Origin of the sequence: Dactylosporangium siamense (assembly GCF_016862795.1) — a bacterium.
Lineage (GTDB): Bacteria > Actinomycetota > Actinomycetes > Mycobacteriales > Micromonosporaceae > Dactylosporangium > Dactylosporangium siamense.
Genome location: NZ_BONQ01000094.1, coordinates 1 through 55,486 on the forward strand (window position 1 = coordinate 1; position 55,486 = coordinate 55,486).

The window sequence follows — 55,486 nt, forward strand, 5'->3', positions numbered from 1 at the left end:
CGGTCGGGGCCGCCGCCACGGTCGGGGCCGCCGCCACGGTCGGGGCCGCCGCCACGGTCGGGGCCGCCGCCACGGTCGGGGCCGCGGCCGGAGCCGGCGGCGTCACGGGCCATGCCGAGTCCGCGGCCACCGACCCGTCCGTCGGGAGGTCGATGGCGACCGGCCGCACCGCCGTGACAGCGGCCGTCGTAGCGGCGCCCGCCCGCGACGCGGTCTGCGGCCAGGCGAGGAGGCTGCCCTCGGCGACCACCAGCTCGGGCCGCTCCACCACCGTCGGGGTCACGCCGAGCTGGCGGTGCAGCAGCGTGCCGGCCAGGGGCATCCGCGCGGCCCCGCCCACCAGGAACACCCCGGTCAGGTCGCCGAGACCCACGCCGGCCTCGCGCAGCGCCGTCTGGGTGGCGCGCATGGTGCGCTGCAGGATGGGCAGTGCCAGTTGCTCCAGCTGCACCCGCGTCAGCAACGCGTCGTCGTCGAAGATCGGCACGTGCAGCAGCGTCGACGCGGTCCGGGACAGGATCTCCTTGCCGACCCGGACGTCCTCGCGGAACGCGTGCGCGGCGCGGCGGTCCGCCGGCGTGGCCGGTCGGGTGAGCCGCTGCCACGCGTCCGGGTCACGCTGCGCGTAGGTGGCGCCGAGGTGCGCCACGATCGCCGCGTCGATGTCCAGGCCACCGGCATCGGGCAGGCCGTGCTCGGCGAGGACGTCGAAGCCGTCGCCGGTGCTGCGCACGACGGAGGCGTCGAACGTGCCGGCACCGAGGTCATACACGAGGATCTTGCCGCCGTCCGGGACGGCCCCGGTGAGGCCGGTGAAGGCGCAACCGGCCGCGACCGGCTCGGCCAGCAGCCGCGGGTCCGGCAGGCCGGCCGCCGCCGCGGCACCGGTGAGGACCGCCCGGCGGCGCGCACCCCAGCCCGCCGGGCAGGTCAGCACGGCGCCGGACACCGGTCCGGCCGCGACCGCGACCCGGTGCAGGACGGCCGCGAACACATCCTGCACCGGGAACTCGCGGCCGCCGAGCAGCAGCGTGCCGTCGTCGACGCCGCGTTTCGGATGCGGCTCGAACCCACCGGGGTACGCGCGGGCGGCGTGCACCGCGTCGCGGCCGACGAGCAGGTTGCCGTGGTCGTCGGCGCACACGGCCGACGGGAGCAGCTCGGTGCCGTCGAAGAGCAGCGGCCTGGGCCGGCCGTCCGGCCCGGCGACAACCGCGACCGTCGTGGAGGTGCCGAAGTCGACGCCGAGCAGCCCGGCGGTCATCGCCGCCCGCCGTTCACCAGGACGACCGCCGCGAGCGCGCGGTGCCCGGCGGCGCTGGGGTGGCTGTCGTTCTCCGTGCAGATGAGCGTCAGTCGGCACAGGACCCGCCGCCGGACGGCGACGTCGCCGGGCGGGTTGAACACCGGTGACGGGTCGGCGAACCGCGCGCCGACAGCGGCGCCGACGGTGGCCATGGCGGCGTTCAGCGCGGCAATCAGCCGGTCGGCGGCCGCCAGGTCGGTGAGCTGCGCCGTGAACGCGCCGACCAGCACGATCCGTGCTCCGGGCGCCGCCTGCCGCAGGCGGGTCAGCGCCTGCTGGAGCCGCCCGGCAAGGGCCGCGATCTCGGCCGGTGCGCGCTCCAGCACGCACTGGATGTCGGGGCAGGACTGCAGGAACAGCCGGATGTCGTTGCCCCACAGGGTGACGGTGATCAGGGTCGGCTGGTGGTGGGCGAGGAACGCCTCGGCCGCGGCGAGCTGGCTGCCCGGGTAGTCGTCGTGCAGCCGGAAGCCGGCGGCGCGCCAGCCGCACGGGCCGGTGATGAAGGTGCCGGTGGTCTCGCCGGGGCACGAGTAGTTGACCGTCTTCAGTCCGGCGACCCGCGAGACGAGGTCGGTGAAGCCCGTGAACGCGGACGGGGGCAGGCCGGCGAGGGCCCCGGCGGTCGTGAAGCCGTAGGGCAGCGAGTCGCCCAGGGCCAGGTGGTAGCGCAGCGGCGGCCGGGCGATCGCGACGCCGGGCGTCGCCACGGTCACGGCGGCGACGGTCAGTGCGACGGCGAGCAGCCGGGTCAGCGGTCGGTTCATGGGTTCGATGCTCGGTCGCTGCGCCTGCGGGGGCATCGGTAGTTCTACGCATGTCCACCACTGACTCCGGGTGCCATCCTGAGGCGGTGAAGTTCCGTGTCGCCGTGGTCGCGATCGCCGTGCTGCTGCTCGCGCTGCGCATCTGGTACTTCGAGCGGCTCGGCGGCTGGCGCTGGCTGATGCTGCTCAACGCCGCCGTGCAGCTCGCGGTGATCGTTGCCGGTCTCGTCGCCATCAGACGGCGCCCCGACAGCCGGGTCGGCCTGATCCTGCTGGCGTGGGGCCTGTTCGTCGTGCTCAACGGCCCCGGCACGGCGGAGAGCGGGGCGCTGCTGGTGATCGAGGGTTGCCTGCAGCCGTGGTACTGGGCGCTGCTCGCCCACGCGATGCTCACCTACCCCGACGGCCGCACCCGGCACCGCCGGGAACGGGTCTTCCTCACCGTCGCGTACCTGTGGCCGGTGTGGTGGCTGACCGCATGGCTGTTCGCCGAGCCCGGCTGGATGGTCGTCTGCCCGGCCGACGGCTGCCCCGCCAACCCGTTCCTGATCTCGCCGCAGCGGGAGTTGCTGAAGCACTGGTTCGACGCCAACGACGTCCTCGCCATCGGCCTCGGCGTCTGGTTCCTCACCCTGGTCGTGCTGCGCCGGCGCGGGATGGCCCCGCCGGAGCGGCGCAGCGCCGCACCCGCGCTGTGGGCGATCGGGGTGCTGTCGGCCGCGTACCTGATGCAGGCCACGCTGTCGTTGATCGAGCCCCCCGACGGCACCCTGTGGGCGGTCCTGTGGTGGACCCGGCGCCTGGCGACGTTGCTGGTGCCGGTCGGGCTGCTGATCGCGCTCGTCAACATGAAACTGGCCCGGGCCGACGTGGCGGCGCTGCTGCTGCGCCTCCGCGACGCCGACATCCCGCAGCTCCAGTCGGGTCTCGCTACCCTGCTGCGCGACCCGTCGCTGCGCATCGTGTCCGATGCCGCGGGAGACGGCACCGACCTGGGCGACGGCTATGTCCTGCGGCACCACAGCAGCGCCCGCACCGAGGACCCGGAGCTGTTCGACGCCGCCGTGGCGGCGGCCCGGATGACCATCGACAACGCGCGGCTGCACCGGCAGGTCCTCGCGCAACTGGCGGAGGTGAGCGCGTCCCGGGAGCGGCTCGTCCAGGCCGCCGACGCCGAACGCCGGCGGGTGGAGCGGGACCTGCACGACGGGGCGCAGCAGCAGCTGATCGGGCTCGGCATGGCCCTGGAGACGGCCCGCCTCGAGGTCCCCGACGAGCATCCCGCCGCCGCGATGCTCGACGACGCGAGCGGCCAGCTGCGGCACTCGATCGACGAGCTGCGGGCCCTGGCCCGCGGGTTGCGCCCGGCGATGCTCACCGAACGTGGCCTGCCCACGGCCCTCGCCGAGTTGCGCCGCCGCGCCCGGGTGCCGGCGACGCTGGAGGTCGTGGGGGTGCCACGGCTGGCCGCCGACGTGGAGACGGCCGCGTACTTCGTGGTGAGCGAGGCGCTGCAGAACGCGGCCCGGCACGCGCAAGGCGCCGCGGTGTCGATCCAGGTCACCTTCGCCGACGGCGTGCTGCTCGTCGAGGTGCGCGACGACGGCCCCGGCGGCGCGGACGTGCACCGCGGGTCGGGGCTGCGCGGCCTGTCCGACCGGGTCGCCGTCGTCGGCGGGGTCCTGACCGTGCGGAGCCCGTCCGGGGGCGGCACCACGGTGTCGGCGCGGTTCGAAGGTGTGCCGTGCGTATCGTGATCGCCGACGACTCCCTGATCGTGCGGGCCGGCCTGACCAGGCTTCTCGGCGCGATGGACGCCGTCGAGGTCGTCGGCGAGGCCGCCGACGCCGGGGAGCTGCACCGCATCGTCGCCCACGACCGGCCGGACCTGGCGATCGTCGACATCCGCATGCCACCCACGTTCACCGACGAGGGCATCCACGCCGCCGGCCGGATCCGCCGCGACCACCCTTCGGTCGCCGTGATGGTCCTGTCCCAGTACGTCGAGACGGCGTTCGCGATGGAGCTCCTCGACGGCGGCCGCACCCACGTCGGCTACCTGCTGAAGGACCGGATCATGCAGCGGGCCGCCCTGATCGACGCGGTGCGCCGGGTCAGCGCCGGCGACGTGGTCGTCGACCCGGCCCTGGTCGAGCTGCTGCTGGCCGCGCCCTCGGTGCCGGCGGCCCTCGCCGTGCTGTCCGACCGCGAGCGGGACGTCCTGGTGCTGATGGCCGAGGGCCTCACCGACCGCGGCATCGCCGAACGGCTGTCCGTGTCGCCCCGCACCGTCGGCACCCACATCCAGCACATCTTCGACCGCCTCGGCATCGCCGACTCCGCCACCGACAACCGCCGCGTCCGCGCCGTGCTGTCCTACCTGGACGCGGTGGGCTGATGCCGCTCGGTCGCCAGGGCTCCGGTCGGCCACGCCCGGTCGTGGGCCGCCGAACACGGCTCCGGACTGGCGCTGAACGTCACGGACGGGCACCGCTCGGCCGCCGTCGCGTTCTACGAGGCCACCGGCTGGCGCCACACGCACACCGCCGACGCCGACTGGACCACTCCCGACGGGCACCAGGTCGCACTGCGTCACTACGTCACGGGCGGCGATCCCGGCATACTGGCCTCCATGGTCACACCCCTCGACCCGGTCCCGGGCCCGACCGGCCACGAAGCAGAGCTGACCGGCCTGGTCCGGTCGAGCGAGTGGCTGCTGCGCGTCCTGGCCGCGGTGCGCGACGAACAGCTCCCCGATGCCTGGGTCGGGGCCGGCGCGCTGCGGGACCTGGTGTGGGGCACGCGGTACGGGTCGGGGTTCGCGCCCGAACGGGTCCGTGACGTGGACGTCGCCTTCTTCGATCCGCACGATCTGAGCCGCGACAACGACGCCCGGGTCACCGAGCGGCTCCGGCGGCGGTTGCCCGGCGTGCCGTGGGAGGCGAGCAACCAGGCGGCGGTGCACACCTGGTATCCGGCGGAGTTCGGTGGTGGCCCGGTCGAGCCGTTGACGTCGGTCGACGAGGCGTTGGCGACGTGGCCCGAGACCGCCACCACCGTCGCGGTGCGCCTCAGCCCGGACGGCATCATCGAGGTCAACGCCCCACTCGGTCTCGACGACCTCATGGACGGCATCTGGCGGCGCAATCCCCGCCGGGTCACCGTCGAGCGTTCCCTGACCAGACTGGAACGCCACCAGCCGCACACCCGCTGGCCCGGCGTCACGGTCATCGCGCCGCGGCCGGAGGGCACCCATTGACGGATCTTGACCGCGGCGAGCTGAGCGTGCTGCGACAGCGCGGGCCGGTCACCTTCTGGACGGTGCTCCTGCTCACCGCACCGGTGCTGGAGTTGCTCCGACTCATCCCGCACCGGTGGACCGGATGACCGGCCCCAGGCCGAGCTGAAACCAGGTGCCCGGCTTGCCGCCGAGGTCGGCCGGAGCCGCCGGGCCGACCGGGGCGAACCCGGCCCTGGTCAGCACCTTCCGCGACGCGGCATTGTCGTGGGAGGCGGCCGCTCTGAGCGTGCGCAGCCCGTGGTCCACCGCCGCCAGCCGGCACAGCTCCCGGACGGCCGCCGTCGCCACGCCGCGGCCGGCGGCGTGCTGCGCGACCCGGTACCCGACGTTCGCCGTGCCGCCCCCGACGAGGAACAGGTTGAACCGGCCCAGGATCGAGCCGTCCTCGGCGACGAGCACGTAGTAGGTGTCGGTGCCGGCGTCCTGCTGCGCCAGCATGGCGCTGTGCCGCTCGGCGAACTGCTCGAAGAACGCATCGCCCCGATCGGAGATCGAGGCGGCGAAGTAGGCGCGGTTCGCCAGTTCGAAGGCCAGGACCGCCGCGTCATGGTCGGCCCGCAGGCGCTGCAACTCGGACACCCACCCGACGGTATCCTGGTCGACCGGCGGGAGGGAAAGCATTTGAACGCGACCGAGGTGCTCCGGGAACGGGTCGAGACGTTCCGCCGGCTGGCCGCCGAGCACGCCATCCCGGTCGTCATCGGCGACCCGTTGCCGTTGCCGCGCAACCCGGCGCTGCCGTCCGGGCTGTACGACGTCTTCGACGTGCTCGGCCACGTCGACACCGGCGACCTCCGGTTCGGGCCGCCCGCGGAGGTGCACACCCTCGAGGCGTGGCAGGACCGCGACGTCGACGAGGAATGCCCGCTGGGCGACCCCCCGTCGATCGGCGAGGGCTACGTCGTCCTCGGTGACGCCGAGGACGACGACATCGGCATCGGTGACCTCTCCCTCGACGTCGCCGACGGCAGCGTCTACTTCATCGACGGCGACAGCTACCGGTTCTACCGCATCGACGGTGCCGACCTGGACGAGATCGAGGTCGACGAGTTCGCGCCCGACCTGCCGACGTTCTTCACCCGATACGTGTTCGGCCCCGACTATCCGCGCCTGGCCTCGTCCGTGTGCAACCTCCGGGTGTACCAGACCCACAAGCACCGCTATGTCGCGCCGTGGATGCGGCTGCTGGTCGCCGCCGGCCTGATCGACCCGCCCAGCCGCGAGCGCCCCCGGCCCTTCACCGCCGCCGGCGGCCTGCTCCGGACCCGGCTGAAGCCCCGCCGCGGTCCGGTCGCCGGAGTCTGAACCATCATTGCCGGCCGGGAGCGGCGGTCCGCTCCCGGCCGGTGTCCATGGGGCCGTTCGGATCAGCTGACGTGCCCGGCGGTCCAGCAGCCCGCGTTCGTGTGGCAGTTCACCAGCGCGTCCAGCTCCGAGTGCAGGGTCGTCTTGCGCGACGCGGAGAGGCCGGCGTAGGTGTTGTTCAGCTGGTACGGGTCCGTGGTGCGGTCGTAGTACTCGTGTTCGCCGTTGTCGTACTCGATGTAGGTGTAGATCTCCGTGCGCAGGGCCTCGTAGGTGGTCGGCATGCCGTTGCGGGCGTCCTGGACGTCGGGGTCGTCGGCGCTGACGCCCGGGCCGTGGTGCTCGATGAGTGAGCCGGTCCGCCATGGGGCGGTCTGCCCGCCGGTGAGCAGCGTGACCAGGGAGCGGCCGTTGACGTCGCCGGCGACCGGGGCGCCGCCGAGGCGCTGGAAGGTGGGGGCCAGGTCGATGTTCTGCACGACCTGCGGGCGGCTGATACCGCTGGGCACGTTCGGGCCGGCGATGACCAGTGGCACCACCACGTCGTGGTCGTACGCCGTCTGCTTGCCTTCGACCAGGCGGTGGTCGCCCATGTGGAAGCCGTTGTCGGAGCTGAACACGACGTAGGTGTTGTTGGCGACCCCGGAGGCGGTGAGCTGCTGGCGCAGTCCGGCGATCATGCGGTCGACGGCCTGGACGGCCTGGGCGCGCTTGCGGTAGTCGGTGTTGATTTTGGTGATCTCGGCGGTGGTGAGCGGGCCGTTGCCGGCCAGCCAGGTCGGCGCGTTTGCCGGCAGGGTGTTCCAGGCGGGCGTGTGCGGGGCGGTCAGGCCGGGGAACTTGTCGAGGTCCTGGCGGGCCGGGGTGAACGGGCCGTGCGGCGCGAACGTGGAGATCTCCAGCAGGAACGGCTTGTTCGCCGCCGCCTGCCGCTGGATGAACGACTTACCCTTGGCGCCCACGACGTCGGTGAGGTAGTCGGCGTCGGTGTTGCCGTAGTGCACGAGGGTGCCGTTCTCGTTCAGGTTGTAGTTGTACTCCCCGTAGGCGTCACCGGCGCCGTACCACTCCGTCCAGCCCGGCGGGGTGTAGAGATCCCTGGGCAGGTATCCGTTGAGGTACTTACCCATGAACGCGGTGGAGTACCCCTGCGCCTGCAGCGCGGTGGCGAAGGTCTTCGACTCGTTGCCGCGGTTGCGGAACACCGCGAAGCCACCGTCGGAGCCGCCGTTGGTGAAGACCCCCGTGTCGTGCGGGAACTTCCCGGTGAAGATCGACGAGCGGGACGGGCAGCACAGCGAGTCGGTGACGGTGTAGTTGGTGAACGTCGTGCCGTCGGTCTGCAGGCGTTGCACGTTCGGCATGTGCTGGACCAGGTTCCACGCCAGGTCGTCGACGAGGACGAACACGATGTTCGGCGGGGTGGCGGCGGCCACGGCCGGCGACGCGCCGGCGGAGGCGACGAGACCGGCGGTGACGGCGAGCGCGGCGGTGGCCAGGGCGGCCAGGGATCTACGCATGCCATCCACGATGAACGATGGGCCACGGCTTTGGGCCAACGTTGTGTTCGAATTCTGTAAATCTTATTGGTTAGATAGGATTTTGCCGGACCCAGGCGACGAAATACACCGGTCACGAACTGCACAGACTCACACCAGCCATGGCGGGTTTGCGGCGGCTCCCGCCGGGCAGTGCGGGGAGAGCGCGACCGCGTCGGCCCTGACCGTGCTCGTCGGTGCGGGGAAGGGGAGGCCGGTGCGGCGCCGGTGGGCTCGTACGGCGGTGGCCGGGGCGACGGTCATCGCCCTGTTCCTTGTCGTCTGGGTCAACCGGGCGGAACTGCCGGCCACGGCCCGGGCGCTCCGTGGCGCCGACCCGAGGTGGCTGGCAGGCGGCCTGCTGACGCTGACCCTCTGGTGGTCGGCGTGGGCCCTGCTGTACCTGTCGTGCCGCCGGATCACCCGGGCGGGCGGCTACCGGGAGTTCCGGTGGCTGGTTCCGGTGGTGGTGGGTACCGTCGCGGCCAACCTGATGGTGAAGTCCGGCGGGCTGGCCGGGCTCGCACTGTTCCTGGACGACGGGCACCGCCGGCGGCTCTCGCCCGGCCGGGTCGGCAGTGCCTACGTGCTCGCCGCCGTCCTGGCGGAGGTGGCGTTCTTCGTGACGCTGGTGGCCGGGACCTCGGTGGTGTGGGCGTCGGCGCGACTCACCCGTACCGAAGCCGCCGCCGTGACGGTCTTCCTGGCGTTCCTGGTCGCGCGGGCCGGCCTGCTGCTGGCGGTGATCCGCAGTCGGGAGGCGTTCGTCCGGATGTGGGGCGTCCCCGCCCGCTGGCGCGACCGGCTGCTGCGGCGTCCGGCCACCGCGTGCGACCCGTCGAAGGCACACGAGGTCTACGACGCGGTGGCGGTGCTGCGTGCCCGGCCGTTGACCGGGCTGCCGCCGTTCGGGTTCGCCCTCGGCGTCGACGCACTCGGGGTGGCGATGCTGTGGACGGCGCTGGCCGCGGTCGGCGGCGGCAACCGGCCGCTCGTGGCGCTGGTCGCGTACGTGATCTCCGCGGTGTTCGGCATGGTCGGGTTCCTGCCCGGCGGGCTCGGCTTCGTCGAGGTCGGCTCCGCGGCGGTGATGGTCTCGTTCGGTGTCCCGGTCGGGGTCGCCGCCGCGGCGGCCGTCGTGTTCCGGCTCTGGGAGTTCTGGCTCCCCCTGGCCGTCGGCGCGGTGGCGCTGTGGTGGCTGCCCCGGCGCCGGCCGGGACCTGCGGGCCGGCCGGCCGGATCGGGACCCGCCGCGGATGAGGCGTTCGGGTGAACGACGCGATGAGCCCCACCGGACGGTGGGCGCGCCGCGGGTGCGCCGCCGCCGCACTGCTGCTCGCGCTCATCGACCTGGCGTCGGCGGCGGTGGTGGTACCCCCCGCAGCCACGCCGCACCGCCCGGTGCCGTACCCGGTCGCCGCGCTGTTCGGTGCGCACTACGTCCTGCTGGCCTCCGGGGTCTGCCTGCTGCTGGTGGTGTGGGCGCTGCTGCGCGGCAAGCGGGCGGCGTGGTGGGTCGCGCTGCTCGCCGCGGCGGTGTCGCTGCCCGGCCACCATGCCGGGCCGGGGCAGTGGCCACGGCTGGTGGCCACCGCCGGCCTGCTGCTGCTGTTGCTGATCTGCCGGGAGGCCTTCGTCGCCCGGTCGGATCCCGCGCTCCTGCGCCGTGGACTGGCGGTCCTGGTGGTCGGCGAGATCGCGGTGTTCGCGTACGCGGTGCTCGGCCTGTCCCGGCTGGACCCCGACTTCCGTGACCGCGAGACGGTCGGGTCGGCGGTCGTCGACGCGCTGCGGCTGCTGTTCCTCCTGCCGGTGAGCGTCGAACCGATCACCCGGCACGGGCGGTGGTTCATGGAGTCGGCGCGGACGGCGACGCTGAGCGTCGCGGTGCTGGGGCTCATCTGGCTGGTCGCGACGGTGATCGGCCGGCCCGGGCACGACCGGGAGCGCCGCCGGGTGCGGCAGCTGCTGGACCGCTACGCCGCCACCGCGCTCGCCCACTTCCACCTGCTCGACGACAAGGCGTGGGTGATCACCGCCGACGGCCGGGCGTTCGTCGGCTACAAGGTGGTCGGCACCACGGCGGTGGCGCTGGGCGAGCCGATCGGCCACGGCGACTCGGTGCTGTCGGCGGCCCGCGACTTCGCCCAGCTGTGCTCGCTCAACGGCTGGCACCCGGTGTTCCATCAGGTGACCGGCGAGGGTCTGCCCGTGCTGGCCGCCACGGGGTGGAAGACCCTGAAGATCGGCGAGGAGGCGATCGTCGACCTGGCGGCGTTCGACCTGCAACGCCCGGAGTACAAGGGGATCCGGTCGTCGGTGCGTCGCTGCGAACGGGCCGGGTACCACGTGGTCGACCTGCCGCACCCGGTCGATGACGCGACCCTGGCCGAGCTGCGCGAGGTGTCCGACGCCTGGCTGGCCTCCGGCGGTCACCGCGAACGGACCTTCACGCTCGGAAGGTTCGACCGCGAATACCTCAGGACGACCCCGATCGTGGCGGTGCTCGACGCCGACGGGCGCATCCAGGCGTTCGCGAACATCGTGCCCACGTACCGGTCGCGGGATGCCACCTTCGACCTGATGCGCCGCCGGCCGGATGCGGTCAACGGGGTCGTCGAGCAGCTGTTCGTGGCGCTCATCGAGCGGTTCCGGGCGGTCGGGTACGCCGGCCTGAACCTCGGACTGGCGCCGCTGTCCGGCACGGGGTCCGGCCTGTCGCTGCCCGACCGGGTCCTCCAGCTGATCTACACGCACGCCGGCGCGGCGTTCAACTTCGCCGGCCTGCGCGCGTTCAAGGCCAAGTGGCATCCCCGGTGGGAGCCGCGGTACCTCGCCTACCGCTCCGACGCGCGGCTGCTCGTCAGCGCCGCGGCACTCGTGCGCGCCGGAGAGCTGCCCGACCCGCGCTCGCCGCTCGGCCGGCTGCGACGGCTGCTGCGGCGCATGCCGGTGACCACGGCGTTCCTCCTGCTCCAAGCGTGGATCATGACGGCGACCGCGCTCGACCCGGACACCCACGGGCAACTGATCCACCACTTCGGTCTCGCCTGGCGCGACCTGCAGGGCGGCCAGTTGTGGCGCCTGGTGTCGTCACCGCTCATCCAGACGGAACCGGGCTGGGTCTGGTCGGTGGTGTGGTTGCTCGCATTCCTGCCGCTGGCCGAATGGCGCCTCGGCTCCCGCCGTACCGTGCTGATCTTCTTCGCCGCGGACGCCGTCGCGACGCTGTCGGTCCTGCTCACCCTCCGGCTGGCGACCGCCGCCGGGTCCACCGACGCGGCGCGGCTCATCGCCGAACGCGACGCCGGCTCCTCGGCCGGCAGCTGGGCGCTGGCGGCCGCGGTGGCCTGGAGCCTGACCGGCAGGGCACGGCTGCTCGCCGTCGCCGGGGTCCTCGCGACGCTGGGCGTCGCGGTGGTGACCCACCGCCGGCTCTTCGACGTCGAGCACCTGATCGCGGCGCTCGTCACGGTCGGCGCCTTTGCCCTGCTGCCGGTATGGCGCCGGGCGAGGGCCGGACGCGTGGTCGCGGCCGCCCGCCGGTGGACCGGGCGATCTCCGTAGAAGTTCCCGCCAGGCCAGGGTTTCGGGCGGGCGGTGCCGCGGTATGTGGGCCGGAACGGGCCGGCTGACCCGTCAGCTGACGCGGTGTCAGGGCCCGCCACCGACCTGGTGAGGTGTGCCGTGCAGGATGCGGGCGGCACAGCCGGCCGGATGCCCGCAGGCTCCGGCTTCCTGCGGCGCGAAGTAGGGCTGTGGGGCCTGACCTTCGTGTCGCTGGGCTCGATCATCGGCTCCGGCTGGCTGCTCGGCGCGCTGTCCGCGGCGCAGGCCGCCGGTCCCGCGTCGGTGATCTCCTGGCTGCTGGCCGGTGGGATGCTCGCGCTGCTCGCCCTGGTCCACGCCGAGCTCGGCACGGCCTACCCGGTCGCCGGCGGCACCGCACGGTTCCCCGGCTTCGCGTTCGGCGTGCTCGCCGGGCTCACCGCGGGCTGGGCCGCCTGGCTGCAGGCCGTCACGATCGCGCCGATCGAGGTGGAGGCAAGCCTGCAGTACCTCAACAACATCGGCTGGGTGCGCAGCCACCTCGGCCTCCTGCACGCCGACGGCACGCTGTCACCGGCCGGCCTCGGCTTCGCCACGCTGCTCATGTTGCTGTTCACCGTGATCAACGTGCAGGGGGTGCGGCGGCTCACCAGGAGCAACACCGCGGTCGTGCTCTGGAAGCTCGCGATACCGGTGCTCACCGTCATCGTCGTGGCCGCGCTGACCTTCCAGCCGTCCAACTTCACCGCGGGCGGCGGATTCAGCCCGTACGGTGCCCACGGCATCTTCGCCGCGCTGCCCGCCGGTGTCGTCTTCTCCCTGCAGGGCTTCGAACAGGCGATCCAGTTGGGCGGGGAGGCCCGCGACCCGCAGCGGGACCTGTCCCGCGCCGTGATCCTGGCCATGCTGATCGGAACAGTGCTGTACGTCCTGCTGCAGATCGTCTTCATCGGCGGCCTGGACCCGCGCAACCTCGCCGACGGCTGGGCACATCCGGTCGGCGCCGGGGACTTCGGCCCGTATGCGACCATCGCCGCCGCGGCGGGCGCCGGCTGGCTGGCCGTGCTGCTGTACGCCGACGCGTTCGTCTCACCCGCCGGGACGGGACTGGTCTACCTCGGCACCTCGGCTCGGCTCTCCTACGCGCTGGCCCGGCAGGGCACCCTGCCACCGGCGCTGAGTCACCTCAGCCGCCGTGGCGTTCCGCTGTACTCGATCGTGCTGGCGTTCGTCGCGGGCGAGCTGGCCTTCCTGCCGTACCCCAGCTGGCAGTCGCTCGTCGGGCTCGTCACGTCGGCGACCGCGATCATGTACGCGTTCGCGCCGGTGTCGCTGACCGCGCTGCGCCGGCGCGATCCCCGGCACCACCGCCCCTACCGGCTGCCCGCCGCCGGGATCGCCGCGCCCGCGGCCTTCGTCGCGGCGAACCTGGTGATCTACTGGGGCGGCTTCGAGGCGACCTGGAAGCTCCTGCTGGCCATCGGTGCGGGGCTGGCACTCTTCGCGATCACCGTGGCGCACACCCCCGACCGGGAACGGCCCGCCGTCGACTGGCGTGCGTCGTCGTGGATCTGGCCCTGGCTCATCGGGCTCACCCTCATCGGGTTCCTCGGCCGCTACGGGCGCGGCGCACGCCTGTGGCTGCCCAGCTGGATCGACCTGCTCGTGGTGATCGCCTTCAGCCTGGTGGTCTTCGCCTACGCCGTCAGCGTGGCCATGGACAGCGAACGGGTGCGGGCCGCGGTCGACCGGGAAAAGGACCCGGTGGGCCGTCAGGTCCGCCCGCTCCCCGGTGACCCGTCCTGATCCTGGTCCGGATCCTGGTCCGACGGCACCCCGTTCCGGTCGACATCGGGCACCGGGGTGCCACCCGTCCGGGCGAGCGCGCGGGTCAGTGCCGGCTGGCCGGCCGGGTCGGTCAGGAGCAGCAGGGCGCCCCGCCCCGTCGGCAGGGCGTGCACCGTCCGCTCGACAGTGGTGTCGCTGAGGCCGGCGTCGTGCCAGCGTGCCACCACCGCGACCGCACCCGCACCGATGACCAGACCGGTCATCGGGAGGCCGACGAACGTGCCCAGCACCACCCCCCAGGCCGCGCCGGCGAGGGTGCCGTCGATCGCGTCCATGTCCCGGGTCTCCTGCACGTGTATCCGGTCCGCCCGGTCGGACCAGGCGACCGCGGCGTCGTCGAGGCGCACCGGACGGTGCTGGCGCAGCGCCGTGATCAGTCCCGCGCGGGCCCGCGTCACGTCGTCGAACGCGTAGGCCACGGTCTGGTCCGCGCGCAGCTGGCCCGGGCGGTGCAGGTGCCCGGCCAGCGGACGCCGCCGCATCTGCCAACCGGCGAGGAAGCCCAGAAGGACGGCCAGCAGGTGCCCGACGTCGGTGAAGGTGCCGCCGTTCAGCAACGGCACGACCACGACGACAACCGCCAACGGCACCAGGTAGCGCCGTGCCCGCACGGGCAGGGTGAGCGCGAGCGCGCCGCCGACGGCGTGCGAGCCGTAGCTCGTGCCCACATCATTGGCGATGGTGATCGCGCCGCCCAACCAGCCGCCGCGGACGCCGGTCAGCAGCAGCCCGTAGACGATGCAGCTCGTCACCGCGTTGGACGCGAAGAACACCACGAGCAGCCGCCGCCACCCCCACAGCACCTCGGCCACCGACAGGAGCAGCAGCAGCGGGATCATCGCCACCACGCCGGCCCGCTCGTCGAGCACGAAGGCGCTGGTGACCAGCGTCCAGATCCGGTGGTCCTGCAGGTTGGCCACGTTGGTGGAGTTGGCGAGGACGATCTGGCTCCGGACCTCCGCACTGACGGCGTGGCTCAGGATGACATCGATGCCGACGACGACCAGCACGTACAGCGGGGCGAGCCGCACCCGGGCAAGGAACGACAGGCAGATCTTCGCCTTGGCCGACCAGTCCCCCGCTGCCCGGAGCGCATCGGCGAGGTCGCCGCCGGGCAGGTAGGAGGCCGCCACAAGGCCAGGCTGGTCCTTGTACAACCGGCACCGGCTCCGCACACCCATCAGCTGCGACCTATCCAGATGATCTCTCTGTCGAGGGTACTGCCGCCCACCACCCGACGCGCAACCACCGCGGCGTCAGCCGCCGGCCTTCCGGTCGCTGATGACCTGGCCGCCGAGCCCGGACCGGGACGTGGGTTGGCCGACGAGCTCGACGAGCACCTCGTCGCGGCACTCGTCGCCGAACGCGGCGGTGACGGCGTCGGTGAACGCGGCGACCAGCTTCGCGACGACGCCGGCGGCGTCCGCACGGGCGAAGACCTCCTCGCGCAGGCCGAAGGTGACCGAGGGTGCGGCCGTGCTGACCACCGCTCCGCCGCGAGCCCATCGCCCGGCCGGGATGCCGATGAGCCTGACATCCACCGAGCTTCGGGCCCAGTCGCCGTACACGGACACGACGGCGTTGGTCAGTTCCGTGATGAGGACGGCTTCGCGCCCGGCCAGCTCGTGTTCGAGCGCGTGGAGAGTCACGTGCGGCATCGGCGGCTCCTCTGCTTCGGGCAGCGACGGCCGGGGCTGCAACCGGCAGTCCGTGATCACGAGCAGCATACGACTGTGCGCCGCCTCGATGCCGCTCCGAGGTACGGCGGAGGCGCTCGCCGTATCGGTCCGGAATCAAGAAGCAATTGCTGCCGAGACCCACCTAGCGTTGGCGGCACCGAACGTCCGCAGACACCAGTCGGCGACCACCAGGAGGAGCGACACGATGAGCGCGAGCAGGAAGACCAGCCCGGACGGCCTCTCCGAGGATGAGCGCGCCGCGGTCAAGGAGCGGGCCGCGGAGGTGAAGAAGGACGCGAAACGCGGCCGGGGCGATCGGGCGGCGCTCGACGAGGTCGACGTGCTGTCGAAGATCGCCGCGATGGAGCCGTCGGACCGCGCGCTCGCCGAACGCATCCACGCGATCGTCACCGGCGCGGCGCCTGAGTTGTCGCCGAAGCTGTGGTACGGGCAGCCCGCCTATGCCAGGAACGGCAAGGTGGTGTGCTTCTTCCGCAGCGGGCACGGCGACAAGGAGCCCTACTCGACATTCGGCTTCACGTCCGCGGCCAACCTCGCCGACGACGGCGGCCTGTGGCCGACGTCGTACGCCGTTGCCGAGCTCAGCGACGACGCCGCGGCGACCATCGCCGCCCTCGTCAAGAAGGCAACCGATGCTTGAGGTCCTCATCGGCGGGCCGAGGTGCGGCGGAGGCGTTCGCAGGCGGCCAGGGCCTGGTGCAGGGCGTCCTCGACCGCCGTGATGTCGTGGCGGTCGAGGGCGTGCCGGCCGCGGGCCAGGCACGCGGCGAGCAGCCGGGTCTCGCCGCGTGGGGCCGGTGGTCGGGTGGCACCGCCGTGCAGGCGGGTCAGTGCGCCGCTGCGGGCCAGGCTGGCCAGGTCGCGTTGGGTGGTGGCGAGGGACGCGCCGGTCGCCTCGCGGATGTCGGTGATGGTGACGAACTCGCGCTGAGCGAGGAGTTCCAGGATCCGCTGGTGGCGCACGGACGGCAGCAACGACGTAGCCATGACGTCACGAGATCGGGTACAGCTGGCCGCCCGTGTCCGCGGCGACGGCAGGGCCGAAGTCGACGTCGCGGCCGTCGACGCTGAAGCGGTAGCGGCCGAGGCGGCGGACCGCCGGGGTGGCGTCGAGGTAGTCGCGGAGGTCCTCGAGTTCGGCGGGGGTCAGCCAGCTGGGCGGGTCGGACACGGCTCGGAAGCGGCAGATGTCGGCGAGGTCCCGCAGCCACTGCAGCTGCTGCGTGGTGAGCAGGTTGAGTTTGCTGCGGAAGTAGATGACGTCGGGGTCGACCTCGACGAGGGGGGACTGCCAGAGCCGGTGCAGGCTGTTGACGACGGCGTTGCGGGCGGTCGCGTCGGACGGGTCGACGGAGGCGTAGTTGTCCCACATCGGGGCGACGTCGGGGCCGCTGCGCATGCCGTCGAGCAGGCCGAGGGACGGCAGCAGCATGGCGCCGGAGCCGAGGAGGTACACGTCGTCGCCGGCGGTCTCGCGGATGACGCGCAGCCCCTCCCGGTAGAGCGCCTCGCGTGAGCGATCGGCGGACGGAACCGGGGCGGCGCCGGCGTTGATGAAGTCGAGCTTCAGGTAGCGGAAGCCCCAGTCGTGCACGACGGTGCGGATGAGCTCGGTGACGTGTTCGAGCGCGTCGGCGCGGGCCAGGTCGAGCGCGTAGTACGGCCCGCCCCAGTTGTACCCGGCGATGACCGGCCGCCCGTCGGCGCCGCGCAGCAGCAGCTCCGGTCGCGAGGTGGCGAGGCGGGAGTGCGGCAGCGCGATGAAGGGGGCGAGCCACAGCCCGGGGGTGAAGCCGGCGTCCGTGATGCGCTCGGCGAGGCTGCGCATGCCGCTGGGGAACTTGGCGTTGGGTTGCCAGTCGCCGACGAGCTCCTCCCAGCCGTCGTCGATCTGCACGACGTCGAAGGGCAGCCCGGTGAGGTCGGCGATGTCCTTGGTCAGCTGGTTCTCGGTGACGGTCTCGTAGTAGGCGTACCAGCTGCACCAGACGTTGCCGGCGCGGCGGGTGCTGCCGCCGAAGCGCAGCCGCAGCTGCTCGGTGTAGGCGCTGAACACCTCGTCCTCGGTGCCGTGGGCGAGGAACCAGTCGGCGCCGGCGCTGGCGTACCAGCCGGTGAGGGTGTCGTGGTCGGCGACCAGCCGGGGCGTGTCGAGGCCGAGCGCGCCGAGCAGCAGGGTCCGGCCGTCAGTGGACTGCAGCGCGGCGACGGCTGAGGAGTGGTGCCGGGTGGGGTCGTCGAAGGTGGGGTCGTCGGCGGTGACGAGCCGCTGCGGGTTCGGCACCCGCAGCGGCGTCTCGCTCAGCCGCCGCCAACCGCAGGGGCTCCACGAGTTGTGTCCGTGCCGGTAGAACGATGCGTCGCCGAGGCCGTGCAGGATCGCCACCCGGCCGGGGGGTAGCAGGACACCGCCTGCGACGGGCTGCGGTGCCCCGTTCGCGGAGTGCTGGAGGGCGAAGTGGTGTCCGCCGACCTCGACGAGCTGTGCCATGGTTCTCCTCTTCAGAAATTGCACGGCGGGGCGCGACCACAGCGCCCCACCGCGCGGACAAGCAGGCGAGCAAGGGAAGGCGTTACTTGAACAGGCCGTTGACCTGGTCGTTGGCCTTCTTGAGGGCGTCGGCCGGGGCGGCCTGGCCGACCACGACGGACTGAATGGCGTCCTGGACGATCTGGCTGACCTCGTTGCCGTGGTCGGTGATCGGCAGGAAGAACGTGCCGCCGGACGCGGTTGCCTGGTCGGTGAAGGCCTGGACGTTGCGGCCGGCCGCCTTGTGGGCGGCGAGGGCCTTGTCGGTGCCGGACTTGACGGCCGGGAAGACGACGGCCTTGTCACCGACGATGTCCTGGCAGGCGGACGAGCCGAGGAACTTCACCCAGGACCAGGCCTGGTTGGGGTGCTTGGTGCCGGCGTAGATCGCGTCGGAGAGGCCGTTGATGGCGGTCTTGCGGCCGGCCGGGCCGGTGGGCAGCTGGGCGAAGGCGTACTGCTGCTTGGCGCCGGTGCCGAGGTAGGTGCCGATGGTCCAGGAGCCGACGATGGTGAACGCGGCCTGTCCGGAGTCCATCGTGGCGTCGCGGCCGATGGTCGACTGCTTGTCGAACTTCGGCGCGTAGCCCTTGTCGATCAGGTGCTTGAACCAGCCGATGGTCTCGGCGAGCTTCGGGTCGTCGTACTTGTACTTGGTGCCCCAGGGGTTCTTGTCGAGGTAGGTGAAGCCATTGGCGACGGCGAGGTCGCCCCAGCCGTTCTGGCCCTGCGAGCCGTCGGCCCATTCGGGCAGGAAGCCGTAGACCTTGACGGTGTTCTTGTCGAAGGCGGGGTCCAGGCCGTTGCGGCCCTGCGCGTCGACGGAGGCCTTGGCGATCGCCTGCTCGAAGCTGCCGCCGTCGCCGGGGTTCCAGGTGAGCTTGTCCAGGCCGCTGGCGTCGGGGACGAGCTTGGTGTTGTAGACCAGGGCCATCGTGTCCCAGTCCTTCGGCAGGCCGTAGCGCTTGCCATCCTTGACGAACAGGTCGGCGAGACCGGCCTGGTACTGGTTGAGGTCGACCTTGTCCTTGTCGACGAACGGCTGGATGTCGAGGATCTGGTTGCTGGTCACGAACTGCGGGTAGTAGGACGCGTGGTCGGTCCAGACGTCGGGGGCGCTGCCGCTGGCCAGCTGGGTGGTGAGGTTCTGCCAGTACTGCTGCCACGCGGTCTGCGTGAACTTGATGGTGGTGTTCGGGTTGGCCTTGGTGAACTCGTCGGCGCAGGCCTGGTAGGCGGGCAGCTGCTTGTCGTCCCACAGCCAGTAGTTGAGGGTGACCTTGCCGCCGTCGTCGCCGGACTCTGCGGAGCAGGCGGCCAACGGCAGGGCGAGCGCCGCAACGGTCAGGGCGGCGGCCGCACGGAGTCGTCTGGACATGGAGTTCCTTTCGGGGAGCTTGAGCGCGGGGGGTGTCATCACTTGATGCCGGTGAAGTTCAGCGATTGGACGAGGCGCTTGCCGAGGAAGATCAGCAGGAGCAGGACCGGCAGGACGGAAAGCGTGGAGGCGGCCATGAGGCCGGTCCAGTCCGGTTGGGTGTTGGGTGACTGCTGGAGGAACACGCCGAGCGCCACGGTGAGCACCCGGTTGTCCTCCCCGCGGCCGACGAGCAGCGGCCACAGGTAGTCCTTCCAGGCCCACACGGAGGTGGTGAGCCCGATGGTGATGAGCGGGCCGCGGCTCATCGGCAGGATGACCCGCCAGAAGATGCCCCAGCGGCCGGCGCCGTCGATGGTGGCGGCCTCCTCCACCTCGGCGGGCACGGAAAGGAAGAACTGCCGCAGGAAGAACACCGCGAAGGGGGTCATCAGCAGGGTCGGCGCGACCATGCCGGCGAACGTGTCGATCGCGCCGAGGCTGCGGACGAGCGAGAAGTTGGGCAGCAGGGTGAAGATGGGTGGCACCATCAGCGCCGCGACGACGACGCCGAAGAGCAGGTCCCGGCCGGGGAAGCGCAGGCGGGCGAAGGCGTAGCCGGCCATGGCGCAGCAGAAGGTCTGCACGCCCGCGATGAGCCCGCTGTAGATGATGGAGTTGAGGGTGTACCGCAGGAAGTTGATTTTCGCGCCGGAGCCACCGGCGTCGCGGGCCTTCTGCTCGTCGACGAGGCCGAGGACGCGCCAGAAGTTGATCATTGTGGGGTGCTTCGGCACGATGCCGGAGCTGTCGGCGTAGATGTCGGCGGCGGGGGTGAGCGCCGTGCGGACCATCCAGTAGAACGGCAGGATCGTGACGACGATGAACACGATCAGCAGGGTCCAGGCCAGCAGCCGGCCCGGCCGGAAACGGCGGGTCATCAGGTGAGGTCCGATCGTGAGGCGCGCAGCAGCCACATCTGCACGGCGGTCAGCAGGCCGAGGATCAGCACGAGCGCCATGGCGACCGCCGCCGCGTAGCCCATGTGGAAGTACGTGAAGGCCTGCTTGTAGATGTAGAGGTAGATGACCCGGGTGGCGCCGACCGGCACGACCTTCTCGGTGACGGCGACGGTGTCGAAGATCTGGAACGAGCCGATCAGCGACACCACGAGGACCAGCGCGAGGATCGGGCGCAGCAGCGGCAGCGTGATCCGGCGGAACATCCGGAACTCGCCGGCGCCGTCCAGTGACGCGCTCTCGTAGAGGTGCGGCGGGATCTGCAGCATGCCGGCGTAGAGCAGCAGCGCGGTGTAGCCGGTGTAGGCCCAGGTGTTGATGAGCGCGATGGACGGCATCGCGAGGTCCGAATTCTGCAGGAACCCCTGCGGCTCCCCGCCGATCGCGGACAGCAGGTGGTTGACGAAGCCGAGGTTGGTGTCCAGCATCCACATCCACAGCAGGCCGACGGTGACGTTCGGGACGAGCCACGGCAGCAGCAGCGTCGCGCGCAGCACGACCGAGCGGGTGAGCCGGTGCATCAGCGCGGCCAGGCCGAGGGCGAGCAGCGTCTGTGTGCCGATGTTGACGAGCACGTAGTAACCGGTGATCCGCAGCGACGTCCAGAACTGTGCGTCACTGATGAGCTTCGTGTAGTTGTCGGCGCCGACGTATGACGGGGTGTTGAGCAGGCTGTAGTCGGTGAGGGAGTACCAGACGCCGCGGACGGTCGGGTACAGGTAGAACACGGCGAAGCCGACCAGCACCGGCGCCAGGAACAGCCAGGCGACCCGCCGGTCGTCACGGTGACGGCGCGGGCCCCCGGCGACCGATCCAGGATCGATGGGCGGGCCCGATGCAGGCGGGGCGGTCACCGCCAGGGAGTTACGCATCGTCACGATCCGGCCTCGTTTCATTCATCGAAATTCGTCGAGTCTTGCGTCTTGCGGCGGGGGGTGGACGGCCGTTAATAATGATGAAGCTCAGAGAAAGTTTGTCAACACCTCCTCGTATCACGAACTCACATCCCGGAGGTTCAACCGATGCGTACCGCCCTGTGGCGGCGTCGCTCCGCGCTCGCCGCCGCACTCTGCACCGCCGCCGCCACGGCCGTGCTCGCCGTGGCGCCGCCCAGCGCCGCGGCACCCGCGGGCCCGCCAGCCCGCCCGGCAGCACCTGCGACGCCCAGCCCGTCGCTGACCGACCACCCGCTCACCGCCGCCCCGAGCCCCCTCGACAACCCGCTCAAGGGCTTCGCCCGCTTCTACTTCCCCGGCGACAACCAGAACTCCGGCTACCCGCGCTCCCTCGCGTGGAGCTACTTCGGGCTGTCCGAGGTCATGACCAGCGCCACGAACTGCGCCACCTACGACTGGTCGATCGTCGACAACGCGCTCAACGAGATCGCCTCCTACGGCAACCAGGCCGCCATCCGGCTGTACATGGAGTACCCCGGCGGCACCGGCAGCCATCCCGGAAACGCCATTCCGCACTGCTTCGACGGGCACGTCACGTATCGCAACAACACCTTCTGGGGCACGGTCTCCCCGGACTACGACAGCCCCTACCTGCTCAGCGCGGTGTCCAACTTCATCGCCGCGTTCGGCGCCCGCTACGACGGCGACCCGCGCATCGGGTTCATCAACCTCGGCCTGGTCGGCCTGTGGGGCGAGTGGCACACCTGGCCCTTCGACACCGACACCGCCGACGGCTACCCCAACCTGATGCCGACCGACGCCCACGGCGCGCAGGTCATCCAGGCGTTCGACACCGCGTTCAACAAGACCAAACTGGAGGTGCGCTACCCCGACTCAGCCGGCGGTGCCGCCAACACCCGCGACATCGGCTACCACGACGACTCGTTCTGCTACCGCGAAGGCTCACCACTGGCCGGGGTCACGCTGCCGCAGTCCATGGGCGGCGCCGACTACGCGCAGCTGCAACGCGCCCTGAACATGGGCGTGGAGAACAAGTGGATCACCAGCTCGATGGGCGGTGAGGTCCGCCCCGAGATCCAGAGCTCCGCGTTCAGCTCATGGCCCGGAGGATCCGGCCAGGTCGACAACATGAAGGCCTGCATCGAGCTCGAGCACACCACCTGGAAGATCAACCAGACCAGCCAGAGCTACTCCCCCACCGACCCGAACGTCGCCGCCGCCGTGCGCCTCATGGGCTACGACCTGTCCGCGACCCACGCGTACTACCAGAACACCGTCTCCGGCAGCACCGCGACCGTCGGCGTCACGCTCGCCAACAACGGCGTGGCCCCGTTCTACTACCCGTGGACGGTCACGCTCGGCCTCAAGGACTCCGCCGGCACGGTCGTGAAGACCTGGGACACCCCCTGGGACCTGCGCACCGTCCAGCCGCTGAAGATCCGCGCGTTCCCCGACTGGGGCGTCGGCGCCGACCCGACCTACCGCGACTTCGGCTACCCGCAGTACTTCCAGTCCGCCGTCAGCCTCACCGGCGTGGCGACCGGCTCCTACCAGCTGGTCATGCGGGTCAAGAACCCCCTCGAAGCCCTCAGCCCCGCGGCGAAGAAGCTGCGGTTCGGCAACACGACCCAGAACGCCGACGGCTGGCTCGGCCTCGGCGGCATCGGCGTCGGTACGACCGGCAGTGACACCACAGCACCGTCGACGCCGGGCGGGCTCGCCTCGCCGGCGAAGACGGCCAGCAGCGTCTCGCTGACCTGGACCGCGTCCACGGACAACGTCGGCGTCACCGGCTACCAGATCCTGCGCGGCGGCACCCAGGTCGGCACCGCCACCGGCACGTCCTACACCGACAGCGGGCTCAGTGCGTCGACCGCGTACACGTACACCATCCGCGCCTATGACGCCGCCGGGAACGTCTCGGCCGCGTCCAGCCCGCTCACCGTCACCACCAACGCGGGCGGCGGCACCGACACCACGGCACCGTCCACCCCGGCCGGGCTCGCCTCGCCGGCGAAGACCGCCAGCAGCGTCTCACTGACCTGGACCGCGTCCACGGACAACGTCGGCGTCACCGGCTACCGCGTCCTGCGCGGCGGCACCCAGGTCGGCACCGCCACCGGCACGTCCTATACCGACAGCGGGCTCACCGCGTCGACCGCGTACACGTACACCGTGCAGGCCTACGACGCGGCCGGGAACGTCTCGGCCGCCTCCAGCCCGCTGACCGTCACCACCAACGCGGGCGGCGGGGGCGGCGGGATCGGCCTGGACGACTTCGACGGCAACCCCGCCTACCCGTCGGCGGCGAAGAACGACCTGGCCAAGTGGACCGGCGGCAACTGCTTCCTCAACGGGGGCGGCAACGGCGTCGTCGCCGGTGGGGCGCTGACGCTGCAGTACAACAACTGCGGCTGGTTCGGCAGTGACGTCAACACCGACGTGTCCGCGTACACCTACCTCGTCGTGCGGATCAAGGGCAACGCCGGTGGCGAGCAGTCGCACTTCAACCTGAGCCTCGGCGGCACCACCAAGGTCTTCGGCGACTACACCCTCGACGGCGGCGGCCACCCCGCCATCACCACCGCCTACCAGGACATCAAGATCCCGCTCGTCGCCAACGGCATCAGCCGGACCAGCCCCGGCCAGCTCGCCATGGGCTTCTGGTACGGCGGCAACAGCAGCATCTCCATCGAGCACTTCTCCTTCACCAACTGACACACCGTGCCGGCGCCGTCCACTGTGGACGGCGCCGGCCCGCTCAAGTCGCCCAGGGAGAACGATGAACCGGACCCTCGCCGTCGTGCTCGCTCTCGCGCTGACCCTGACCCCCAGCGCGACCGCCCACGCCGCGGCACCCACGACCACCGCCACCTACACCGCTGACCTCGGCACCGTCTTCACCAACCCCGAACGCGGCTTCCACAACCGCTACGAGATCGTCGACGACCCGGCGGTCAACGACTACGCGAGCAACACGATCCCCGGCTTCAACCCCGACATGCTCGACCGCACCTTCGCCCGGGCGCGCACGAACGGCAACACGCTCATCCACAGCTACCTGCACCTCGACAAGTACCAGACCAGCGACCTGCCACCGGCCCTGCTGACCAACCTCGGCACCGGCCTCGCCGCGATCCGCACCCAGGGCATGAAGATCGTCCTGCGGGTCGCCTACGTCTGGGACGGCTACTCCGCCGTCACCGAACCGCAGATGGAACGGCACATCGACCAGCTCGCCCCGGTCCTGGCGGCCAACGCCGACGTGATCCTGCACCTGGAGGCGGGGTTCTTCGGCGCCTGGGGCGAGTGGCACTCCAGCCCGTACACCGCCTCGTCCGAGGAGAGCCAGGCACCGGTGCGCTACCGCCTGGTGAAGAAGCTGCTCAGCAGCACCCCGGCCAGCATGCCCGTGCTGATCCGCTACCCCATCTTCAACTACGAGTTCGCGCAGCGCACCACCCCACCGGCCGGCTGCCCGCTGCCGGACAACTGCCTCATGACCACGCAGGACAAGGACCGGCTCGGCTTCCACGACGACTGCTTCCTCGCCGACACCGCCGACATGGGCACCTACGACCAGAACTCGTGGCTCGGCTGGTTCGACGTGTCGGTCAAGAAGCAGTGGGTGTACGACATGGCCACCACCACCGGCGGCAACACGATGATCGGCGGCGAGACCTGCAACGCCAGCGGCGCCAACGACGCGGCCGGCGTCAACGCCCAGTACGAGCTGTCCCACCAGCACTGGACGGAGATCAACGAGGACTACGCCCCGGTCAACACCGACATCTGGAAGGCCGCGCACCTCGCCGCGTCCGGAAACGACCCGGCGGAGACGCTGTTCACCCGCATCGAACGCAAGCTCGGCTACCGGTTGCGCCTGCAGGACGCCACCTACACCACCCAGGCCGTCGCCGGCAGCGCGTTCACGTTCGCCGCGCACCTGTCCAACGACGGCTACGCAGGCATCATCAAGCCCCGCCCGGTGTTCCTGGTCTTCGACAACGGCGCTTCCCGCTACAACGTGCCGCTGACCGGCCTCGACCCGCGCACCTGGCGGCCCGGCGCGGTCACCGTCCCCACCCAGACGGTGACGCTGCCGGCGATGACCGCGGGCACGTACAAGCTCGCCCTGTGGCTGCCGGACCAGGCCACCGGACTGCGCGGTAACCCCGCCTACTCGGTCCGGCTCGCCAACACCGGCACCTGGGACGCGGCCAAGGGTTACAACGTGCTCACCAACGCCATCACCGTCGGTTCCTGCACTTCGGATTGCGTACCGCCGTCCGCGCCGACCCTGACCGCCGGTGCCGTGACAGCCACCTCGGTGTCGCTGTCCTGGACCGGCGCGACCGACAACGTCGGCGTCACCGGCTACCAGGTCCGCCGGGACGGGGTCGTCGTCGGCACGGTGACCGGCACGACCTTCACCGACAGCGGTGTGCCGGCGGGTTCGCACGCGTACACGGTCACCGCCCGCGACGCGGCCGGCAACGAGTCCACGGCCAGCAACACCGTCACGGTCGGCGTCGGCTGCACCGACTGCGCGGCCCCGTCGACCCCGTCCGGGCTGGCGGTCACGGGCACGACCACGACATCGATCTCGCTGTCCTGGACCGCCGCCACGGACAACGTCGGCGTCACCGGATACCAGGTCTTCCGCAACGGTACGCAGGTCGCCTCGCCGACGGGCACCTCCTACACGGACTCCGGCCTGGCGAGCGGCTCGTATTCGTACACCGTGAAAGCCAGGGACGCGGCCGGCAACGTCTCCGCCGCGTCGGCGCCGCTGACCGCCACGACGGCCACCCCGCCACCGGTCGGCCTGGTCCTCGACGACTTCGACGGCACCCCCGCCTACCCCTCGGCCGCCAAGAACGACCTGGGCCGGTGGACCGGCGGCAACTGCTTCGGCAACGGCGGCGGCAACGGTGCCGTCTCCGGCGGGGCGCTCGCCCTGCAGTACAGCAACTGCGGCTGGTTCGGCAGCGACGTCGGCACCGACGTGTCCGCGTACACCTACCTCGTCGTGCGCGTCAAAGGCGCCGCCGGCGGCGAGCAGTCCCACTTCAACCTCAGCCTCGGCGGCACCAGCAAGGTCTTCGCCGACTACACCCTCGACGGCGGCGGGCATCCCGTGCTGACCACCGCCTACCAGGACATCAGGATCCCGCTCGTCGCCAACGGCATCAGCCGCACCAGCCCCGCCCAGCTCGCCATGGGCTTCTGGTACGGCGGCACCGGCGCCATCACCATCGACAGCATCTCCTTCCAGTAAGGGTCACGGACCGCCCGTGCGTGGGAAGCCTCGGCCACCCACGCACGGGCGGGACGCGTCAGGACAGCAGCGCGAACGTCGCGGTCGACTCGCAGGCGACGCCGCCCGTGTTGCGGTACCCGGCGTAGACGCCCGTCGTGGTCCCCTGCCGCTGGTAGAACGTCGTGAGGACGCTGACCTGGCACGGCCCGGCCGCGGTGACGCTCGGGGCCGCGCCGGCGACGATCACCCTCGTGCCGGCCGGCACCCCGGGGACCCCGATGTTGTACGGTCCGCCGGCCGGCACCTCGGGCACCGCCACGGTGGTGTCGACGCCGAGCGCCACATGCCGCAACGTTGCGCTGCACGCGACCGTGCCGACGTTGGTGGCCCGGTACGAGAACTCGTACTCCCCGTCCGGCTGGGTCCGGTACTGCGTGCTCACCTCGATCGCGCAGCTGCCGGACGCCGGCTGCGACGGCAGCACCCCGACGGCGTAGACGGTGCCTTCGGCGTCCGCGTTGTTCCAGTGCCACGACCGGGACTGGCCGGCGGCCAGGGTGCCGGTCGAGGACTCCCGGAACCTGGTCAGCTTCGCCAGCCACACCGTCGCCTGGCACCGCAGCACCGAGTCGCCCTCGATCTCCAGGTGGAACTCCCGCTCCCCGGACGCGTTGCGCTGATACCACGTGCGCCGCACCTCCAGGTGACACTTCGCCCCCGGGACGTCGGCGCCGGACACCTCCAACCCGGCCGCGTAGGCATCGGAGTTGGCGTTGTTCCACCAGACGTGTTTGACCTGCTGCGGCTCGAACACCCCCGCGCTGAACGAGAAGAACGTCGTCGCCGCGGCCGCCGTCCCTGGCGTCGCCATCAGGCCGCCCAGGGCGACCAGGAGCACTCCCAGCCCCGCGACGACCCGTGTCATCCATGACCGTAAATCAACCATGGCGCCATGGTTCCATCCGGCGTCCACCCCGGGACTCGGCCTCGTCAGATCAGACCCCGGCCTCGTCAGTTCAGGCCCCGGCCTCGTCAGATCAGGCCCCAGCCGAAGTAGCGCCGGTGCCAGGTGTCGTCCGGGTCGGACCGACGCCCGCCGCAGGGCCGCGGCCACCCTCCCGGCTGAGAGAGCGCTCTCTATCGACCGATAGAGTGCCGCTGGGTATCGTCCGTCGAACGGAGCCACCTTCATGAACGGCCTGATCGAGCGCATCGCCGTCCCGTTCACCGGTGATGGCAGCGGGGAGGGGCCCCTGAGCTGGGGCCAGCAGTCCATCTGGAAGGAGATGGCAATATCCGGCAGCTCACTGGCGCTGGGCGCCGTCAGGGACCTCGAGCCCGGCGCGACGGTGGACCAGTACGTCGAGGAGTACCGGTTCTACCTGAGCCGGTTCCCGTCGATGCGCACCCTGTTGCGCTTCGCGCCGGACGGCGCTGTCACGCAGGTCGTGTGGGACTCGGGGACGGCCCACATCGAGGTGTACGAGGCGGTCGACCGCGACCCGGCCGCCGTCGCCGCCGAGGTGAGCGCGCAGTACTACTTCGTCCCGTTCGACTACGAGCGGGAATGGCCGATGCGGATGGCGCTCGTCCGGCAGGCCGGGGCGCTGACCCACCTGGTGGTGGCGATCTCGCACCACGCCGCCGACCCGACGGCCGCGATGGCCATGTTCGAGGATCTGACCAACCGCGACCCCGTGACGGGCGAGCCGCCGCGACCGCCCGGCCTGCAGCCACTGGAGCAGGCACGGCTGCAGCAGACACCGTCGGCGCTGCGCCAGAACGAGGCCGCGCTGCGGTACTGGCAGACGCAGCTGCGGGCGCTGCCGTCCCCGCGCCTTCCACAACCGGCCGGCGATGCGGCGGCGGAGCACCGCTACTGGGAACTGGACCTGCTGTCCCCTGCCCTGTACCAGGCCCTTCGCGCCGTCGCCGCCCGGCTCGGTGTGACCACGACGCCGGTCCTGTACGCGGCGTACGCGGAGGCGCTGGGCCACGCGACGGGAACCACCCGGGTGGCCACGATGATCACGGTGAACAGCAGGTTCCGGCCCGGCCTGGCCGACGCCGCCGGCCACATGAGCCACCACGGCCTGTGCACGCTCGACCTCGCCGACGGCGGGTTCGACGACCTCGTGCTGCTGGCCCGGCGCCGGCTGCTCGCCGCGCACAAGCACGCGTACTACTCGCAGGTCGACCTCGACCGGATCATCGCCGACGTCAGCCGTGAGCACGGCCTCAGCTTCGACCACCTGTGCCTGTTCAACAACCGCCGCTCCGAGGACGGCCCCATCGAGACGGTGCCGACCGCGGCGGACGTGCGCGCCGCCGGTCCGACCACGCTGGAGTGGCGCGAGCTCCCGGACCTCCACAAGCCCCTGATGGTCCACATCAACGACGCCGCCGACGCCCTCAGCGTGCGGGCGCAGCTCAACACCACCGCCATCAGCCGCGACGACCTGACCGCACTGCTGCGCCGGATGGAGGCGACCGTGGTCGACGCGGCGCTGTATGCTGGTGCGGAACCAGCTCCCCAATGATGGCCCGCACGCGCCGAGAAGCGTGCCCCACATGAGTCTTGAACACAGGAGCGGATCCGCTCCCGCACGGTGAGTCCGGCGATCCGGGTGCGGACCTCGCAGGAGATCCGGTCGACCCGACGACCCCGCCGGCACCGATGCTGGGGACATCTCGTCGCCGCGCCGCTCTGGCCGATGCACGGCGCCAACCTCGGCACGCTGCTGCGCACCTGCGACGCCGTCGGCGCGTGCCTCGCCGTGCCCCGCTTCGGGTGGGTGGACGAGGCGCTCGCCCGCGGCAACACGCTGCGGCAGCCGTCCTGCGTCCACCGGGTCGGCAGCCCGCTGCGATGGCTCGCCGACGAGCGCCGGGCGGGCGCGCACATCCTCGGCGTCGAACTTGCCGACGAGGCGGTCCGGCTCGCCGAGCTGCCCGTCGCGCGGCGCCGGACCGTCATGGTGCTCGGACACGAGGCCACCGGGATCCCGCCGGAGGCGCTGGACCTGCTCGACGGCGCCGTGGAGATCCCGATGGTCGGCACCGGCCAGAGCCTCAACGTCGCCGTGGCCGGGTCGCTGGTGCTGTACAAACTCGCGGGTCTGCTGTGAGCGCCCGCGCTGCGCCGGACCTGCCCTGCGCATAGCCTGGGGGTGACGTTGACGACCCCGGCGGTACGCGCCTGTCGGTGCCGCCGCCGCGACCGATGAGAGGTACCGATGCCGAACCTCATGGTGGACTACATCATGTCCCTCGACGGCTACGGAGCCGCCGACGGCTGGCCCGGTTACTGGGGCCTGGAAGGGCCGGAGTACCTGGCCTGGCTCGACGGGCAGGAGGAGCACACGGCGCTCATGGGCGCGACGACGTATCGGCTGATGTCCGAGTTCGCCGGGAAGATGCCAGACGAGCCCAGCTTTGCGGCGTTGACGGCGCAGCCGAAGGTGGCATTCTCCGCCAGCCTCGAGGCGCCACTGTCGTGGGACAACACGACGCTGGTCGGCGGTGACGCGGTCGAGGCGGTGCGGGCGATGAAGCAGGACGCCGAGCTGCCCATGCGCACCATCGGCAGCCTCAGCCTGAGCCGGTCGCTGCTCAAGGCCGGCCTGGTCGACCGGTACCGGGTCGTCGTCTTCCCGGTGATCACCGGCGCCACCGGACGTGACCGTCTGTTCGACGGATACCCGGACATCACCCTGGAGCTGGTGCACCACCACACGTTCGACGGCCGGCTGCAGCTGCTCGAATACGTGCCCACCGTGCTCGACGGGCCGCCGAGCGGTCAGGGCTAGCGGCTCTCCCGCTCGATCGTGGCCGCCGCCTTGATCCTCCCCCGCTACCGGCCCTCGCCCTGCCGGTGCGCCGCGCGCTCGCCGGCGAGCAGCGCGAAGAGCACCAGCAGGCCACCGATCACGACGTTCACCCAGACGACGAACTCGCGCTCCGATCCGGTCGGGGCGAGCGCGACACCGGCCGTCACGGTCGCCACGGCGACCACGGCCATGCCGATGCGGGCCGCGCGCTGCGCACCGGTCCGCGTAGCCGGGTGCAGGCCGCTGAGCCGGTCCCGCCGCCGCAGCACCGACCACAGGATGACCAGCGCGCCGGTCGCGCCGCCCGCTCCGGCGAGAAGCATCGGCACGCCCATTGCGGGAAGGCCGCCCGTGACCGCGCCGGCGCCGCGCCAGGCCATCAGCCCGAAGATCACCACTGCCCCGCCGTGCAGGGCGACACTGCGGTGCAACCGGCGCCGGCCGGCGCGAGACGATGCATCGTGCACGAGCGCCATCACGGTCCTCCATCGCAGATGCCGCCCATCGTACGGCCGACGGGAGTGCGTCGGCCCCAACCAGCCCGGTCCGACCGCCCGCGATCTACGGGAATCGGGCGGTGAACGCGGCCCGCACCGGGGCGCCTTTCGCGGTGTCCAGTACCGCGAACACCACATCGTCGAAGCACCCGGCGCTGTCGGCCAGTGCGTCGGCGAACGCGGCGGCCACCGCGTGCGGATCGTTGCGGAACACGCCGCAGCCCCAGGCGCCGAGCACCAGGCGCCGATGGTTGTGGGCGGCCGCCACGGCGAGCACCCGCCGGGCCCGGACGGCGAGGGCGGCCGTGACCTTCCCGGCGCGGCTAGCCGGCAGGGCGCCGCGGTTGGGCGCGGCGGCGGTCAGGAACGAGACATGGTACGGGCGTTCCAGCAGCCGGCCGTCGTCATCGCGGAAGACCGGGACGCGGGGTGAATGGATCACGCTGTCGCTGTAGACGTTGTCGGTGCGGGACCGGTGGTACGTGTAGAACTGCGGCGCGGCGTTGAGACAGCTGAACAGCGCCGACGCGCGGGCGATGCCCTCTTCCTGGGCCTGGGCTCCGGTGCGGAAGCCGCCGCCCGGGTGCTTCGCGGAGGCGAAGACGAGCGCGGCCACATCGCCGTCACCGGCCAGCCGGCGACTGGCCGCCAACGTGCTCTCGTCGGTGACCGACACCTCGGGCGGCGGGCCGCTGGATGGACGCGCCGGAAGGTCCTGCCCGGGCTGGTACAGCCGGGTGCCGGCGACCGCCTCGCGTATCCCGGCGGTCAGGTCGACACGTCCGCCGCCGGGGGCGCGATAGCCGCCGGCATGGAGAATCTGCATCGTTTCGCCGGCCAGGTCCCGCAGTTTCGCACTCACGCCAACCGATTCTGTCCGACTGCGCCCGCCCCGGCGACCCGATATCGATGCCACCAGTGCCCGCCGTCGACACCCTGATGGCGGTCGTCGCCCTCGAGGCCACCTGACATTGTCACCCGCCGTTCACCGCCCGGCCGTCATCGCGGATCCTGCGGGTGATCTGGCCGGCGATAGCCTCCCGGCATGGCGGTTTTCTCGGATGTCGACGTCTTCCTGAGCTGGTTCGCCGGGCTCGACGGCGTGTTCGACGCCCCGCCGCCGGACGGCGACCCGGTCGACCTGCTGGCGCACGGTCTGCAGTGCGCCGACGTCCTGCGCGCCAGGCACCCCGCCGACCTCGGCCTGCAGCTCGCCGGGCTGGTCCACGACATCGGCCACGCCGTGAGCGAGGACGATCCCGACCACGCGCGCACCGGCGCCGACGCGGTGCGCGCGCTCCTCGGCGACCGCGTCGCCGACCTCGTCGGGCTGCACGTGGAGGCGAAGCGCTACCTGGCCGCGACCGAGACGTACGCGCTGTCGCCGGCCAGTTCCCTCAGCCTGAGCCGGCAGGGCGCCGCGATGACCGGACCGGAGGCGGAGCGGTTCGCCGAGCGCCCCGAGGCGGCCGCCGCGATCGCGCTCCGACGCGCTGACGAGGCGGCGAAAGAGGTCGGCCGGGTCGTGCCCGGCCTGGAGACCTGGGCCCCTCGGCTGCGCGATTACGCGAACCGCGACCACGCCGACCGGGCCGCACCTGACGCGCCGTAGGCAGCCTGGCGCGGAGTGGATGGGATCACCGCCGCTCAGCGGCCAACTCCCAGTGGAACGGGATGGAACGTCCTTGGGGTGATCGGTCCTCGCCCGAAGGGAGCAAGCCTTGAAACTTCGACACGCCGTCGTCGCGGCGCTGGTCTGCCTGGCATCGTCGGCGGTCGCGGTGCTCGCGGCGCCGCAGCCGGCGAGCGCCGCCGGCATCGTGCCCGGCGCAGTCCTCAAGCTGGTGAACATCGGCAGCGGCAAGTGTTTCCTGCCGGTGCCGCAGGGCGACTCGAACGGCCTGCCCGTGCAGCAGCAGACGTGCCAGCAGGGTTCCGCCGTGCAGCAGTGGATTTTCGAACCGCTCGGCATCGTGATCTTCAACGACGGGGAGGCCCCCTGGTACTGCCCCGGCTGCATCGACCTGGGCGCCGAGGGCTACTTCATCTCGAACCTGGCCACCGGCAAGTGCCTGGACGCCCGCGACGGCTCGCGCAGCGACTGGTCCGTCGTGCAGCAGTGGACCTGCCGGGACAAGCACGCCCGGAGCATGGTCTGGTACGTCGAGCCCGGCGCTCTGACCACCACGTTCAGGGTCCGCAACTTCAACAGTGACCTGTGCCTGGACGTGGCGTCGGGCTCATCGGACGACGGTGCGCAGCTGCAGCAGTACCACTGCACGTCGGGCAACCCGGCCCAGAACTTCTACCAGACCTGAACCTCGTCGCACCGGGCCGCGGGACCGTGGGGTCGTTCCGTGGCACGGTGCGACGTCGGGTCACAGGGTCACGACGGTGCCGGTGGTTCGGGCGTGTTCGGCGGCCCAGACCACGCGGTGCGAGGCGAGGCTGGTGGTCAGGTCGGAGCTCAGCAGGGACGGGTCTCCCGCGGCGACCGCGGCCAGGAACGCCTCCACCAGGCCGGCGTCGCCGCCGTCGTGGCCGGCACCCGCGTGGCCGCCGGAACCGTGCGTGTCGACGGTCTCCGTGCGGCCGGTGCGGAAGTCGGTCACGTGCAGCAGGCGGCCGTCGCCGTCGACGCTGCCGTGGGTGCCGAACAGGCGGGTCTGGCGGCGTTGCATGGGCGTGAACGCGGTCATGGTGAACGTGGCGGTCACGCCCGTGTCGTACTGCAGCGCCACCACCTGGTGGTCGACCACGTCGTTGTCGCAGTCGTAGACACACCGGCCGTAGGGGCCGTCGCGCAACGCCAGAAGCACTGAGGACAGGGTCCGCGCCGGGGTGACCGCGTTCAGCGGCCAGTCCTCGCCGTCGTCCAGGCAGCGGGTGTACAGGCGGACCGCCGAATACGGGCACGACGGTTCCACCGCGCAGGACAAGCACCGGTCGCCCGCGCCGGCCGGGCGGTGCTCGGGGCGGAAGTGGGCGAGCCCGCCGAAGGACGCCACCGAGCGGGGGGTGGCGCCGACGACGTACGCCAGCCAGTCCAGGTCGTGGCAGGACTTCGTCAGCAGCATCGGCCCGGAGTCGGCGGTGCGGCGCCAGTTGCCGCGGACGAACGAGTGCGCCTGGTGCCACCAGCCGACCGGCTCCAGGTGCTGGACGCTGACGAGGTCGCCGATCCGGCCCGCATCCAGCAGCGAACGCAGCGCCCGGGTGTAGTCGGTGTACCGCAGCACGTGGCACACCGCCCCGATCACCCCCGCCGCGGCGACGGCGTCGGCGATCTGCCGGGCCTCCGGCTCGGTCGGCGCCATCGGCTTCTCCAGCAGCAGGTGGTACCCCTGCCCGGCGAGCGCCACGGCCGGCTCGACGTGCAGCCGGTCCTGCGTCGCGATCACGGCCACGTCGGCGAGGCGCCCGGCCGCCGCCAGCGACTCCCAGCCGGTGAACACCGGCACCGGACCGTGTTCGAGGGCGAACGCGGCCCGGCGGGTGGGGTCGGGCTCGGCCACGGCCACGATCCGGCCGAGTCCGCTCGCCACGGCCAGGCGGGCATACGCGCTCCCACGGAGGCCCGCGCCGACCACCGCGATCGTGACGGGCTTGCGATTCCCCCCGGACTTTGTAAACTCCATAGCAATATTGGTGGGGATGCCGGCAGCACACGTCAAGGGGGGCCACTGTGACAGATCAGGTCATCGCGGGCACCGACCTGACCCGGCTGCGCGAGCTGAACTCGCTGACGATCGTCAGCGCCCTGCGCGACCAGCCGCCGGCCACCGTCACCGAGCTCGCCAAACTGACCGGACTGTCCCGGCCCGCGGTCGACGTCATCGCCCAGGGGCTCGTCACCGGCGGCTGGGCAACGGTCGTCGAGCCGGACGGCAGCAGCGTCGTCGGCCGGCCCGCCCGCAGATACCGGTTCCGCGCCAGCGCCGGGCACGTCATCGGCGTCGACGTCGGCGCCCACAAGATACTGGCGCTCCTCGCGGACCTCGACGGCACCGTCGTGCACACCGCGCGCAGGTCCGTCGCCGCCGACGCCAACGCGAGCGAGCGGCTCGCCGCCCTCGACGACGTGCTCGCCGTCTGCCTGTCGGAGTCGGGCAAGACCGCGCAGGACATCTGGGCCGTGACCGCCGGTGTCACCGGCCCGGTCGACGCGACCGGCAAGACGACCCTGTTCGCGGTGCTGCCCGGCTGGCAGACCGTCGACCTCGCCGCGCACCTCAGCAACCGGTTCACCTGCCCGATCATCGTGGAGAACGACTGCAAGCTCGCCGCGCTCGCCGAGCGCTGGCAGGGCTCGGCCCGCGACGCGAACGACATCGTGTTCCTCCTCGCCGGCATGCGCATGGGTGCGGGCCTCATCATCGACGGGGTCCTGCGCCGCGGCTTCGGCGGCGCGGCCGGCGAGATCGGCGCGTTGAAGGCCGTCCGCTGGCTGTCCGCGCCGGCGCACCTGCAGGGCTGCCCGGGCGTGCCGACCACGGTGGGCCCCGACGACGCCGCGGCCTGGACCTTCAACGCCGCCCGCGACGGCAACCGCGACGCCCGCGCCGCGGTGAACCGCTACGTCAAGGACATCGCCGTCGGCACCGCCGCGCTGGTCCTCGCCCTGGACCCGCAGGTCGTCGTGTTCGGCGGCGGTTTCTCCCGCTCCGCCGACCTCGTGCTGGACCCGCTGCGACGGGAGTTGCAGAAGTTGTGCCTGCGGGTGCCGGACGTGCGGGCCTCGACGCTCGGCGCCGACAGCGTCGCACTCGGCGCGCTGCGCCTGGCGCTCAACGAGGTCGACCGGCGCCTGTTCACCGTCGGGCTCAGCGCGCCGCCCGCCGCCCCGCGCCGGGAGGAGAGCCCGGCTCAGAGCAACGAGGTCGCCGGGACGAAGGTGTAGCCCAGCTGCTGGATGCCTTCCACGAGTTCGGGAAGGTACTGCAGGCCGAGGAACGGGTGGTAGAAGAAGCTCGCCACGTTGTCCCGCACGACCAGCTGCCGCTTCGCCGAGGCGATCAGGTCCGGGGCGAGCCGCACGCCGTGCTGGTTGAACCGCTGCGTGGCGACGTTGCCGAGGGTCTCCGGGATCACCGGCGTGCCGTAGGGGTCGTCGACCACGTACGGGAAGAACTGGCTGACCGAGCTGCTGCCGGTGGGCGTACCGGTCAGCACTCCGGAGAAATACAGCACCTGCTCGTAGCGGGCCCGGATGCCGGGGGCCGTGGAGATCGCGCGGTAGTCCACGGCGCTGGCGGTGTAGTGCGGGAACTCCCAGATGTCCGAAGGCGTCAGGCCGGCCGCGGTCCACTCCTGCCGGGCGGCGGCGAGCCGGCCGAGCGCCCACTCCGCCGAGTCGTCCGGGACCGGGCCGTCCAGGGCCACCGTGCCGTCCGGCTCGACGTGGGAGCGGTAGAACTCGTAGTCCTCAGCGCTGACACCGTACGGGTTCTTCACCCCCGCGAGGCCGTGGGTGTAGCCGTGCATGAGCAGCGTGCCGCCGTGCTCGACCATGTACCGCAGCGCCGCCACGACGTCGGGGGCCTGGCTGAGCGTGCGGTGCACCGGGACCCCGCCGGAATACACGCCGGCCGCGTCGTCGTACACGGCGAACACCGCCACCGAGAACGGCACGCCCCGGGCGGACAGGAAGTCGGCGATGGTGCGCAGCTGCGCCGGGTCGGAGTGCGGGCCGACGTCCTCGATCCGCACGAGCGCCCGGTGCCGTTGCGGGGCGCCCGGGTCGAGCAGGTCGAACAGGAGGTCGGCGAGGATGAGGTACCGGTCGTCGAACGACACGTAGGTCAGCGGCACCTCGGTCAGGTACGTGAGCGCGCCGGCCCGCACCGCGTAGGGCGTGACGCCCCCGTCCGGCAGGACCGCGTCCGCGAGCGTGGTCGCGGTGCCAGGGCTGAGCCCGACCCGGACCATCGCGCCGGCGGCGGCGTTTCGGGTCAGCTCGGTGCCGTGATACCGGATCGTGGTGACCGCGGCGTCGTTGACCGCCGCGGTCTCCAGCCCCGTGACGCCGTGCTTCTCGATGAGCTGCCAGATGTTCGCGCCCAGCCACAGCACGGGTGCGCCGGCGGCGACGTCGGTCAGGAACGCGTCGGGCAGCGGCTCGTCGTAGGTCGACCCGATGTAGATCGTCAGCCGGTGCCGGGCGGCGCTGCCGGCCGTGTAGCGCGTGACCGGCTGCGCCTCCCACTTGTCGAAGTGGGAGGCAAGGTTGCCGGCCTGGACGGCGTACAGCTCCCCCAGCGAGCCGAACTCGCCGGTGGTGTCGTACAGGACGAGGACGCCGGACGCCGGTGGGCGGGACGCTGCCCCCGGCGGCGGCGTGCTCTTCGGATCGCCGCTGCACGCGGCGATCAGGACCAGCGCGAGGATCGCGGCGCAGAGCCGCCGGACCATCGCCTCCCGCCTACCCATTGCCTCCACGGTAGTTGGCGGACGGTCCGGCCGGCCCCGATTCGCCAACCCCGGATCAGGCCAGCAGCCACCACGCGACCGGCACCCCGCCGGCGGGTGCGGCGATGTTGAGGTGCAGGCGCAGCTGACCGGTCGCCGGGTCCGGGACCGCCGCCTTCACGAACGCGGCGGTGTTGCGCTGGGCGAGGGCGAACGCCCGGGTCGAGGCGTAGAGGTGCAGGCCGGACACGGTGACGCTGTTGGCGCCGGCCGGGACCGTCGTGGTGCCGCTGCGGCTGAACTGTGCCTGGCCGCGCACGGACAGGGCGGTCTTGCCGTACTCGTCGGGTGCGGAGGCGACGACCGCGACGCCGCCAGGCCCGCCGGCGATGCCGATGACGCCGTAGCCGATGTCGGTGCGGCCGATGAGACCGTTGCCGTTCGAGGAGAAGCCGATGACGCCCGCGTCGAAGCCGTCGGCGTCGACGGCGACGGTCGCGGTGTTGCGCACGTCGAGCGTGGCGTCGCCGGAGGTCGAGCGCAGGACGGTGGTGTCGGCGCCGGCGTTGTTGTCCGCGCCCTGCACGACGGGATCGCCGGTTGCGGCGGCGGCCGGGCCGGTGGTGGTGACGGCGGCGGCGACCGCGGCCACACCACCGGCCCCCGCTCCGGTGAGGATGCCGCGGCGGCTGAGCCGGTTCGTTGAGTTCTGCTGGACCATGACGTGCTCCCCCTTGTGTCGTGGATCAACGCGACCCAGTGTCGGACCGCGGAAAGCGGAGTTCGAGCACCTATCCGTCATTGATATCGGTAAATCACGGTTGCTTGCGTTTTCAACGAATAGCATTCTTCTGCGCGGCGAGATCATTCTTATCCGAACGACTCTGCCCAGCTCGGCCGGCTGCTGTGATGTTCGTCCGGGCGGACTGTTACCGGTCAAGTGGGCGGCGGCGGTGCCGATGGTGGGCCCATGACCTTCCGTGGCCGACGTGCGTTTCGTTTCCTGGCGTTGCTCATCCTGGCGACCCAGGCGGCGTTCCTCGGCCTCGGCGTCCGACCCGCCGCCGCGGCCGGGCCGGACGCGGTGGTCACCGACGCCGGCTGCACCACGAACTCCCTCGGCCGCAGCGACGACGGCTCGTCCGGCCAGGTGCCGCTCGGGTTCCCGGTCAACTTCTTCGGCACCACGTACAGCGGTATGTTCGTCAACAACAACGGCGACGTCACGTTCGGCAGCGCGTACTCCGGGTTCTCCGGACTGAACCTCGCCGCGTTCGGCAACCCGATCGTCGCGGTCGCGTTCTTCGACGTCGACACCCGCGCACCCGCCACGACCCCGGTGTCGCACGGCCCGATCACCTACGCGGGCCGGCCCGCGTACTGCGTCAACTGGGTCAACGTCGGCTACTTCAGCAACGGCGCCGACCGGCTCAACAGCTCCCAGCTGATCCTCGTCGACCGGTCGGAGACCGGCGCCGGCAACTTCGACCTGGTGATGAACTACGACCGGCTCGCGTACGAACCGGCCGGCGGGCTGACCGTCGGCTACTCCAGCGGCACGGCCACCTACGTGCACCCGGGCTCCGGGGTCCCGGGCGCGCTCGTCGACGCGAACACCACCACGGGCCTCATCCGCAACAGCGGTGGCAGCGGGCACCTCGGTCGCTACGTGTACCAGGTCCGCGGCGGGCAACCCACACCGCCAGGCGGGCAGTCCATCGACTTCCCGGCGCCCGGCGACGTCACCTACGGCGGCGCGCCGTTCCCGGTGAGCCCCACCGCGACGTCCGGCCTGCCGGTCACGCTCACCGCCGCCGGCGCGTGCACCGTGGCCGCCTCGACCGTGACCGTCACCGCCGTCGGCACCTGCACGCTCACCGCCAACCAGCCCGGCGACGGCACGTACACCGCGGCCGCACCGGTGACCCGGACGTTCCAGGTCACGAAGGCGCCCGTGTCCGTTTCGCTCGCGGGGCTCGCGCAGACCTACGACGGCACCGCCCGCGCGGTCACCGCGACCACCGACCCGGACCCGGGCAACGGCGTCATGGCGGTCACCTACGACGGTTCGGCGCTGCCACCGACCGCCGCCGGCAGCTACCCGGTGCTCGGGGTGTACACGTCGCCCACGCACGACGGCACCGCCGCCGGCACCCTCGTCGTGGCCAGGGCCGCGCAGACGATCGCGTTCCCCTCGTTCTCCGCCCGCAGATACGGCGACAACGCCCTGCGCCTGGAGGCGTCCGCCGACTCCGGCCTGCCCGTCCGGTACGACACCACCGGACCCTGCACGGCGTCCGGCGGCACGCTGACCGTCACCGGGGTCGGCCAGTGCACCGTCACCGCGTCGCAGGCCGGCGACGCCAACCACACCGCCGCCACCCCGGTCGCCAGGTCCTTCGCCATCGCCAAGGGCGCCGTCACGATCAGCCTCGACGGCCTTTCGCAGGTGTACGACCAGGCCTCCCGACCCGTCACCGCAACCGTCGAGCCGGCGGGTGCCGGTGCCGCCAGCATCACCTACGACGGGTCCGCCACGCCGCCCACTGCGGCAGGCACGTATCGGGTCGTCGCGACCGTCGACGGCCCCCGGTACCAGGGCAGCCTCACCGCCACGCTGACCATCGCCCCGGCCGCGCAGGCGATCGAGTTCGCCGACCTGGCCGCGGCCACCTTCGGCGACGCGCCACGGGCCCTGACCGCCCGCGCCTCGTCGGGCCTGCCGGTCACGTTCACCGCCACGGGAAGCTGCGAGGTGCGGACGGCCGCGGTGGCCTACGTGCGCGGCGGTGCGTGTGTGGTCACCGCGCACCAGGCCGGCGACGCGAACCGGGCCGCCGCGACCGCCGTGGCCCGCTCGGTGGACGTGGCACGGGCGGTGCAGTCGGTAACCCTCACCGCGCCGCGGCGGCTCACCGTCGGGGGCGCCGCGGATACCGTCGCCGCCACCTCGAACGCGGGACTGCCGGTGTCGCTCACCGCGTCCGGCGGCTGCACGCTGAGCGCCGCGCTCCTCGCGCCGCAACACGCCGGCACCTGCACCGTGACCGCCGCCCAACCCGGCGACGACTCCTGGCTCCCGGCGGCCGCCGCGACCGCCACGACGCCCGTCTCACCTGGCACGGCCACCCTGCACGTCACCGGCCTGGCGCAGGTCGCCGACGGCGCGCCGCACGCGGCTGTCGCTTCGACGGCACCGACCGGGCTGACCGGGGTCACCGTCACCTACGACGGGCTCACCACGGCGCCTTCGGCCGCGGGCACGTTCCGGGTCGTCGCCGCGCTCGACAACCCCGACTGGGTCGCGGTGCCGGTGGTCGCCCGGCTGTCCCTGACCCAGCCGGCCGCCGCGCCGGTGACCGACCCGGCGACCGGGGCCCGGCCGGCACCCGCGCCCGGCGCGGCGCTGTCCACCGTGGGCGGCAGGCCGGCCGCGGTCACCCTCGCACCGGCCGCCGGCGGCGGGGTCACGCTCACCGGCGACGGGTTCACCGCGGCGGTCGCCGCGATCGGCGCGGACAGCACCCGGCAGCCCCTCGACACCGACGGCAGGCTCGTCGTGGACCGGGCGCACCAGGTGTCCGTGTCGATGACCGGGTTCGCTCCGAAGACCCGCACCGACGTGTGGCTGTTCTCCGACCCGGTCCTGATCGGGTCGGAGACCACCGACGAGCACGGCGCCGTCGAGGCCCGGCTGGCGGTGCCGGCGTCGCTGCCGACCGGTCAGCACGCGCTGCAGGTCAACGGGGTCACCGCCACCGGCGCGCAGCGGTCGGTGAGCGTCGGACTGCTGCTCGTCGACGAACCGGCCGTGACGCCTGCGGTGACCGTCCCGGCCGGTGCGGACCGGCGGCCGGCCGTCGCGGCGCCCGCACCGGCCGTCGACGCCGACCCCCTCGCCGCGCTGCCCGAGTACATCCCGGCGGCGCACGCCGACGCGGTCGTCACCACCACCGTCGCGGGGTTCACGCTGCTCGCCATCACCGCCGGCGCCGGCAGCGTCGCCGTGGCGGGCGGTACATCTTCACGCGGCGCCTCCCCGACTTCGCGGAAGGCTGGCAAGATCGTTTCCGGGTCGGCCAAGCACTTCAAGGAGCAGTGGGAGGGCACGGGCCGCGGCGACCGCTCGTTCACCTGGCGGCTGCTGCCGGGCGGATGGCTCGACAAGCGCAGCCTCGCCCTGCCGCAGCGCATCGCGCCGGTCTCGCCGCTGCTGGCGCGGATCCTCACCGACGGCTCGTACCTGCGCGCGATGCTCGGCGGTGCCTGGTGGGCGATGCCGGCCGCCGGCGCGGTCCTCGGCGCCGTGACCGCGGTGCGGAGCCACGGCTCGCCGCTGCCGTCCGCCGGGCTCATGCTCGCCCTCGTCGTCCTCGGCATCTTCGACGCGGTCGCCGGCCTGGCCGCCGCCGCGACCTTCGCCGCCATCGTCGCCGTCTCGGGTGGCATCGGCTCGACGGACTCCCTGCGCCTGCTGCTCGGCGTGTGCGCGCTGTGGTTCGCGATCGCGCTGCTCGCCGGCGTCGTCCGCCCGTTCCGCCGGCCCACGCCGCGGCGCGGCCTGGACTGGTGGACCCGCGGCGCGGACGTGCTCATCGCGTCGCTCATGGGCGGCTGGGCGGTGCAGAAGAGCATCGGCGCCCTGAACGGCCTCGCCGGGCACGAACTGCCCCTCGCCGGCTCCGCGAACCGGATCGCGCTCGCCGCGCTCACCGCGATCGCCACCCGGATCGTCCTGGAGTCCGTCGCCGGCTGGGCCTACCCGGAGCGCCTGCGCGCCGTGCGCCCGGAGAAGCTGCCGAAATCCGGCAAGCTCCAGCGGCTCGCCGCCATCGGCCTGCGCGCCGTGCTGTTCGTCTTCGTGACGGTCGCGTTCCTCGGCACCCCATGGCAGCTCTGGGTCGGCACGGCCCTGTTCATCGTGCCGCAGGTGCTCAGCGTCTACGAGGACGCGTTCCCGAACCGGCCCCAACTGTTCCGGTTCCTGCCGAAGCGCATCATCAAGACGGTCTTCATGATGCTCGTCGGCACCCTGTCCGGCCTGGCCCTCGCCTGGCTCCTGGACGACCCGGCCGCGCGCGTCGTCAACGGCTTCGTCCTGCTCTCCCTGCCCGGCCTCGCCTTCTCGCTCATCGAACTGTTCGGCCGCGAAGGCGACGAACGCGAACAGTCCTGGCCCCGCGAGCTCGCCGGCGGCGCGGTCGTCGCCGTCGGTATCGCCGCCGCCCTCGGCGTGTTCTCGTGACAGGGTCCCCGGGGCGGCGTCAGCGGGCCGGGAACCGCAGGATGCGGTCGTCGCCGTCGTGGACGTCGCCGCGGCCGTCGGTGTTGGACGTGGTGACCCACAGGGCGCCGTCCGGGGCGACCTGCACGGTGCGCAGCCGGCCGTAGCGGCCCTGCAGGACGGCGGACGGCGGCCCGGTCGTGGCACCGACCAGCGGCACCGTCCACAGGCGTTCACCACGCAGCGCGGCCACGTAGGCGGTGGTGCCGCTGATCGCGATGCCGGACGGGGACGCCTCGCTCGTCGGCCAGGTGAGCAGCGGGTTGGTGTACCGGCCGCCGGCGGTGTCGCCGACGCCTTCGACCTCGGGCCAGCCGTAGTTGCGGCCGGCCTCGATCAGGTTGATCTCGTCGACGGCGTTCTGGCCGAACTCGGTGGCGAACAGCCGGCCCTCGGTGTCCCAGGCGAGGCCCTGGACGTTGCGGTGGCCGAGGCTGTGCACGGTGACGGTGCCGTTCGGCGACACTCGCAGGATCTTGCCGTTGCGGCTGGCCGGGTCCTGCGAGCGGGAGGTGACGCCGGCGTCGCCGGTGCCGATGTACAGCAGCCCGTCGGGACCGAAGGCGATCCGCCCGCCGTTGTGGTTGCCGGCCTTCGCGATGCCGTCGACGATCACCTCGGGCCGGCCGTCGAGCCGGAAACGCACGACGCGGTTGTCCTGCTCGGCGGTGAAGTAGGCGTACACGAGCCCGTCGTCGGCGTACTTCGGCGACACGGCCAGGCCGAGCAGGCCCCCCTCGCCGCCGGCGTCGACGCCCGGCACCCGGTGCACCTCCTGCGGCGTGGAACCGGGGCGCAGCCGCAGGATCCGGCCGGTGTCGCGTTCGGCGACGAGCGCGTCGCCGTCCGGCAGGAACGCCAGGCCCCACGGCACGTCGATGCCCCGCGCCACCTCCTGCGGGGCGCTGAGGTCGGGACGGCCGGACGGGACGCTGCCGGCGACCTGCCCGGAGGCGATGCCGGACTCCGCGGCGGAGCGGCCGTCGCTGTCACAACCGGCGATCGCGCCGGCGGCCAGCAGCGCCACCAGGACCCGGCGTGGACGGGTGGACAGGGTTGCCATCAGCGTGTCCTTCGGTCGGGCGACGTTGGGCGTCCTTCGACTATCCACGGCGCCCGGGGTCGGATCCACCAGGACGCGGCGTGATAGCACCTCCGTCCAGGATTAGGCTCCCACTCATGGCGAGGGACCGCACGGCCGAGGAACTGCGACGTCTCGGGGAGCGGCGGATGAACACCGCCATCATCTCGGTGGCGGTCGTCTACGGCGTGGTCGCCGTCTCCGCCGTGGTGGCCACGGTGGCCCTCGCGGTCTACGTCATACGGACGGTGTTCTTCTGACCAACGCCTTCCGGACCGCGGTGACAGCCGATGGATTGGAACTGACGATCTGCCGTTCGGCAGATGTGGGGCGGCCGGCCCTGGCGGCAGGCTGACCGGCATGGGATCAGCGTCAGCTCGGTTCGGTGCGGCGTGCTGGGTGCTCGCCGCCGTCGTGTTCCTCGCCGCGCACCCGGTGGTGCAGGCGGCCTGGGCTCAGCCGTACAGCTGGGTCCACCACAACATCAGCGACCTCGGCAACGTGACCTGCGGGCTCTGGGGCGACGACCCGCGATACCTGCCCGCCGCGTCCAGTTTGGCCTCACCGGCGACACGACTTGTGACCGTGCCGCCGAGCAGCGCGGCGTAGAAGTCCGCCATGACGTTCGGCTCCGGACAGTCGACCGTCATCGCCATCCACTCGACCAGCCCGGATCGCTGCGCGTGGTCACTCGTCATGAGACCCATCCTGACAGGACAGCCAGCGCCGGTTGTGCACCGCGCTGGCACACTGAGCACCATGCTGGACTCCGCGCAAGCGTTCATGCAGGCAGCCGAGCACGCACTGGAGCGGGTGCCCGACGCCACCTGCGACCTCGGCGACGGCCGGCGGATCAGCGTGCGGGAGTTCCTGCACGACCTCGCCGCGGCAGCCGCGGACTGGCCGCACACGCCACCGGAGCTGTGCTACGCCGACGTCATGCAGCACTGTTTCTGGACGCTGCTGCACGGCCGGCCCGAACCGGTTCCCGGCGAGCTCGTGGACGCCGACGACGTGGCGTTCGGGGTGATCGTCGCCATGACCAGCGCGGACCGCGGCGGCCATCACGCGGCCGCGGACCTGTGCGAGACGGCCCTGGCCTACATGGAGACCCTCCCCGCCTGGCAGGACGTGGACCTGACCATCGATCGACCCGACGGCGGCCCCCCGCAGTTCACGCTGACCCTCTGACGGCGGGTGGGCACCGAGACGCCGTCACCGCGAAGTCTCCGGCGCTCAGACGTCAACCAGGCAACACCGAAGACGAGCGCAGGACTGCGGCGATCGCGTGGGCCGTGCGGGCGCCCTCGCAGTCCTCGTCGCCGTCGATCCAGGTGTCGTGCCAGTCGTTGCCGGGCTGCAACATCAGCTCCAGCCCGACGAGCGCTTGTGTCCGCAGTCCGATGTCGACGCCACCGATCACGACCGCGGCCTCGGCGCCGTGCCCGATGTCCGCCAGCTGCTCCATACCGCCGGGCACGCTCAGTGCCACAAGCGCCGCCGCGTCCACGACGTCCTGCTCGAACCAGTCAAAACCGCGCTCCCCGATCCGGGACACGCCGCCGAGAATCTCGCGCAGCACCGCCAGCCGTTCGTCGTCGGTGCTCCCGGCCAGCCGGTCGAGCAGGTCCTGGCCGGCATCACTCGCGAACGGTTCCGGTCCCCATGTCGCCATGCCTCGCAGTACAGCACGGTCAAGGCCACTCGATGCGATCGCGGTGACCACCCGTGCGGCGAAAGCGGAGCGGCACGATCAGGGCGGTTCGCGCCGGCGGCCGGTCGAGACGGTTTCGACCCGGCGCTTCAGCGCGGCGTTGTGTTGCTGGAATCCGATGAGGGATGTCGCGACAACACGCCCGAGCAGCGGCACGATCAGGCCGCGGTAGGTTTCGCCCTGGGTGACGTGGGTGCCACGGCCGTCGTCGATCGGCTCCAGTTCGAACCAGTGCTCACCGCTGAAGATTCCGGGGAGGCTGCCGCGCAGGCGGAGTTCGCGCGCGGGATCGACGATGAGGACGCGGGGGCGGATCCGCATCGGAGGGCCGACCGGAGGGTGCAGGTGGAAGGTCACCCGGCGCCCCGGCACCAGCTCGCCGTCGGCTCGCCGGATCTGCGGGTTCCACTCGGGGTAGCCGTCGAAATCGGTCAGCACGGCCCACACGTCGGCCGCGGGACGGTCGATGTCGACCGTGGTGGAGACCGTCCGTGTGCACCGGGCGCGCAACCGGCCCGCCATCGACACCCAGGAGGTCCGGCTCATCGGGGCCGGGCCGCCTTGACGTGCTTGGCGAAGCGTTGATGTGCCGCCTGCTTGCTGATGCCGAACGCGTCGCCGATCTCCGACCATGACGCGCCCTGCCGGGACGCGGCAACCGCCGCCTCGGCGGCGGCCGCCCGAGCCAGGGCCTCGAGGCGCGCCGACATGGCCAACGCCTCGAACGGGTCGGAGCTGGTCAGCGCGGCCAGCCGCGCCCGCAGAACCGCAGTCTCGTCGTGTCCAGGTTGCTCCGGCATTCGTCAAGGATGCTTGACGCCCGACCCGCCGTCAAGGGCTCTTGACGCCTCTCGGCCGGCGGCATGTATGGCCGGACGGTGCCACCGATCAGGTGTCCAGCGGCCGCCACAGCCAGCGAAGTGCGTCCGGCAGCAGGACACCGCCGTGGTTGGGGTTATGGCCGCCGTCGCCGAGCGCGAGCCGGAAGTCGTAGCCCGCCTCCGCCAGGGCGGCGGCGACGCGCAGGTTGCCGGCGAGCCAGTTCCGTGCCGGCTCGTTCCAGTGCAAGTCCCGGTGGCCGGCTTGCAGGAAGATGCGCAGCGGCTTGCGGGGGACGCTGCGGATGAGCTCGGGGTACGGGTTTCCGCCCGGCATCTGCACGAAGCTGGACAGGCAGCAGATCACCCGGCGGAACATGTCCGGGCGCAGCCATGCCACGGTGAAGGCGCAGTTGCCGCCGCTGCTGCCGCCACAGATGCCCCACCCGCCCGGATCCTCGGTGATGCAGTGGCGTGCCGCGACCTGCGGGATGATTTCGGTCAGCAGGAAGGTGGCGTACCGGTCGTCGAACGCGTCGTACTCGACGTTGCGTTGCTTCGGCCCGGCGGCGCCGTCGCGGGCGCCGGGATCGACGAACACGCCGATGGTGACCGGGATGTCACCGTGGCTGACGAGGTTGTCCAGGACGATCGCGCCACGGACCTCCCCGTCCGGATCCAGGTACAGCCGGCCATCCAGGAACACCATCAGCGCCGCGGGCCGCGACGGGTCGTATTGCGCCGGCAGGTGGACCCAGAACCTCCGCGACGTGCCCGGATAGACGATGCTGCCGTTCCAGTCGAACTCGACGGTCCGGCCGGCGGGCACTCCCGGCCGCCGTGTCGAGTCGGGGCCGTGGGCGTACCGAACGTCCGACTGGTCGACGGGAAGGGGCTGGAAGGGCACCTCGAGGGTCATGGGCGGACCCTACGGGCAAGGTGTCGCGCTCATCGATGCGGTTGCGCACACCGTCCGTTGCCCGTCGCTGGTTGACCTTGCCGTAGGCGGCAGGGTTGCATGATCGCCGGCATGGACAGCACCGCGCCGCAGCGCGTCAGGATCGTTGCCGTCACCGGGGCCGGCACCGGCATCGGCCGCGCCACCGCCCGCGCGTTCGCGCCGAGGGCGCCCACGTGGTCGCGATCGGACGGCGCCGCGCTCCGGGAGCGGACCGCCGGCCGCGGGAACGCCCTCAGCCACCCGTCGGGACGAAGTACCCGAGAAGGCTGATCAGAAGTCCGTACGCGTCGCCGAGCGCCGTTCCGTGCGACGAGCGGGTCGCGCCGATCGTGGCAGGCGGGCACTCGAAGTGTCGAACCGTATCGGTGAGACTGATGCGGTGATTGACCTCGACGCTCCCGGCCCGGTGCGGGCGTTGCCTGCGCCACCGTCGCGCCGCCGCTGGCTGCCGCTGGGGTTGCTCGCCGTGCTGCTCCTGCTGCTGCCGGGCGGTGGCGGTTCGGGGCTGCCGCCGGGGCCGTCGGTGGTCCTGGACGGCGACGGGATCGGCGACCTGCGCGCCGACGGCGACACGCTGTTCCTGCTGGGGCGCACCGCCGTGGCGGCGTACCGGATGCCGGGCGGGGCCCGCCGCTGGAGCGTCCCGGTGCCGCCCGGCGCCAAGCTGCTGGCCGCGTCGCGGGGCAGGGTGGTGCTGTCCCTTGAGGAGGCCGCGATCGTCGGTCTCGACGCGGCCACCGGCGCGCAGGTCTGGCGGCGTGAAGGTGCCGTGCCGTCGCTGCCGTCCGGTGAGGGCCCGCCCGGGGTGCTGCTGGCCCGCGCGGACGGGGTGATCGACGGGCGCCTGCTCGGCCTGGACATCGGCACCGGGGCGGTGCGCTGGGAGCTCGGCACGCCCGCGGTCCGGCGGGTGCTGCTGGCCGGCGACGGCCGGCCGGAGATCGTCGACCTCGACCCCGGCGGGCTGCTGCTCATCCGCGACGCCGGGTCGGCCGCGGTGGTGCGGACGGTCGCGCTGCCGGGGCTCGACCCGGTCGACGGCTTCGACGTCTCCGGCGACCGGCTGCTCGTCTACCACTTCGAGCGCACCACGCTGCTGGTCAGTGCCGTGTTCGACCTGGCGACGGGCCGCCGGCTGTGGCAGCGCACCGACATGGCGGCGGCCGGCGGCCTGTGGTGGTGCGGCACGCTGCTGTGCGGCGGCAGTGTCGGGCGGACCACGGTGGTGGATCCCGACACCGGCGACCAGCGGTGGAGCATCACCGGCTGGACGGACCTCGGCCCGTTCGAGGCCGGCCTGATGTGGGCGACCGTGCCCACCCCGAACACCGCGGACCCGGCGCTCGGCGCCGTCGTGCTGGACGCCGTCACGGGCCGGGTCGTGCGCCGGTTCGGCCCGTGGGACGTCGTCGCGGCGCTGCCGGGCCACGCCGCCCTGGTGACCGGCCGCAACCCCGGCGGCTCCCTGGTCGGCCGCCTCGACCTGACCACGGGCGCGGTGACGGTGCTGGGCCGCACCGAGCACTGGCCCGCCCCGCCGAAGTGCCTCGTCACCGCCACGCTGCTGGCCTGCCACCGCGAGCGGGTGTCGGTGTGGCGGCTGTGCGGGGCGGCCGTCTGCGCCTGAACCCACGGGCGTCGTTTCCGTACAAGACGGCCACCGCGGCCACTCCTAGCATTCGTTCTGCAGCGAACAGCAGAGGAGAAGCCGCACATGCGTGAATTGGTCTACACCGGGTTCGTCTCGCTCGACGGTGTCGTCGACTCCCCCGGCGGCGGCCCCGGCGAGGAGCACCGCAGCGGCGGCTGGGTGGTCAAGGACGTCGAGTTCCGGCCCGAGGCGTTCTCGCTCAAGGGCGACGAGCTCGAGGAGACGACGGCGCTGATGTTCGGGCGGCGCAGCTATGAGGCGTTCGCGCCGTTGTGGCGCACCTCGGAGGACCACGCCGCGTACAAGGACCTGCCGAAGTACGTGGTCTCCGCGACGCTGCCCGACGACGCTCTCGTCGACGGCTGGGGTCCCACGACAATCCTGCGCTCGACGGAGGACGTGGCGGCGCTGAAGCAGGGCGACGGCGGCGCGATCTTCGTGCACGGCAGCGCGGAGCTCGCCCGGCGCCTGTCGGACGCGGAGCTCATCGACCGGTATCACCTGCTGTTCTTCCCGGTCCTGCTCGGCGCGGGCAAGCGGCTGTTCAGCCCGGCGGACAAGGCCAAGCAGATGCTGCGGCTGCGGGAGTCCGAGGCGTACCCGAACGGCGTGCTGAAGGTGATCTACGACGTGACCAGCTGATCCAGGTTCAGGGCGATCGCCCCGCCGGCCCCGTCGCGCAGCTGCCCGGCGGTACGTCCCACGTAGCGGCGCAGCGCCCTGGCCAGGTGCGGCTCGTCGAAGTAGTCGAGCCCGGTGACGACGTCGGCGACCGGAGCGCCGGCCGCGAGGCGGGCCGCCGCGGTGCGGGCGCGTTCGATCTGGCGGACCGCGCCCTGGGTGAGGCCGGTCGCCTCGCGGAACCGGCGTTCGACGGTGCGCGCTGACACCGCCGGTGCGGCGCCCCGGCGGACGTCGGTGACGAGCGGATCGCGGACCACGGCGCCGGCGCGGACGAGCCGGTTGACGAGGGCCTCGGCGTCGTCGGCGCCGGGCGTCTCCCAGCGGGCGCCGTCCAGCCGGAAGCTGCGCCGGGTCGCGTCGGGAAGCTCGACGCCGCCGTCGACGAGGGCGGGCGTCGGCACCGTCCGCAGCGACGTGCCGACGGCGAACTCGATGCCGACGAAGGCCGCGCCCTCCGGCACGGGCGCGGTGCCGGTCCTCGTCTCCGGTCCGCTGATGCCCGCGTACGCGATGCCGTCGCGCTGCCAGAACACCAGTCCCCAGCACACGCCGGCGACCGACGTCATCTCCGCGACCTGCGCACTCGTGCAGGTCCACACGGTGTCGACCCAGGGTGAGTCGGACGCGCGGGTCTCGAACCGGAGTGCCACGTGCCTATTGTGGTCGGATGGACGAGCCCGCGAACGCCCGCCCCGTCGACTTCGACTCCGAGCTGATCCGGCTGCACGTGAAGCTGCGCGACGCCTGGGACATCCGGCCCGGCGAGCGGGTCCTGGACGTCGGCTGCGGCGCCGGGCAGACGACGCGGGAGGCCGCCCGTGCGGCGCATCCGGGCCGGGTCCTCGGCGTGGACGTGTCCGCGGCCGCCGTCGAACGCGCCCGCGCCGACGGCCTGGACAATGTCACCTTCGAGGAGGCCGACGCGCAGGTGCACGACTTCGCGCCGGGCTCGTTCGACGTGGCGATCAGCCGTTTCGGCACGATGTTCTTCGCCGATCCGGTGGCAGCGTTCGCCAACATCGGGCGGGCGCTGCGCCCGGGCGGCCGGCTCGTCATGCTGGTGTGGCAGGCCCGCGACCGCAACGAGTGGGCGGTCACCATCCGTGAGGCCCTGGCGGTCACCGGCGGACCGGCGGCTACCGGCGGGCCGGATGCGTTCTCGCTCGCCGACCCGTCCACTGTGGACGGGGTCCTGCGGGCGGCGGGGTTCGCCGACGTCCAGCTCGCCGACGTCGACGAACCCGTCTACTACGGCCCCGACGAGGCCGCGGCGCTGGCGTGGGTCCGAGGCTTCAGCACCACCGCCGCCGCCTTGAAGCACGCCGATCCAGCCGCCGCGACCCTTGCCGTGACGAGGCTCCGCGACGCGTTCGCCGCGCGGGTGAGCGACCAGGGCGTCTGGGTCGGCTCCCGGGCCTGGCTCGTGACCGCGCGGCGCGCGTAGCGCGGTGGCCGGCCCCGCCGGGCCGCGGAGCCGACCACCGCTGGAGGGAATAAGGTCAGCGGAAGCCGGGGTAGCTCGGCTTGGTGGGGTTCCACACCACGTAGCGGTCGAAGTGGCCGGTGTACTGGTATGGCGTGCCGGCCCAGATCTCGCCGTGGTCGACGTCGATGGCCCAGATCGAGTGACCGTCGAAGTCCTCGTAGGCGACCTCGCAGGACGGGCCGTCCCTGAACTTGCCCTTGTCGACCTCTTTGCGGCGAGCGCCCGAAAAAGTCGCTTCAAGGATGGTCCCCTCGTGAGACGCGGCGCTGTCCGCCGCGAACCTCCTGACCATGCGTGTTTCCGGCGTTGTCCGGCAGTGTCGCGCCGGTCGGACAATCAACCTCGGACAAACGTGCGCCGGTAGTCGCGGGGTGGGACGCCCCGGCGGCGCACGAACTGCTCGCGCAGCACGGCCGCGCTGCTGAACCCGGTCCGGTGGGCGATCTCCTCGATGCTCAGGTCGGTCACCTCCAGCAGCTCCTCGACCTGGTTCAGCCGCTGGGTGAGCAGCCACGCGTGCGGCGTCGCGCCGGTCACGTCCCGGAACCGCCGGATGAAGGTGCGGCGGCTGGTCAGCGCCCGGCCGGCCAGCTCGTCGATGGTCGTGCGCCGGTGCAGGTTGGCCCGGGCCCAGGCGAGGACGGCGCCGAGGCGTTCGTCGTCGGTGCCGGTCGGGACGGGCGCCGCGACGAACTGTGCCTGCCCGCCGTCGCGGTGGGGCGGCACGACGAGGTCGCGGGCCACCGCGTTGGCGACCGCCGCGCCGTGTTCGCGGCGCAGCAGGTGCAGGCACAGGTCGACGCCGGCGGCGGCGCCCGCGCCGGTGACGATGCGGTCCTCGTCGACGTAGAGCACGTCGGGGTCGACCGTGACCGCCGGGTGCCGGGCCGCGAGCTCGGCCGCGAACCGCCAGTGCGTGGTGGCCCGGCGGCCGTCGAGGAGGCCGGCGGCGGCCAGCTGGTAGGCGCCGACGCAGTGGCTGGCCACGATGGCGCCGCGGGCGTGCGCGGCGCGGAACGCGTCGAGGCTCGCGGCGGACGGCGGGTCGCGGAAGTCGTTGCCCGGCAGCGCGAACACCAGGTCGGCACCGCTGAGCCGGTCCAGGCCCCACTCGACCCGCAGGGCCAGGCCGAGGTCGGTCCGGACGGGTCCGGGCGCGTCCGCGCACACGGCGACGTCGAATCCGGGCAGGCCGAGGTGCCGCCGGTCGCCGAACACCTCGGCCACCAGGCCGAGCCCGAACGCGGCGACCCCCGCCGGCGCGTAGACAGCGATCGAGACGAACCCCATGCCACTCAGCTTGGCACGATACCCGCGATCCGTGTCAATCGTGCCACTCGTCAGGCCCGCCGCGGACGGCGACGCTGAACCGGCCAAGCGCCACCCATCACAGTGAGGAGTTCCCATGCCAGACGCCCCGCTCGGCCGCACCGCCTCGACCCACATCCTGGCGACCGGCTACACGAGCTCGACCGGCCCCGGGGTGGCGGCCACGGTGTCGTTCATCGCCGACGGCGACCGGCGCATCGTGGTGGACCCGGGCATGGTCGCGCACCGTTCGGTCATCCTCGATCCGCTGACGGCACTGGGGGTGAGCGCCGGTGAGGTCACCGACGTGGTGCTCAGCCACCACCATCCCGACAACATCCTCAACGCGGGCCTGTTCGACCGGGCCCGGGTGCACGACCACAAGGCGATCTACCACGGCGACCAGTGGGAGGACCGCGACGCCGAAGGCTACGAGCTCAGCCCGTCGGTGAAGCTCATCCGCACGCCCGGCCACAGTGCCGAGGACGTCACGGTGCTGGTGGGCACGCCCGAAGCCGTGATCGCGTTCGCCGGCGATCTGTGGTGGCGGCCGGACGGCCCGGCCGACGATCCGGTGGCGCCGGACCGTGACCGGCTGCGGGCCAGCCGCGAGCGGGTCATCGCGGTCGCCGACGTCATCGTGCCCGGTCACGGTGCGCCGTTCAGGCCGGACGCGGGCACGCCGCGCTGATCGCCTCGCACGGGTCCGTGCGGGAGCGCCTCGGGGGCGCACGAACCCGTGCGAGGCGATCAGCGGATGAGGTCCTCGACGCCTCGGAGGAAGGTCGCGCAGATCTGCTCCCGGTCGAACAGGCAGCCGGCCGCCATCGCGCCGTCACGGAGCATGACGAAGTGCTGGGCGGCGGGTTCGGCGCCGGCCGGCTGAATGCCCGTCATCAGGGTGGTGACCGTGTCGAGGAACCACTGCCGGTGTGCGAGGACGGCCCGGTGCACGGGATGGTCGGGGTCTGGATACTCGGCGACGGCGTTGAGGAACGCGCAGCCGCGGAAGCCGGTGGACCGGATGCCCTGGGCGATCGCCTCGGCGACGGCCCGCAGCGCCTCGGGCGCCGGGAGGCCGGCGGCCACGGCGGCGTCGACCTGCCCGCGGATGGCCTGGTCGGCCGCCTGGAGGTAGGCGACGACGAGGTCCTCCTTGCCGGGGAAGTGCCGGTAGAACGTGGCCCGGGTCACTTTCGCCTCGGCGATGATCCGGTCGACGCCGACAGAGTGGATGCCCTGCGTGTAGAAGATCCCGGCGGCGGTGGCGAGCAGCCGGTCCCGCGCCTCGGACGGCCTGGTCCCGGTGTCGCCGCGTGCCATGGAATCCATGGGCTCCATGGTAGCGACAGAACGTTCCGTCTTGACAAGCTGGCCGCGGGCCGTCATGGTCGTGGAGGACAGAACGTTCGTTCTTCCTCTCCGTTCGGAAGGCTCGCCATGACCACCGTTGCCGCCCCCGGCATCTCCACGACAGCGTCCGCCCTGCGGCGGCTGTACTTCGTCCGCTTCGCGTTCGCGATCGTCTGGGCCCTCGTGATGTTCACGACCGCGAAGCACCTCGGCCCGCTCGCCATGACGCTGCTCGTGCTCTACCCGCTGTTCGACGCCGCCGCCGCCCTCGTCGACGCCCGGGCGTCCCGCGCCACCGCGACACCCACCCTGCTCTACGTGAACGTCGCGATCAGCCTGCTCGCCGCTGTCGGGCTGGCCTTCGCCGACGCGTCCGGCATCCCGGCGGTCCTGCGCGTGTGGGGCGCCTGGGCGATCCTCGCCGGCCTGGTGCAGCTGATCGTGGCGATCCCCCGCCGCCGGCTCGGCGGGCAATGGCCGATGATCATCAGTGGTGGCCTGTCCGTCCTCGCCGGCGCGTCGTTCATCGCCGGCGCCTCCGCGGACAACCCGGTGCTGACCAACGCGATCGGCTACGCCATCCCCGGCGCCATCTTCTTCCTCATCTCCGCCATCCGCCTCGGCCGCACCGCGAAGGGCAACTGACATGCAGCACGAGACATACGACGTCGTCGTCATCGGCGCGGGGCCCGTCGGGGAGAACGTCGCCGACCGGGTCGTGCGGGGCGGCCTGACCGCCGCCGTCGTCGAGCGGGAACTGGTCGGCGGCGAGTGCTCCTACTGGGCATGCATGCCGACCAAGGCGTTGCTGCGCAGCGCGACCGCACTCCGGGCGGCCCGTCAGGTGCCCGGCGCCCGCGAGGCGGTGACCGGCGACCTGGACGCGGCGGCCGTCCTGCGCCGCCGTGACGCGTTCGCCTCGAACTGGTCGGACGGCGGGCAGGTGGCCTGGCTCGACTCGGCCGGGATCGCCCTGCACCGCGGCCATGGACGGATCAGCTCGGAGCGGGTCGTCGAGGTGACCGGCGACGACGGCGCCGTGGTCTCGCTCACCGCCCGCCACGCGGTCGTCGTCGCGACCGGCAGCAGCGCCCTGCTGCCGGATGTCACCGGTCTTCGCGAGGCGGCGCCCTGGACGAGCCGGGAGGCGGCTGCGGCGAGCAAGGTTCCCGGCCGGCTGGCGATCATCGGCGGTGGCGTGGTCGCGGCGGAGATGGCGACCGCCTTCGCGGGGCTCGGCGCCAGGGTGACGGTGCTGGCCCGGGACGGTGTGCTGCCACAGGCGGAGCCGTTCGCCGGCGAGCGCGTCACGCGGGCGCTGCGCGACGCCGGCGTCGCGGTCCTCGCCGGCGCCGAGGCCGCGTCGGTGCACCGGGACGGCGACGGCACGGTGCGCGTCACCCTCACCGACGGCGGGCGGGTCGACGCCGACGAGCTCCTGGTCGCGATCGGCCGCCGGCCGAACACGGACGACATCGGCCTCGACACGGTCGGGCTGAAGGCGGGCGCCTGGCTCACGGTCGACGACACGCTGCGGGTCGCCGACAGCGACGGGTGGCTGTATGCCGCCGGCGACGTCAACCGGCGCGTGCTGCTGACCCACCAGGGCAAGTACCAGGCCCGCGCGGTCGGCGACGTCATCGTGGCCCGCGCCAAGGGCGAACCGGTGGACGACGAGCGGTGGGGCCGGCACGTCGCCACCGCCGACGAGCGGGCCGTGCCGCAGGTCGTGTTCACCGACCCGGAGGTGGCGTCGGTGGGCCTGACCGCGGCCGCCGCGCAGGCCGCCGGCCTGCGGACCCGGGTCGTCGACTACGACCTGGGTGCCGTCGCGGGAGCCGGCCTGCACGCCGACGGATATCAGGGACACGCCCGGATGGTCGTCGACGAGGACCGGCAGGTGATCGTCGGTGTCACGCTTGTCGGCCCGGACGTCGCGGAGCTGCTGCACGCCGCGACGATCGCGGTGGTCGGCGAGGTGCCGCTGGATCGGCTGTGGCACGCCGTTCCC

The 55,486-nt window shown here is 72.3% G+C and carries 54 protein-coding genes (1 of these 54 cut by a window edge); 27 read left to right on the plus strand and 27 right to left on the minus strand.

The window, feature by feature from the left end:
* Together Dsi01nite_RS30450 and Dsi01nite_RS30455 are read right to left on the minus strand one after the other, a co-directional pair.
* Positions 1–1,264 (minus strand): Hsp70 family protein (locus Dsi01nite_RS30450; RefSeq protein ID WP_203849747.1); only part of this gene is annotated, 1,264 nt, incomplete at its 3' end.
* On the minus strand, positions 1,261–2,073 hold the full coding sequence (locus Dsi01nite_RS30455; RefSeq protein WP_203849748.1) for an SGNH/GDSL hydrolase family protein: 813 nt from the start codon (positions 2,071–2,073) through the stop codon (positions 1,261–1,263). The genes Dsi01nite_RS30450 and Dsi01nite_RS30455, both read right to left, overlap by 4 nt.
* A gap of 86 nt (positions 2,074–2,159) precedes the next feature.
* Between Dsi01nite_RS30455 and Dsi01nite_RS30460 the strand changes: the two genes are divergently transcribed.
* The 4 genes from Dsi01nite_RS30460 (at position 2,160) to Dsi01nite_RS58440 (ending at position 5,460) form a co-directional block, all read left to right on the plus strand.
* Positions 2,160–3,830 carry a histidine kinase gene (locus Dsi01nite_RS30460; RefSeq protein ID WP_203849749.1) on the plus strand — a complete coding sequence of 557 codons (1,671 nt, stop codon included), beginning with the start codon at positions 2,160–2,162 and terminating at the stop codon, positions 3,828–3,830.
* On the plus strand, positions 3,818–4,471 hold the full coding sequence (locus tag Dsi01nite_RS30465; RefSeq protein WP_203849750.1) for a response regulator transcription factor: 654 nt from the start codon (positions 3,818–3,820) through the stop codon (positions 4,469–4,471). The genes Dsi01nite_RS30460 and Dsi01nite_RS30465 overlap by 13 nt, the downstream gene beginning before the upstream one ends.
* 234 nt (positions 4,472–4,705) lie before the next feature.
* Entirely contained in the window at positions 4,706–5,332 is a 627-nt protein-coding gene (locus tag Dsi01nite_RS30470; RefSeq protein WP_203849751.1) for a nucleotidyltransferase family protein, read from the plus strand.
* Positions 5,329–5,460 carry a hypothetical protein gene (locus Dsi01nite_RS58440; RefSeq protein WP_275423426.1) on the plus strand — a complete coding sequence of 44 codons (132 nt, stop codon included), beginning with the start codon at positions 5,329–5,331 and terminating at the stop codon, positions 5,458–5,460. The genes Dsi01nite_RS30470 and Dsi01nite_RS58440 overlap by 4 nt, the downstream gene beginning before the upstream one ends.
* Here the strand turns inward: Dsi01nite_RS58440 and Dsi01nite_RS30475 are convergent.
* On the minus strand, positions 5,435–5,953 hold the full coding sequence (locus Dsi01nite_RS30475) for a GNAT family N-acetyltransferase (RefSeq protein WP_203849752.1): 519 nt from the start codon (positions 5,951–5,953) through the stop codon (positions 5,435–5,437). The genes Dsi01nite_RS58440 and Dsi01nite_RS30475 overlap by 26 nt on opposite strands.
* Before the next feature lie 42 nt (positions 5,954–5,995).
* On the opposite strand from Dsi01nite_RS30475, the gene Dsi01nite_RS30480 reads away from it, so the two are divergent.
* On the plus strand, positions 5,996–6,679 hold the full coding sequence (locus tag Dsi01nite_RS30480) for a hypothetical protein (protein WP_203849753.1): 684 nt from the start codon (positions 5,996–5,998) through the stop codon (positions 6,677–6,679).
* 62 nt (positions 6,680–6,741) lie between these two features.
* On the opposite strand, the gene Dsi01nite_RS30485 is transcribed toward Dsi01nite_RS30480, so the two are convergent.
* Entirely contained in the window at positions 6,742–8,199 is a 1,458-nt protein-coding gene (locus Dsi01nite_RS30485; RefSeq protein WP_203849754.1) for a sulfatase family protein, read from the minus strand.
* A 235-nt stretch (positions 8,200–8,434) separates the two neighbouring features.
* On the opposite strand from Dsi01nite_RS30485, the gene Dsi01nite_RS30490 reads away from it, so the two are divergent.
* From Dsi01nite_RS30490 to Dsi01nite_RS30500, 3 genes are all read left to right on the plus strand, one after another.
* Positions 8,435–9,490 carry a lysylphosphatidylglycerol synthase transmembrane domain-containing protein gene (locus Dsi01nite_RS30490; RefSeq protein ID WP_203849755.1) on the plus strand — a complete coding sequence of 352 codons (1,056 nt, stop codon included), beginning with the start codon at positions 8,435–8,437 and terminating at the stop codon, positions 9,488–9,490.
* Entirely contained in the window at positions 9,487–11,784 is a 2,298-nt protein-coding gene (locus Dsi01nite_RS30495) for a phosphatidylglycerol lysyltransferase domain-containing protein (protein WP_203849756.1), read from the plus strand. The genes Dsi01nite_RS30490 and Dsi01nite_RS30495 overlap by 4 nt, the downstream gene beginning before the upstream one ends.
* Positions 11,785–11,934: 150 nt before the next feature.
* Positions 11,935–13,572 carry an APC family permease gene (locus tag Dsi01nite_RS30500; protein ID WP_203849757.1) on the plus strand — a complete coding sequence of 546 codons (1,638 nt, stop codon included), beginning with the start codon at positions 11,935–11,937 and terminating at the stop codon, positions 13,570–13,572.
* On the opposite strand, the gene Dsi01nite_RS30505 is transcribed toward Dsi01nite_RS30500, so the two are convergent.
* Together Dsi01nite_RS30505 and Dsi01nite_RS30510 are read right to left on the minus strand one after the other, a co-directional pair.
* Entirely contained in the window at positions 13,539–14,747 is a 1,209-nt protein-coding gene (locus Dsi01nite_RS30505) for a rhomboid-like protein (RefSeq protein WP_203849758.1), read from the minus strand. The two genes, Dsi01nite_RS30500 and Dsi01nite_RS30505, sit on opposite strands and share 34 nt — an antisense overlap.
* A 123-nt stretch (positions 14,748–14,870) precedes the next feature.
* Entirely contained in the window at positions 14,871–15,272 is a 402-nt protein-coding gene (locus tag Dsi01nite_RS30510) for a hypothetical protein (protein WP_203849759.1), read from the minus strand.
* 226 nt (positions 15,273–15,498) lie between these two features.
* Here Dsi01nite_RS30510 and Dsi01nite_RS30515 point away from each other — a divergent pair, with 226 nt between their 5' ends.
* Complete coding sequence (locus tag Dsi01nite_RS30515) at positions 15,499–15,954, plus strand: DUF1801 domain-containing protein (protein ID WP_203849760.1); 456 nt, start codon at positions 15,499–15,501, stop codon at positions 15,952–15,954.
* A gap of 5 nt (positions 15,955–15,959) precedes the next feature.
* On the opposite strand, the gene Dsi01nite_RS30520 is transcribed toward Dsi01nite_RS30515, so the two are convergent.
* The 5 genes from Dsi01nite_RS30520 to Dsi01nite_RS30540 form a co-directional block, all read right to left on the minus strand.
* Positions 15,960–16,301 (minus strand): DeoR family transcriptional regulator, encoded by a 342-nt coding sequence (locus tag Dsi01nite_RS30520; RefSeq protein ID WP_203849761.1) that lies wholly within the window; start codon positions 16,299–16,301, stop codon positions 15,960–15,962.
* Positions 16,302–16,305: 4 nt separating this feature from the next.
* Positions 16,306–17,805 (minus strand): glycoside hydrolase family 36 protein, encoded by a 1,500-nt coding sequence (locus tag Dsi01nite_RS30525; protein WP_203849762.1) that lies wholly within the window; start codon positions 17,803–17,805, stop codon positions 16,306–16,308.
* An 82-nt stretch (positions 17,806–17,887) separates the two neighbouring features.
* A complete protein-coding gene (locus Dsi01nite_RS30530; RefSeq protein ID WP_203849763.1) occupies positions 17,888–19,222 on the minus strand; it encodes an ABC transporter substrate-binding protein in 1,335 nt (444 codons plus the stop codon).
* 38 nt (positions 19,223–19,260) lie between these two features.
* Entirely contained in the window at positions 19,261–20,142 is an 882-nt protein-coding gene (locus Dsi01nite_RS30535) for a carbohydrate ABC transporter permease (protein WP_203849764.1), read from the minus strand.
* Positions 20,142–21,092: a carbohydrate ABC transporter permease gene (locus tag Dsi01nite_RS30540; RefSeq protein ID WP_203849804.1), complete on the minus strand. Its 951-nt coding sequence runs from the start codon at positions 21,090–21,092 to the stop codon at positions 20,142–20,144. The genes Dsi01nite_RS30535 and Dsi01nite_RS30540 overlap by 1 nt, the downstream gene beginning before the upstream one ends.
* Before the next feature lie 150 nt (positions 21,093–21,242).
* Between Dsi01nite_RS30540 and Dsi01nite_RS30545 the strand changes: the two genes are divergently transcribed.
* Together Dsi01nite_RS30545 and Dsi01nite_RS30550 are read left to right on the plus strand one after the other, a co-directional pair.
* Positions 21,243–23,855, plus strand: coding sequence for a fibronectin type III domain-containing protein (locus Dsi01nite_RS30545; protein WP_275423427.1), 2,613 nt, complete (start codon positions 21,243–21,245; stop codon positions 23,853–23,855).
* 64 nt (positions 23,856–23,919) lie between these two features.
* Entirely contained in the window at positions 23,920–26,418 is a 2,499-nt protein-coding gene (locus tag Dsi01nite_RS30550) for a DUF4832 domain-containing protein (protein ID WP_203849765.1), read from the plus strand.
* Between the two features lie 58 nt (positions 26,419–26,476).
* Here the strand turns inward: Dsi01nite_RS30550 and Dsi01nite_RS30555 are convergent, their stop codons facing one another.
* Entirely contained in the window at positions 26,477–27,325 is an 849-nt protein-coding gene (locus Dsi01nite_RS30555) for a hypothetical protein (RefSeq protein ID WP_203849766.1), read from the minus strand.
* A 265-nt stretch (positions 27,326–27,590) separates the two neighbouring features.
* Here Dsi01nite_RS30555 and Dsi01nite_RS30560 point away from each other — a divergent pair, with 265 nt between their 5' ends.
* The 3 genes from Dsi01nite_RS30560 (at position 27,591) to Dsi01nite_RS30570 (ending at position 30,209) form a co-directional block, all read left to right on the plus strand.
* Entirely contained in the window at positions 27,591–28,940 is a 1,350-nt protein-coding gene (locus Dsi01nite_RS30560) for a condensation domain-containing protein (RefSeq protein WP_203849767.1), read from the plus strand.
* A gap of 69 nt (positions 28,941–29,009) precedes the next feature.
* The gene (locus Dsi01nite_RS30565; RefSeq protein ID WP_203849768.1) at positions 29,010–29,528 is read left to right on the plus strand and encodes a TrmH family RNA methyltransferase; all 519 of its coding nucleotides are present in this window, start codon (positions 29,010–29,012) and stop codon (positions 29,526–29,528) included.
* Between the two features lie 108 nt (positions 29,529–29,636).
* A complete protein-coding gene (locus tag Dsi01nite_RS30570; RefSeq protein ID WP_203849769.1) occupies positions 29,637–30,209 on the plus strand; it encodes a dihydrofolate reductase family protein in 573 nt (190 codons plus the stop codon).
* A gap of 44 nt (positions 30,210–30,253) precedes the next feature.
* Here the strand turns inward: Dsi01nite_RS30570 and Dsi01nite_RS30575 are convergent, their stop codons facing one another.
* Together Dsi01nite_RS30575 and Dsi01nite_RS30580 are read right to left on the minus strand one after the other, a co-directional pair.
* Positions 30,254–30,706 (minus strand): hypothetical protein, encoded by a 453-nt coding sequence (locus tag Dsi01nite_RS30575; protein WP_203849770.1) that lies wholly within the window; start codon positions 30,704–30,706, stop codon positions 30,254–30,256.
* Between the two features lie 85 nt (positions 30,707–30,791).
* Positions 30,792–31,589 (minus strand): TIGR02452 family protein, encoded by a 798-nt coding sequence (locus Dsi01nite_RS30580; protein WP_203849771.1) that lies wholly within the window; start codon positions 31,587–31,589, stop codon positions 30,792–30,794.
* Between the two features lie 183 nt (positions 31,590–31,772).
* On the opposite strand from Dsi01nite_RS30580, the gene Dsi01nite_RS30585 reads away from it, so the two are divergent.
* Together Dsi01nite_RS30585 and Dsi01nite_RS30590 are read left to right on the plus strand one after the other, a co-directional pair.
* Entirely contained in the window at positions 31,773–32,339 is a 567-nt protein-coding gene (locus Dsi01nite_RS30585) for an HD domain-containing protein (RefSeq protein WP_203849772.1), read from the plus strand.
* 109 nt (positions 32,340–32,448) lie between these two features.
* Complete coding sequence (locus Dsi01nite_RS30590) at positions 32,449–33,045, plus strand: RICIN domain-containing protein (protein ID WP_203849773.1); 597 nt, start codon at positions 32,449–32,451, stop codon at positions 33,043–33,045.
* A gap of 60 nt (positions 33,046–33,105) precedes the next feature.
* On the opposite strand, the gene Dsi01nite_RS30595 is transcribed toward Dsi01nite_RS30590, so the two are convergent.
* Entirely contained in the window at positions 33,106–34,365 is a 1,260-nt protein-coding gene (locus Dsi01nite_RS30595; RefSeq protein WP_203849774.1) for a Gfo/Idh/MocA family protein, read from the minus strand.
* A 47-nt stretch (positions 34,366–34,412) separates the two neighbouring features.
* Between Dsi01nite_RS30595 and Dsi01nite_RS30600 the strand changes: the two genes are divergently transcribed.
* On the plus strand, positions 34,413–35,627 hold the full coding sequence (locus tag Dsi01nite_RS30600) for an ROK family transcriptional regulator (protein WP_203849775.1): 1,215 nt from the start codon (positions 34,413–34,415) through the stop codon (positions 35,625–35,627).
* Here Dsi01nite_RS30600 and Dsi01nite_RS30605 read toward each other — a convergent pair.
* A complete protein-coding gene (locus tag Dsi01nite_RS30605) occupies positions 35,594–37,156 on the minus strand; it encodes a DUF2334 domain-containing protein (RefSeq protein ID WP_203849776.1) in 1,563 nt (520 codons plus the stop codon). The two genes, Dsi01nite_RS30600 and Dsi01nite_RS30605, sit on opposite strands and share 34 nt — an antisense overlap.
* Positions 37,157–37,211: 55 nt before the next feature.
* A complete protein-coding gene (locus Dsi01nite_RS30610; protein ID WP_203849777.1) occupies positions 37,212–37,856 on the minus strand; it encodes a hypothetical protein in 645 nt (214 codons plus the stop codon).
* Positions 37,857–38,105: 249 nt separating this feature from the next.
* On the opposite strand from Dsi01nite_RS30610, the gene Dsi01nite_RS30615 reads away from it, so the two are divergent.
* A complete protein-coding gene (locus Dsi01nite_RS30615) occupies positions 38,106–42,380 on the plus strand; it encodes an MBG domain-containing protein (protein WP_203849778.1) in 4,275 nt (1,424 codons plus the stop codon).
* A gap of 19 nt (positions 42,381–42,399) precedes the next feature.
* Here the strand turns inward: Dsi01nite_RS30615 and Dsi01nite_RS30620 are convergent, their stop codons facing one another.
* Positions 42,400–43,482, minus strand: coding sequence for a PQQ-dependent sugar dehydrogenase (locus Dsi01nite_RS30620; RefSeq protein ID WP_203849779.1), 1,083 nt, complete (start codon positions 43,480–43,482; stop codon positions 42,400–42,402).
* 116 nt (positions 43,483–43,598) lie between these two features.
* Here Dsi01nite_RS30620 and Dsi01nite_RS30625 point away from each other — a divergent pair, with 116 nt between their 5' ends.
* Entirely contained in the window at positions 43,599–43,760 is a 162-nt protein-coding gene (locus tag Dsi01nite_RS30625; protein ID WP_203849780.1) for a hypothetical protein, read from the plus strand.
* A gap of 195 nt (positions 43,761–43,955) precedes the next feature.
* Here the strand turns inward: Dsi01nite_RS30625 and Dsi01nite_RS30630 are convergent, their stop codons facing one another.
* Positions 43,956–44,198, minus strand: coding sequence for a VOC family protein (locus tag Dsi01nite_RS30630; protein WP_203849781.1), 243 nt, complete (start codon positions 44,196–44,198; stop codon positions 43,956–43,958).
* A gap of 61 nt (positions 44,199–44,259) precedes the next feature.
* On the opposite strand from Dsi01nite_RS30630, the gene Dsi01nite_RS30635 reads away from it, so the two are divergent.
* Positions 44,260–44,691, plus strand: a complete 432-nt coding sequence (locus Dsi01nite_RS30635) for a hypothetical protein (RefSeq protein WP_203849782.1) — start codon at positions 44,260–44,262, stop codon at positions 44,689–44,691.
* 52 nt (positions 44,692–44,743) lie between these two features.
* Here Dsi01nite_RS30635 and Dsi01nite_RS30640 read toward each other — a convergent pair whose 3' ends face one another.
* The 4 genes from Dsi01nite_RS30640 to Dsi01nite_RS30655 form a co-directional block, all read right to left on the minus strand.
* Positions 44,744–45,175 carry a DUF4259 domain-containing protein gene (locus Dsi01nite_RS30640; RefSeq protein ID WP_203849783.1) on the minus strand — a complete coding sequence of 144 codons (432 nt, stop codon included), beginning with the start codon at positions 45,173–45,175 and terminating at the stop codon, positions 44,744–44,746.
* Between the two features lie 78 nt (positions 45,176–45,253).
* On the minus strand, positions 45,254–45,847 hold the full coding sequence (locus tag Dsi01nite_RS30645; RefSeq protein WP_308442117.1) for an SRPBCC family protein: 594 nt from the start codon (positions 45,845–45,847) through the stop codon (positions 45,254–45,256).
* Positions 45,757–46,014, minus strand: coding sequence for a hypothetical protein (locus tag Dsi01nite_RS30650; RefSeq protein WP_203849785.1), 258 nt, complete (start codon positions 46,012–46,014; stop codon positions 45,757–45,759). The genes Dsi01nite_RS30645 and Dsi01nite_RS30650 overlap by 91 nt, the downstream gene beginning before the upstream one ends.
* Before the next feature lie 88 nt (positions 46,015–46,102).
* Positions 46,103–46,951: an alpha/beta hydrolase gene (locus Dsi01nite_RS30655; protein ID WP_203849786.1), complete on the minus strand. Its 849-nt coding sequence runs from the start codon at positions 46,949–46,951 to the stop codon at positions 46,103–46,105.
* 111 nt (positions 46,952–47,062) lie between these two features.
* Here Dsi01nite_RS30655 and Dsi01nite_RS30660 point away from each other — a divergent pair, with 111 nt between their 5' ends.
* The 3 genes from Dsi01nite_RS30660 (at position 47,063) to Dsi01nite_RS30670 (ending at position 49,286) form a co-directional block, all read left to right on the plus strand.
* Complete coding sequence (locus tag Dsi01nite_RS30660; RefSeq protein ID WP_203849787.1) at positions 47,063–47,263, plus strand: hypothetical protein; 201 nt, start codon at positions 47,063–47,065, stop codon at positions 47,261–47,263.
* Positions 47,264–47,372: 109 nt separating this feature from the next.
* Positions 47,373–48,620, plus strand: a complete 1,248-nt coding sequence (locus Dsi01nite_RS30665) for an outer membrane protein assembly factor BamB family protein (RefSeq protein ID WP_203849788.1) — start codon at positions 47,373–47,375, stop codon at positions 48,618–48,620.
* 87 nt (positions 48,621–48,707) lie between these two features.
* Positions 48,708–49,286, plus strand: coding sequence for a dihydrofolate reductase family protein (locus tag Dsi01nite_RS30670; protein ID WP_203849789.1), 579 nt, complete (start codon positions 48,708–48,710; stop codon positions 49,284–49,286).
* On the opposite strand, the gene Dsi01nite_RS30675 is transcribed toward Dsi01nite_RS30670, so the two are convergent.
* Positions 49,268–49,978, minus strand: coding sequence for a helix-turn-helix domain-containing protein (locus tag Dsi01nite_RS30675; RefSeq protein WP_203849790.1), 711 nt, complete (start codon positions 49,976–49,978; stop codon positions 49,268–49,270). The two genes, Dsi01nite_RS30670 and Dsi01nite_RS30675, sit on opposite strands and share 19 nt — an antisense overlap.
* Positions 49,979–49,995: 17 nt before the next feature.
* On the opposite strand from Dsi01nite_RS30675, the gene Dsi01nite_RS30680 reads away from it, so the two are divergent.
* Positions 49,996–50,772, plus strand: a complete 777-nt coding sequence (locus Dsi01nite_RS30680; RefSeq protein ID WP_203849791.1) for a class I SAM-dependent methyltransferase — start codon at positions 49,996–49,998, stop codon at positions 50,770–50,772.
* A gap of 55 nt (positions 50,773–50,827) precedes the next feature.
* On the opposite strand, the gene Dsi01nite_RS30685 is transcribed toward Dsi01nite_RS30680, so the two are convergent.
* Together Dsi01nite_RS30685 and Dsi01nite_RS30690 are read right to left on the minus strand one after the other, a co-directional pair.
* Positions 50,828–51,106, minus strand: coding sequence for a hypothetical protein (locus tag Dsi01nite_RS30685; RefSeq protein ID WP_203849792.1), 279 nt, complete (start codon positions 51,104–51,106; stop codon positions 50,828–50,830).
* Between the two features lie 44 nt (positions 51,107–51,150).
* Positions 51,151–52,104: a GlxA family transcriptional regulator gene (locus Dsi01nite_RS30690; protein WP_203849793.1), complete on the minus strand. Its 954-nt coding sequence runs from the start codon at positions 52,102–52,104 to the stop codon at positions 51,151–51,153.
* A gap of 115 nt (positions 52,105–52,219) precedes the next feature.
* Here Dsi01nite_RS30690 and Dsi01nite_RS30695 point away from each other — a divergent pair, with 115 nt between their 5' ends.
* Positions 52,220–52,813 carry an MBL fold metallo-hydrolase gene (locus tag Dsi01nite_RS30695; RefSeq protein ID WP_203849794.1) on the plus strand — a complete coding sequence of 198 codons (594 nt, stop codon included), beginning with the start codon at positions 52,220–52,222 and terminating at the stop codon, positions 52,811–52,813.
* 59 nt (positions 52,814–52,872) lie between these two features.
* Here the strand turns inward: Dsi01nite_RS30695 and Dsi01nite_RS30700 are convergent, their stop codons facing one another.
* Positions 52,873–53,454 (minus strand): TetR/AcrR family transcriptional regulator, encoded by a 582-nt coding sequence (locus tag Dsi01nite_RS30700; RefSeq protein WP_239136293.1) that lies wholly within the window; start codon positions 53,452–53,454, stop codon positions 52,873–52,875.
* Between the two features lie 108 nt (positions 53,455–53,562).
* Between Dsi01nite_RS30700 and Dsi01nite_RS30705 the strand changes: the two genes are divergently transcribed.
* Positions 53,563–54,120 (plus strand): hypothetical protein, encoded by a 558-nt coding sequence (locus Dsi01nite_RS30705; protein WP_203849795.1) that lies wholly within the window; start codon positions 53,563–53,565, stop codon positions 54,118–54,120.
* Position 54,121: 1 nt separating this feature from the next.
* A protein-coding gene (locus Dsi01nite_RS30710) for a dihydrolipoyl dehydrogenase family protein (RefSeq protein WP_203849796.1) crosses the window boundary here: on the plus strand, positions 54,122–55,486 show its 5' portion. 57 nt of this gene lie beyond the right edge of the window; the window shows 1,365 of its 1,422 coding nt (coding positions 1–1,365); it begins with the start codon at positions 54,122–54,124; its stop codon lies off the right edge, out of view.

Bases quoted from the DNA above. Each gene is read 5' to 3' on its own strand.
- Dsi01nite_RS30705 (WP_203849795.1), top strand. From the start codon at position 53,563: ATGACCACCGTTGCCGCCCCCGGCATCTCCACGACAGCGTCCGCCCTG.
- Dsi01nite_RS30550 (WP_203849765.1), top strand. From the start codon at position 23,920: ATGAACCGGACCCTCGCCGTCGTGCTCGCTCTCGCGCTGACCCTGACC.
- Dsi01nite_RS30605 (WP_203849776.1), bottom strand. From the start codon at position 37,156: ATGGGTAGGCGGGAGGCGATGGTCCGGCGGCTCTGCGCCGCGATCCTC.
- Dsi01nite_RS30610 (WP_203849777.1), bottom strand. From the start codon at position 37,856: ATGGTCCAGCAGAACTCAACGAACCGGCTCAGCCGCCGCGGCATCCTC.
- Dsi01nite_RS30570 (WP_203849769.1), top strand. From the start codon at position 29,637: ATGCCGAACCTCATGGTGGACTACATCATGTCCCTCGACGGCTACGGA.
- Dsi01nite_RS30680 (WP_203849791.1), top strand. From the start codon at position 49,996: ATGGACGAGCCCGCGAACGCCCGCCCCGTCGACTTCGACTCCGAGCTG.
- Dsi01nite_RS30535 (WP_203849764.1), bottom strand. From the start codon at position 20,142: ATGACCCGCCGTTTCCGGCCGGGCCGGCTGCTGGCCTGGACCCTGCTG.
- Dsi01nite_RS30525 (WP_203849762.1), bottom strand. From the start codon at position 17,805: ATGGCACAGCTCGTCGAGGTCGGCGGACACCACTTCGCCCTCCAGCAC.
- Dsi01nite_RS30690 (WP_203849793.1), bottom strand. From the start codon at position 52,104: ATGGGGTTCGTCTCGATCGCTGTCTACGCGCCGGCGGGGGTCGCCGCG.
- Dsi01nite_RS30485 (WP_203849754.1), bottom strand. From the start codon at position 8,199: ATGCGTAGATCCCTGGCCGCCCTGGCCACCGCCGCGCTCGCCGTCACC.
- Dsi01nite_RS30670 (WP_203849789.1), top strand. From the start codon at position 48,708: ATGCGTGAATTGGTCTACACCGGGTTCGTCTCGCTCGACGGTGTCGTC.
- Dsi01nite_RS30515 (WP_203849760.1), top strand. From the start codon at position 15,499: ATGAGCGCGAGCAGGAAGACCAGCCCGGACGGCCTCTCCGAGGATGAG.
- Dsi01nite_RS30615 (WP_203849778.1), top strand. From the start codon at position 38,106: ATGACCTTCCGTGGCCGACGTGCGTTTCGTTTCCTGGCGTTGCTCATC.
- Dsi01nite_RS30585 (WP_203849772.1), top strand. From the start codon at position 31,773: ATGGCGGTTTTCTCGGATGTCGACGTCTTCCTGAGCTGGTTCGCCGGG.
- Dsi01nite_RS30695 (WP_203849794.1), top strand. From the start codon at position 52,220: ATGCCAGACGCCCCGCTCGGCCGCACCGCCTCGACCCACATCCTGGCG.
- Dsi01nite_RS30685 (WP_203849792.1), bottom strand. From the start codon at position 51,106: ATGGTCAGGAGGTTCGCGGCGGACAGCGCCGCGTCTCACGAGGGGACC.
- Dsi01nite_RS30645 (WP_308442117.1), bottom strand. From the start codon at position 45,847: ATGGTCGGAGATCGGCGACGCGTTCGGCATCAGCAAGCAGGCGGCACA.
- Dsi01nite_RS30595 (WP_203849774.1), bottom strand. From the start codon at position 34,365: ATGGAGTTTACAAAGTCCGGGGGGAATCGCAAGCCCGTCACGATCGCG.
- Dsi01nite_RS30540 (WP_203849804.1), bottom strand. From the start codon at position 21,092: ATGCGTAACTCCCTGGCGGTGACCGCCCCGCCTGCATCGGGCCCGCCC.
- Dsi01nite_RS30560 (WP_203849767.1), top strand. From the start codon at position 27,591: ATGAACGGCCTGATCGAGCGCATCGCCGTCCCGTTCACCGGTGATGGC.
- Dsi01nite_RS30660 (WP_203849787.1), top strand. From the start codon at position 47,063: ATGGACAGCACCGCGCCGCAGCGCGTCAGGATCGTTGCCGTCACCGGG.
- Dsi01nite_RS30510 (WP_203849759.1), bottom strand. From the start codon at position 15,272: ATGCCGCACGTGACTCTCCACGCGCTCGAACACGAGCTGGCCGGGCGC.
- Dsi01nite_RS30620 (WP_203849779.1), bottom strand. From the start codon at position 43,482: ATGGCAACCCTGTCCACCCGTCCACGCCGGGTCCTGGTGGCGCTGCTG.
- Dsi01nite_RS30545 (WP_275423427.1), top strand. From the start codon at position 21,243: ATGCGTACCGCCCTGTGGCGGCGTCGCTCCGCGCTCGCCGCCGCACTC.
- Dsi01nite_RS30530 (WP_203849763.1), bottom strand. From the start codon at position 19,222: ATGTCCAGACGACTCCGTGCGGCCGCCGCCCTGACCGTTGCGGCGCTC.
- Dsi01nite_RS30455 (WP_203849748.1), bottom strand. From the start codon at position 2,073: ATGAACCGACCGCTGACCCGGCTGCTCGCCGTCGCACTGACCGTCGCC.
- Dsi01nite_RS30650 (WP_203849785.1), bottom strand. From the start codon at position 46,014: ATGCCGGAGCAACCTGGACACGACGAGACTGCGGTTCTGCGGGCGCGG.
- Dsi01nite_RS30625 (WP_203849780.1), top strand. From the start codon at position 43,599: ATGGCGAGGGACCGCACGGCCGAGGAACTGCGACGTCTCGGGGAGCGG.
- Dsi01nite_RS30700 (WP_239136293.1), bottom strand. From the start codon at position 53,454: ATGGATTCCATGGCACGCGGCGACACCGGGACCAGGCCGTCCGAGGCG.
- Dsi01nite_RS30655 (WP_203849786.1), bottom strand. From the start codon at position 46,951: ATGACCCTCGAGGTGCCCTTCCAGCCCCTTCCCGTCGACCAGTCGGAC.
- Dsi01nite_RS30640 (WP_203849783.1), bottom strand. From the start codon at position 45,175: ATGGCGACATGGGGACCGGAACCGTTCGCGAGTGATGCCGGCCAGGAC.
- Dsi01nite_RS30635 (WP_203849782.1), top strand. From the start codon at position 44,260: ATGCTGGACTCCGCGCAAGCGTTCATGCAGGCAGCCGAGCACGCACTG.
- Dsi01nite_RS30470 (WP_203849751.1), top strand. From the start codon at position 4,706: ATGGTCACACCCCTCGACCCGGTCCCGGGCCCGACCGGCCACGAAGCA.
- Dsi01nite_RS30520 (WP_203849761.1), bottom strand. From the start codon at position 16,301: ATGGCTACGTCGTTGCTGCCGTCCGTGCGCCACCAGCGGATCCTGGAA.
- Dsi01nite_RS30575 (WP_203849770.1), bottom strand. From the start codon at position 30,706: ATGGCGCTCGTGCACGATGCATCGTCTCGCGCCGGCCGGCGCCGGTTG.
- Dsi01nite_RS30500 (WP_203849757.1), top strand. From the start codon at position 11,935: ATGCCCGCAGGCTCCGGCTTCCTGCGGCGCGAAGTAGGGCTGTGGGGC.
- Dsi01nite_RS30555 (WP_203849766.1), bottom strand. From the start codon at position 27,325: ATGACACGGGTCGTCGCGGGGCTGGGAGTGCTCCTGGTCGCCCTGGGC.
- Dsi01nite_RS30630 (WP_203849781.1), bottom strand. From the start codon at position 44,198: ATGACGAGTGACCACGCGCAGCGATCCGGGCTGGTCGAGTGGATGGCG.